This window comes from Sphingomonas glaciei (genome assembly GCF_023380025.1).
GTDB lineage: Bacteria > Pseudomonadota > Alphaproteobacteria > Sphingomonadales > Sphingomonadaceae > Sphingomicrobium > Sphingomicrobium glaciei.
On the sequence record NZ_CP097253.1, the window covers coordinates 569,074 to 621,531 of the forward strand.

The following is a 52,458-nucleotide window of genomic DNA, read 5'->3' on the forward strand; positions in this document are numbered from 1 at the left end:
ATATGCTTCGCAGGCGGCCGTCGCGGCCGACCTGCCGAGCGGGCTCGAAGCGGACGGCGGGAAGCTTCTCTCCGCCGTGCCCAGGTTCGACCTGACGGTGGCGTTCGGCGCGCTGAAGCCGGCGCATCGGTTGATGCCGGCAATGCCGTTCATGGGCCGGGTTGTCCGCGCCGACATCGGCATCGACGCGCAGGGCGAGTGGTTCGAGATCGGCGAGCCGGAGCTTCCGCCCATCGCGCCCGACGCGCACAAATACAGCCGTGGGCTGGTCCACTGCCTAGCCGGCGAAATGCCCGGCGCGATCGCGCTCTCGGCACGGGCCGCGGCGCATAGCGGGGCGGGCTACGTCAAAATCTCGACCTCGCTGCCGATACCGGGCCTGCCGCTGAGCGTGGTGCAGGTCGGCGATGCGCAAGTGAACGATCCCAAGATCGGCTGCCTGCTGGTCGGGCCAGGCCTCGGCAACTTGCCGCAATTGCTCACCCTCGCGCTGATTAGTCATCGACCCAAGGTGATCGATGCCGATGCCATCGGCCATGTCGGCGATCCCGGGCGCCTGAAGGGCCAGCATGCCGTGATCACGCCGCATGCGGGCGAATTCGTGCGGCTGTTCGGAGAGCTGCCCGGAAGCAAGGCCGAGCAGGCGCTGGCGGCCGCCGAGGCGTCGGGGGCGGTGGTGGTCTTCAAGGGCCCCGATACATTGGTCGCGGCGCCCGACGGGCGGCTCGGCTTCGCGCCGCCGTCCCCGGCCTGGCTGGCGACCGCGGGGACCGGCGACGTTCTCGCTGGCATGATCGCCGCCCTGCGGGCGCGCGGCCTTCCCGCGTTCGAGGCGGCGTGCGCCAGCGTCTGGCTCCATGGCCGCGCCGCCGAGCGCGCCGGCCCGTCGATGATCGCCGACGACCTGGTTGCACAGCTGTGAGCGAGGTCGTGGTCCGGATCGCGGCGCGCGGTGACGGAGTGACCGCCAGCGGCCGCCACGTGGCGTTCGCGGCGCCGGGTGACGTCGTCGCGGAAGATGGCAGTGTCACGCCCGGCCCGCATCGCCAGGTGCCGCCATGCCGTCACTTTCCGGAGTGCGGCGGGTGCCAGCTCCAGCATATCGATGACGAAGCCTACACCGCCTACCTGATCGAGCGTGTGAGCGGGGCGCTAGCGCAGCACCAACTGGCGAGCGATATTCGTGAACCTCACCTGTCGCCGCCGCGGACCCGGCGCCGGGCGACCCTGCGCGCGATGAAGGCCGGGGGCAGGGTGCTCCTCGGCTTCAATGCCGAGAAGTCGAATCGCATCATCGACCTCGCCGAATGCCACATTCTGCGGCCCGAGCTGTTCGCCCTGCTACAGCCGCTGCGCCGGCTGCTCGGCCTGCTACTCGCTCCCAAGCGTACGGCGGAAATCCACATGACGCTGGTCGACCAGGGCGTCGACCTGCTGCTGAAGGGGGTCAAAGCCGAAGGATTCGAGGCGGCGCAGGGGCTGGTCGACTTCGCCGGCGAGCACAGGCTAGCCCGCCTGAGTCTCGACGAAGGGCTCGGTCCAGAAGCGCGGTGGGAGCCTCAGCCTGCGACGGTGACGCTCTCCGGGCGCCCGGTGCCGCTACCGATCGCGGCGTTCCTCCAGGCGACCGAGGATGGAGAGCAGGCATTGGTTGCGGCCGTGCTGGAGGCGGTCGGAACCCCGGCCAGCTCGGCCGACCTGTTCGCGGGCATCGGCACCTTCGCACTGGCGTTGCCGGGGCGAGTGCTGGCGGCGGAGGCGAGCCGGGATGCCGTGCTCGCGCTCAAGCGGGCAGCCTTCACCATCGCCGCCCAGCACCGCGACCTTTATCGCCGCCCGCTCATGGCCGACGAACTGGCTGGTCTCAACGCGGTGGTGCTCGACCCGCCGCGCTCCGGCGCGGAGGCGCAGGTGGAGCAACTCGCTGCATCGACCGTGCCGCGCATCGCCTATGTCAGTTGCAATCCGGCGACCTTCGCGAAGGATGCGGCGGTGCTGGTGTCAGGCGGCTACCGGCTCGACTGGGTGCGCCCGGTCGGGCAATTCCGCTGGTCCACCCACGTCGAACTGGCGGCCGCTTTCAGCCGCTAGTGCCAGAGACGAAGCCCGGCGTGGATCGTCAGGCTGGCCAGGCACAAAGTCGACAGGGCGAACAGGGTCAACCGGATCGCGACCACGTTGATTATCGCCTGGACGATGCTGTGGACGATGCGAAAGCCGACATAGCCCCACGCCAGCATGACGTTGATCGGATGGTCGAAGCCCATCAGCACCAGCGCCAGCACGATCGCATAGAAGATCGTCGGCTGCTCCATCAGGTGGTTGTAATTGTGCGCCTTCCACTGCGCTTTGGCTTCAGGGCTGCTGTCGAGCGCACTGCCGCGCGATCCGGGCGGAATGGTCTTGAGCGACACGCCCAGGCGCTTGAAGGCGCCGCGCCGGGACACGGCCATCCATACCAGCATGATCAGCGACCAGCCGACCAGCGCGACGATCGGCCCGAGCAATGGACTTGGCTGCACCAATGAAAAACCCTCCCCCGTGTGAGCGGAGGAGGGTCTGTCATAATCAATCGTTACGCAAGCCGAACTTAGTCGAACAGCTTGGCGAACTGGCGCTTGGCGCGCGTCTTCCAGTGGCCGCGGTGATAGGCGTCGCTGGCTAGCAGCGGCAGTACCGAAGTCGCCTCGGCAAACACCATCTGTTCGAGCGCGGTCGAGACCTTGCCCCAGCTGGCGGCTTCCTGGAGCGTCGAGGACGAGCAGGCGCCGTCGCGCACGTCGGCGACGGTGATCTGCACGGCGTACTTGTGAACCTCGACGTCCTCGTGACCGAGGATTTCGGCGCAGACCACGGTGTCCTGCGTGAAGTTCTTCGGCACGCCGCCGCCGATCATCAGCAGGCCGGTGGTGCCGGCCTTTATCTTGATGTCGGTCAGCTCACGGAAGTCGGCAATCGAATCCATCGTCATGTAGCGACGGCCCGCCTTCATCGCGTCAACCTGATGCTTGACCAGGCCGAAGCCGGCAGAGCTGTCGGTGAAGGCCGGGCAGAAGATCGGCACGTCATGCTCGTAAGCGAGCTTGACCAGGCTGTTGTCCTTCTTGCCATTCTCCAGCAGCCACTTGCCCATCTCCTTGATGAACTCACGGCTCGAATAGGGACGCGGCTCTAGGCTGTCGGCGATCTTGCCGATGGTGAAGTCGGTATCCTGCAGCTGTTCTTCGTCAATATAGGTATCGTAGATACGATCGATGTAGAGCGAACGGAGCGTATCATCGTCAGGGATTTCAAGCGCTTGGTAATGCTTGTGGCCAAGCGCTTCGAAGAAATCCATGTCGACGATGGTGGCGCCGGTAGCGACGATCGCGTCGACCATGTTAGAGCGGACGAGCTCGGCATACAGGTCCATGCAGCCGCCGGCCGAGGTCGAGCCGGCAATCACCAGGATGACCGAGCAATCGGGATCGCTCAGCATCTGGTTGTAGATGTCGGTGGCGCGCGCGAGGTCGCGGCTGGTGAAGCTCATCTTGCCCATCGCCTCGACGATCGGGCGGGCATCGAACTTAGTGATGTCGATATGCTCGACGGTGGAGGAGAGCAGCTCCGCCTTGCGGGTGTCGTTGATCTTGGGGGTGTTCATGGATGCTCCAATAGCTCCGTGCGGTCCCCTCCCGCTGACGGAAGGGGCTAGGGGTGGGCGCTTGCCCGCTATTGGCCGTCGTTGTTTACATTGGGGGGACAGGCCCACCCCCGGCCCCTCCCTATGGCGCTCCGACGAAAGTGTACTTTCGTGGGAGCCCCAAGCGGGAGGGGGGTAAACCGTTACAGCTTGACCACGTTGGAACGCGTTTCGGCCGCGACTTCTCCGTAGAGAGAGGCCATCGGTGCATCGGTGACGGTGACCGACCAGCCATTGGCCGAGCCGAAGCCGTTGAACCGCGTCCGCATCGCTGCCCCGTAGGCGCCCAGCATGCCAATCTCGACATAATCGCCAGGCCCGACGTCGGCGGGAAGCTCGAACGGTCCGACCATGTGGTCGAGGTCGTCGCAGGTGGGCCCGTAGAAGCTGAAGCCGTGCGGACGGGTGTCGCTTTCCTCGTCACGAACCAGCCGGACGGGGAAGCGCCAGCCGATGTGCGCGGCGTCGAAGAGCGTCCCGTAGGCACCGTCGTTGATGTACAGCTCGTCACCGCGGCGCTTTTCGACGCGAACCAGCACCGAGGCATATTCCGCGCACAGGGCCCGACCCGGCTCGCACCACAGTTCGGCCGAGTAGCTGATCGGCAGCTTCTCGAACGTTTCGTGGATCACTGCGAAATAGGTTTCGAGCGGCGGCGGCTCCATGCCCGGATAAGACGACGGGAACCCGCCACCGACATCGACGATGTCGACGGTCACCGCCGCCTCGACGATGGCGTCACGGACGCGGGTCATCGCTTCGGCATAGGCCGCCGGAGTCATCGCCTGGCTGCCAACGTGGAAGCAGATACCGAGTGCGTCGGACGCCTGGCGGGCCGCCATCAGCAGCCCCTTCAGCTCCGCCGGATCGGCGCCGAACTTCGATGCCAGGCTGAGCTTGGAATGCTCGGACGACACCCGCACCCGGACGAGCAGGTTAAGGTCGCTCGCCGCAACGCCGTCGGTGGCGCAGGCGGCAGCAATCTTTTCCAGTTCTTCCAGGCTGTCGAGGCTGAAGGTGCGCACGCCGTGGCCATGATAGGCCTCGGCGATCGCTTCCTCGGCCTTGACCGGATGCATGAAGCACAAGGTCGCCTGCGGCAGCGTTTCGCTGACCAGCCGCACTTCGCCGATGGAGGCCACGTCGAAGTGCGTGATCCCGCCGTCCCACAGCACTCGAAGCAGGTCGGGCGAAGGATTCGCCTTGACCGCGTAGAGCGACTTGCCGGGGAACTTCTCGACAAAGAAACGCGCCGCCGCCTGCGCCGCATGAGGGCGCAGGAGCGTGACCGGTTGGACCGGCTTCAGTCGTGCAATGTCAGCCGCACCGGAAGCGACAACGGATTCGGTGCGATCGGAACGGGGCGCTAGCCCCAGCGCGAAGGGGTGATCAGCCAATGCAAGGGACCTCCAAGTGCCTTTCGGCAACGTTTGACGAACAGCTGCCTTGCGGTTGGAAGTCCCATGGGGCAGCGGAGGCGCTACATATGAACGAGCTTCCCTTAACGCAATCTTTTTCCGACGCCTTTTGCGGCTTAGCCGCCGCAGCTTGGCGCATGTCCGCACCGCTTCGGCCAAGCTGTTGATGGGCAAGGACAATCTTCCAACCCGCGAGCAGGTCGTCGAAGCGGGTGAGCGCATCCGCGGGCTGGTGGTGGAGACCCCCTTGCGGCCGCTGCGGCTGGGCGGACACGCAGTGTGGCTGAAATGCGAATCGCTTCAGACAGGCGGGTCGTTCAAGCTGCGCGGAGCGAGCAATCGCCTGGCGCTTTTGAACGAGGCCGAGCGGCGCGCCGGAGTGGTCGCTTTCTCCAGCGGCAACCATGCTCAGGGCGTGGCGATCGCCGCCCGGCGCCTCGGCATTCCGGCCACCATCGTCATGCCCGCGGACGCGCCCGCCCCGAAGGTGGCAGGTACTCGCGAGCAGGGGGCCGACATCGTGTTCTACGATCGGGTCAGCGAGGACCGCGTCGCCATCTCCCACGCGCTTGCGGCCGAGCGAGGCGCCGTCGTGGTGCCGAGCTTCGACGATCCGCACATCATCGTAGGCCAGGGTACCGCTGGGCTCGAGCTGCTGAGCCAGTGCCCGGAGCCGGTGCGGCGAATCATCGTCTGCTGCGGCGGCGGCGGTCTGGCCGCGGGACTCGCCCTGGCGGTTCCGGAAGCCGAGATCGTGGTGGTCGAGCCGGAAGGCTGGGACGATATGCGACGCAGCCTCGAGCTTGGCCACATCGTCCCAGTGCCCGCCGACGCGCGACCGACCGCATGCGATGCGCTACAGACACCTTTGGTCTCGCCGCTCACCTTCGGCGTCCTGCAGGCCCGCGGCGCAACCGGCGTGTCTGTCAGCGAGGACGATGTTCGCGCCGCAGTCCGCTTCGCTTGGCACGAACTGGGCCTAGTCGTTGAGCCGGGCGGCGCCGCGGCTCTGGCTGCAGCGCTGGCCGGCAAGGTCACGCTGGAAGCGGGAACGGTGGTGATGGTGACGGGCGGCAACATGGACCCGGCCACCCACGCGGCGTGGGTCGCCTGATTCGGTTCAGGCGCGGGAGCTGGTGCGATAGGCGCCGGGATCGAGGTGATTCGGTGAGCACAATTCCACGCTGCGGGTCAGCTCTTCGAGCTCGGCAGCAAGGGTCTGGAGCTCCGCGACCAGCGCCTTGGGATCGGCATGATCGAGCCCGCGCGAGGCATCGAGCAGCGTTTCCAGCATCATGGTGATGCAGGGAAGGATGGTGCCCTCGATCCGCTCGAACGCGTCGGCGAGTTTCTGTTGCTGGTCGGCCCCAATCATGACCTCGTCCGATTAGTGCAACATCGGTTAAGAAGCCGTTTCGGGAGCAAAAATGAACCAGACAGCGTCCACCCTCATGTCGATCGTCATGCTGGCGGCCTTCGTGCTGCTGGTGTTCGGCGCCCGCTTCGCGTGGGCCGGCACCTACCGCAAGCAGGGGCTGCTGATGGTGCTAGTCGCCGTCATCCTCGTCGCCAACGTGCTGATCTGGGTGCTGTGACCTAGCGGCCCAGGCGCATGTCGAGATAGCCGTCGACGCTCTTCATCATCAGGTCGAGTTCATTGGCGAAGAAGTGGTTGGCTCCCGGGATGGTGTCGTGATGGATGGTGATGTGCCGCTGGGTGCGCAGCTTGTCGACCAGCTTCTGGACGCTGGCCGGGCTGACCACCTCGTCCGCCTCGCCCTGGATGATGATGCCCGACGAAGGGCAGGGGGCGAGGAAGCCGAAGTCGTACATGTTGGCCGGCGGGGCGATCGAGATGAAGCCCTTGATCTCGGGCCGGCGCATCAGCAGCTGCATCCCGATCCAGGCACCGAAGCTGACCCCGGCGACCCAGGTCTGCTCGGCCTCGGGGTGGATCTGCTGCACCCAGTCGAGCGCGCTCGCCGCATCGGACAATTCGCCGATGCCATTGTCGAACACGCCCTGGCTCTTGCCCGTCCCGCGGAAATTGAATCGCAAGGTCGCGAACCCGCGCTTGACGAAGGTCTGGTAGAGCATCTGCACGATCTTGTTATTCATCGTGCCGCCCGCTTGCGGATGGCTGTGCAGGATCAGCGCAACCGGCGCGCGGGGACGCAGGCCCGGATGGAAACGGCCTTCGAGGCGGCCTTCCGGCCCCGGAAAGATGACTTCGGGCATGACACTCTTTTGCTGACTATGACGGGTGAAGGCGGCGCGCTTATATAGAGGCGAGCCAACAAACAGCAATTGCCAAGGTTTCCGTGAGCCGACCTCGAATCTATCTCGACCATGCCGCGACGACCCCGGTGCTGCCGCAAGCGCGCGCGGCGATGGCCGAGGCGCTGGAGCGCTGGGCCAATCCGTCGAGCCCGCATGCAGAGGGTCGGGCGGCCAAGGCGGCGCTTGAAGATGCCCGCCGTCGGATCAAGGCCGCGCTGGGCTGGTCGGGCGATCTCATCTTCACCGCCACTGCGAGCGAGGCGGCGGCACTCGCCTTTCGCCGCTGCCACGAAGTCGGTCCCAAGCCTGCGCTATCCACCGTCGAGCATGACGCCATCCGCTCGCAGGTGCCCGAAGGGGAAGGCTGGAACCTCCACGTCGACGAGAATGGCCTGCTCGCTCCTGACGGCCTCTCGACCTGGCTGCACCTCGGCGGGCGCGGCCTGATTGCTGTCCAGCACGCCAACAGCGAGACCGGTGTCGTGCAGCCGATCGCGCAGATCGGCGAAGCGGTGGACGCCGCGGGCTCGTTCCTGCTGGTCGATTGCGCGCAAAGCGCCGGCAAGCTGCCGATGCCGCCTGCCGACCTGATCATCGTCAGCAGCAGCAAGGTAGGCGGCCCCCCGGGTGCCGCTGCACTGCTGGTGCGCGACCTCAAGCTGCTGGTTCCCACCGGAGGGCAGGAGCGAGGGTATCGACGCGGCACCGAGAATCTTCCCGCCATCCTCGGGTGGGCGGCGGCGCTCGAAGCGGACGCCTGGGACTTCGACCGGCTCAACCGCCTGCGCGCCCGGCTTGACGTCAGGCTGATGTGCGAAGGGGCCGAGATCGTCGGACAGGGCGCCGGACGGCTTCCCACAATCGGTGCCTATGCGATGGAGCATATGAGCGCGATGGCGCAGTTGGTGCAATTCGATGCGCTCGGTTTCGCGGTATCGGCGGGAAGCGCCTGCTCGTCCGGCAAGGTCAAGACCAGCCATGTCCTCGCGGCGATGGGCGCGCCGCCCGAATTCGCCGACAAGGTCATCCGGGTGAGCTTCGGGCCGACTACCAGCGAGGCGGAGGTTGACGCCTTCGCCAATGCCTGGACCAGCCTTGCCGCCAGCTCGAAAGCGCGCGCGGCATGATCTACCTCGACTATCAGGCGACCACGCCGCTCGCGCCCGAGGTCAAGGCGGCGATGCTTCCGTGGCTCGACCATTTCGCCAATCCGCACAGCCCGAACCGCGCGGGGCGCGAGGCCGCGGCGGCGGTGGAGCATGCGAGGACGCAGGTGGCGTCGCTGCTGCCAGCCGGTGGGCAGCTCGTCTTCACCGCCGGCGCGACCGAAGCACTCAACCTGGCGCTGCGTGGCATCGCGGGACGCGTCGTGACGGTCGCGACGGAGCATGCGGCGGTTCTCGACACGACCGAATGGCTGCAGCGGCAAGGCCGCGACGTCGAGATCCTGCCGGTCGGCCCCGACGGGCGGGTCGATTTCGACCGGCTGCGCGCGGCCTTGCGCACCCCCACCGCGCTGGTCGCGGCGATGCTGGTCAACAACGAGATTGGCGTCGTCCAGCCGGTCGGTGAGATCGCCGCGCTGGCCCGCGAGGCCGGCGCCCTGATGCTGTGCGACGCGGTTCAGGGCTTCGGTCGCCTGTCGATCCCCGATGGTCCCGACCTCATCGCGATCAGCGCGCACAAGATCCACGGGCCAAAGGGGATCGGAGCGCTGTGGATCCGCGATGGCGTCAGCTTGGAGCCACTGATACACGGTGGCGGGCAGGAACGGGGGCTGCGGTCGGGAACGCTGTCTCCGATGCTGTGCGTGGGCTTCGGTGCCGCTGCTGCCTTGGCGGCGGAACGGCGGGAGGCCGATCACGCGCATGTCGAGCAGCTGTGGCTGGCGGCGCTCGACGCGCTTGGGCCCGGCTGGACCCTCAACGGCAGCAGCGAGGACCGTTATCACGGCAATCTCAATGTCCGCTGCCCCGGGCTCGACGCTGCGCGATTGCTGGCGGAGTGCCGCACGATTGCCTTTTCGCTTGGCAGCGCCTGCGCCAGCGGCTCGGGTCGGCCGAGCCACGTCCTGCGCGGGATCGGCCTCAGCGACGCCGACGCGCGGCAAAGCATCCGGCTCGGTTTCGGCCGCTACACGACCTTCGACGACTTGACCGAAGCTTGCACGCTGATCCGGCGCGCGGCCGAGGCGCAGCAACGGTTTGCCGCATGACATTGATACGATTTCTGAGATCCGATGGAGTTCTGGACCGCGAGGTGGAGGCTGCCGAGGGCGACAATCTTCTCGATGTCGCCCAGGCTGCCGACCAGCCGCTCGAAGGCACCTGTGGCAAGGCGATGAGCTGCTCGACCTGCCACGTGATCCTGTCGGAGGAGGACTTCGCGCGACTGCCCGCGGCGGGTGAGGACGAGGAAGACATGCTCGACCTCGCCTACCAGGCGCAGCGCACCAGCCGGCTGGCGTGCCAGGTCCGGGTCAGCGGAGCGACGATGACGGTGAGGATGCCCGGCTGAGCGCGCCGGGCGGTATCTTGGGAGGGTGGGAGCCGGAACGACCCGGGACGAAATCGTTGTGGCTGCTTCCTTCCGGACCTGACCAGGTTGGCGACAATCCCGTCCGCCCGACTCCCGCCGCGCATATGGCGGGCGGGATGCAAATGCGCAAGGATCAGGGTTCGAGCGAGACGCCGCGCTGAAGGGCCATTGCGCCAAGCTCGCGTTCCTGAACGTCGAATAATTGGCGTTGGAGGTTCTCGAGTTCAGGGAGCCTGACGAACTTTTCAAGCGTGGCGAGACACATCTTGCGTTCGTCGCCGGTCTTGCGGGCCGCGCTGAAATGATCGCTGACCTCATTCACCAAGGCGACCATGGCGCGACCGGCTGCCGTGACCGGCGGTCGTTTGAGAAGTTCGAGATAGAGATCCGCACTCTCTGACTCGCTCAGGGTTGCCCGCTGCTGGAAGAGTGCGACCCGGAGCTCGATAGCCCGCCTCCGGGTCAGGATGTCTGGCGACGGCTTCAGCATGGGCGGGCCGCCCGGCTGCGCGAAGAATTGCCTGCGCTTCTCGTCGTCCTCGCAAATCTCGGCCGTCAGCGCGACCTTTCCGGTCGCCTGTGGCGATTGAAATGCCGTGACGGCGGCAAGCAACGCTCCGAGATACAATAGAAGCCTCCGTACAATGACTGTGCCAGTGTGAAGGCTGCAGAGAGGCACTGCAAGAAGTGGCGTGCCGGCCCACCGGCCTCTAGATGTAGCCGCGATGAGCACCGACGAATCGCCTCACGACGAACCGGGCCTCGGCCTCGACCTGCCCGCGCAGCCGCTGGAGAAGAGCGCTGCGGCGTCGCCCTATCGCGTGCTGGCCCGCAAATATCGCCCGCAAAGCTTCGGTGAGCTGATCGGGCAGGACGCGATGGTCCGCACCCTCGGCAATGCGATCGCCAGTGGCCGCATCGCCCACGCCTTCCTGCTGACCGGGGTGCGCGGGGTCGGCAAGACCTCGACCGCGCGGCTGGTCGCCAAGGCGCTCAACTGCATAGGGCCCGACGGCCAGGGCGGCCCGACCATCGATCCGTGCGGCGTGTGCGAGCCGTGCCGGGCGATCGCCGAAGGGCGGCACATCGACGTAATTGAGATGGACGCCGCCAGCCACACCGGCGTCGACGATGTCCGCGAGATCATCGAGGCGGTGCGCTATTCGGCGGTCAGCGCGCGCTTCAAGATCTACATCATCGACGAAGTGCACATGCTGACCAAGAACGCCTTCAACGCGCTGTTGAAGACGCTCGAGGAACCGCCCGCACACGTCAAATTCCTGTTCGCGACCACTGAGGTCAACAAGGTGCCGGTGACGGTGCTGTCGCGCTGCCAGCGCTTCGACCTGCGTCGCATCCCGGCCGAGAAGCTGGTCGAGCACTTTCGCCGCATTGCCGAGATCGAGCAGGTGTCGATCGAGCCCGACGCGCTGCTGATGATCGCGCGGGCCGCCGAAGGCTCCGCCCGTGATGGCCTGTCGCTGCTCGACCAGGCGATTGCGCATGGCGGCGGCGAGGTGAAGACCGAAGCGGTGCGCGACATGCTCGGCCTCGCCGACCGCGGCCGCATCCGGCGTCTGCTGTCGCTGCTGCTGGCCGGCGATGCGTCGGGCAGCCTGGCAGAGCTTGACGAGGCGCAGGCGCTCGGGATCGACCCGGCCGCGCTGCTGCGCGGTCTGATGGAGCAGGTCCACGCCGCCTCCCGAGCCAAGGCCGGACGCGGCGGCGATCCGCTCGCCAGCGTGGAGGAGCGGACAGCCAGCGAAGAGCTCGGCGGCAGCCTCGGCTGGTCGCAACTGCATCGCCTGTGGCAGTTGCTCCTCAAGGGGCTGTCCGACGTCAGTCTCGCCCCCGACCCCAACGAAGCGGCGGCGATGGTTTTGCTTCGCCTGGTCCATGCCGCCGACCTGCCCGATCCGGCCGCGTTGCTGGCCAGGCTGCAGGGGCAGGGAGAGGGGGCGACGAGCTCGCCGGCTCCGCGACCGGCTGCGGCAGCCCCCGCGCCTCGCGCCGAATTGCCGGTACCCCCCGCACCCGCTCAGGCCGCTCCGCCGGAAACCACCGCACCGTCGCTGCCGGGAGGCTTCGGGGAACTGGTCGACTTCATCGAAGGCAAGGGCAAGGCGATCCGCGCCGTCCAGCTGCGCAACCAGGTCGGCCTAATCCGCTACGCCGCGGGTGAGCTTGCGTTGAAGCCGCTCCAGCCGCTCGGTGCCTCCTTCGCTCGGGAGCTTGAGGCGGAGCTTCGCTCGCTGACCGGCACCTCGTGGCAGGTGACCCTCTCCGACGGCGAGGCGCAGCCTTCGCTCGCTGCGCAGGAGAAAATGGCCGAAGAGCGTGCCCGCGACGCTATCCTGCGGGAGCCTTCGGTGGTCGCCGTGCTTTCAGCCTTTCCCGACGCCACCCTCGAATCCGTACAGCCCAAGGACTCCAACCATGCCTAGCCTCGAAGAAATTATGCAAATGGCGCAGAACGCGCAGGCCGAATTGCAGAAAGCCCAGGACAATCTCGACAAGATCGAGGTCGAGGGTCAGTCAGGCGGCGGCCTGGTCAAGATCAAGGCTTCGGCCAAGGGGCGGATCATCGGCGTGTCGATCGACGACAGCTTGCTGGTCCCGTCGGAAAAGACGATGGTCGAGGATCTGATCGCCGCCGCGCTCAACGACACCCGCGCCAAGGCCGACCAGGCGGCCGCCGCCGAAATGCAGAAGATGAGCTCGACCCTGCCCTTGCCGCCGGGCTTCCAGATGCCGTTCTGACCCGGAGCGCTTGACTCGACCTAGCGCAACGTCACTCTCTTCCGCTCGGAGGAGAGACAGCATGAGTATCTTGGGCGCGATGCAGCATCACCAGCTTCGGGTGATGCGCCTAGTCGACCATGCCGAGCGTGAGCATGGCGGGCGGGAGATCGTGACCTCTTGGGCTGACGGCACGATCGGCCGCACCAATTGGCGCGGCGTCGCTCAGGATGCGCGGCGGATGGCCAAGGCCCTCACCAAGCTTGGGATCCCGCGCGGCGATCGCGTGGCGACCCTGGCGATGAATCACGTCCATCACCTGACCAGCTGGTACGGCACGATCGGGATGGGCGGCATCCTCCACACCATTAATCCGCGGCTGTTTCCCGAGCAGCTGGCTTACATCGCCAACCATGCCGAGGATCGCGTGCTCCTCTACGACAAGGCCTTTTCGGCGGTGGTCGAGAAGATGAAGCCGCAGTGGAAGACGATCGAGCATTACATCTGCATGGACGACGGCGAGTTTCGCGCCTGGATCGACGCCGAGGACGATGAATTCGCCTGGGTCGAGGGCGACGAGCGTGAGCCGCTGGGGCTCTGCTACACCTCCGGCACCACCGGCAATCCCAAGGGCGTGCTCTACGAACATCGCTCGACCATGCTTCACACGATGGTCGAGGTCGGGCCCGACGTGTTCGAGCTCAGTGCGCGCTCGACCTGCCTGCCGATCGTGCCGATGTTCCATGCCAACGCCTGGGGTGTCCCGTGGGCGGCGCCGATGGTTGGCGCCAAACTGGTGCTGAGCGCCGACTATCGCCCGCAGCAGATGTGCGACCTGTTCCGCGACGAAGGCGTCACCCACAGTGCGGGCGTGCCGACCGTGTGGCTGGGCATGATCGACCATATCGAGCGAACCGGCGACCAGCTCGGGTCGCTCAAGAGCGTCACCATCGGCGGCTCGGCCGCGCCGCGCGCAATGGTCGAATGGTTCCGGCGCAAGGGCGTCAGGATCGGCCACGCCTGGGGCATGACCGAGATGAGCCCGATCGGCACCTGCGGCAATCCGCCGGCCAATTGGGACGACATGACCGACGAGGAACAGGTCGATTTCACCTGCCGGCAGGGGCGCATTCCGTTCGGCGTCGAACTCCGGATCGTCGACGACGAGGGCAACGAATTGCCACGCGACGGTGTCGCCACCGGCAGCCTTCAGACCCGCGGCCACTGGATCGTCGAGCGTTACTTCAAGGAAGAGCAGTCGGCGACCGACGCGGACTGCTGGTTCGACACCGGCGATGTCGCCGCACTCCATCCCGACGGCACCATGCAGATCACCGACCGGGCTAAGGACGTGATCAAGTCCGGCGGGGAGTGGATCAGTTCGATCGAGTTGGAGAATGCCGCGGTCGGGGTGCCCGGCGTGGCGGAGGCGGCGGCGATCGGGATTGCGCATCCCAAGTGGGACGAGCGGCCGTTGCTGCTGGTGGTCCGGTCAGCCGGGTCCGACGTCCACGAGGAAGCCATCCGCGAGCATCTGGCGAAGCATATCGCACGGTGGTGGATGCCCGACGCGATCGAGTTCGTGGAGGCGCTTCCCCACACCGCCACCGGCAAGCTCAGCAAGAAGACGCTGCGCGAGCAGTGGAAGCATTATGTCCTGCCGACCGCCGAGGCGATGGTCGGGCGCTGAAGGCTCTGCTAGAAGGCTGCTCGCTAGGGGGCCGGGCGGCCGCGTCGGAGACTTGTCTTCGCCGAGGAAAGTCCGGGCACCACGGAACAACGGTGCCGGGTAACGCCCGGCGGTCCCGCGCTTCGGCACGGGGTCAGGGATAGTGCCACAGAAAGCAAACCGCCGCTCTTCGGGGCGGTAAGGTCGAAAGGGTGCGGCAAGAGCGCACCGCGGCTCCGGCAACGGCAGCCGGCATGGTAAACCCCACCGGGTGCAAGACCGAATAGGGGCGGCATAGGGGCCTGTTCCGGCTCGTCGCCCGGGTTGGTCGCTGGAGCCTGTCGGTAACGGCAGGCCGAGAGGAATGGTCGCACATCCGTCTTCGGACGGAGGACAGAACCCGGCTTACAGGCCCCCTGGCACTTTCACGTCCTTCAACTAGTTAGAACATTCATGGCCCGCTCCACCCGCTCCAACGACTGGGGATTTCCCCGCTGGCGCTCCTATGCCGACAAGGGCCGGGACGCGGCGCGCGTGCGCCTGTGCGACCGGGAAGGCTGCCTGTCGCCAGGCGACCGGCCCGCCCCCAAGGCCCCGAACAGCCCCGAGCGGTGGCATTTCTGCGAAGCCCATGCCGCCGAATACAACAAGAACTGGGACTATTTCGCCAACCTGTCGGCAGCCGAAGCGGCCGAGCGCGAAGCGAACGAGCGCCGCGGCGCCAACGGCTACAAGCAAAGTTCGCATTACGCCTGGGCCGGTCCCGGCGACGGCACCCGCAGCCGCGAGGAGATGCGCGCGCTAGCGGTGCTCGAGGTCGATCCTGAAGCAGCCTTTGACGAGATCAAGGCTGCCCACCGCCGCCTGGCCAAGGCCAGCCACCCCGACCTCAAGCCCGGTGACGAAGATGCCGCCAAGCGCTTCCAGGCGGTGCAGGCGGCCTATGACGTGCTGAGGAAGGCCGAAGAGCGCAAGACCGCGGCCGGCTAGTCGACCGCGACGAAGGTCGCCGCGCTATGTGCGATCGGACGCTTCTCGTCGCCGCCATGCGCGACCCCGCGAACGAAGGCGACGTTGCGGGTGATCTTGTAGCATTCGCAGCGCGCGATCACTGTCTCGCCCTTGGACGCAGGCCGCAGATAGTCGAGCCTGAGGTCGAGCGTCACCGCCGCCCGGAACCCCCCTAGCGCGGTCCACACCGACGTCCCCGAGCAGGTATCGATCAGGCTGACGATCGCTCCGGTCGCGATGATCCCGCTCTCGGGCATGCTGACTAACTCGGGGCGCCACGGCAGCGCAAGCTCGACCCAGTCGTCGCCATGAGCACGATATTCCAGCCCGAGCGCGCGGCCGTGCCCGACCTTGCGGGCCATGGCGAAGAACAGCGCGGGATCGAACGGCGCGGAGACGCCCTCGCGGAAATCGCTCATGCCAGCCGCTTCGCGGTGTCCTGAACCAGCGCGATCATGTTGGGGATGCCCTGCGTCCGGTTCGACGAAAGCTGGCGCGACAGGTCGAACGGTTCGAGTTCGGCGGTGATGTCGGTGGCGGCGATGTCGGCCGGTGCGCGGTCCTGCACCGTACTCAGCACCAGGGCGACGATCCCCTTGGTGATGGCGGCGTTACTGTCGGCCAGGAAATGCAGGCGGCCATCCTCCAGCCGAGTGGGATAGACCCAGACGCTGGCCGAACAGCCCCGGACCTTGGTTGCGTCGGTCTTGAGCGCGTCGGGCATCGGCTCAAGCTCACGGCCGAGGTCGATGAGCAGACGGTAGCGCTCCTCGGCCTCGAGCAGCTCATAATCGTCGCGAAGGTCGGAGAGGGAGGGCAGGGGCATCGTTGGCGGCGATAGGCGATGCCTCCTCAGCAGGGAAGCGCTCCCGGGTTCAGCTGCGGCGCAGGTCTTCAATCTCGCGGGCCAGGCTGTTTTCCTTTTCCACCGTGATCCGCTCGAGGACCTGGATGCGCTCCTTCAGCTGGCGCACTTCGTCGCGCAGCAGGCGAGCCTCCCCGCTATCCTGTGGCGGAGGGAGTATCTCGCCATTTTCGTCAGTGCGGATCCCCATCTTGTGCTTGATGATCTGGAAGATGAAAATCATTCCAAGGATGATGAGGACGAACTCGAAGGGGTTCACTGCACCTTCTCCCGCATCGTCTCGAAGCTGACCGGCGAATCGCGCAGGGCCTCGATCTGAGCGGCGGTCTGGATTCCTCCATCGGTGGCGATCCGCTCCAGGACACGCACCCGCTGCTCGAGTTCGGCGACGCGGGTGGCGTATTGGGCAGCCTTCTCGGCGGTATTCTCACCCATGGCGGTAAGCTGACGCTCCTTCATCTCCATCGATCGCATGTAGACCTTGGCGAGGATGGCGATGATGGGGATCATCATGCCGATGATCGGGATCATAAGTGGCGACATGATTCGAAAACCTCTTGAAATGTGAGAGGGATACTAGCGCAGTTCCTCGATTTCGCGAGCGAGACTGCGGTTGTTGGTGAGGACGTAGCTTTCGACATCGGCCAGGCGGCGGTCGATCGCCTTGAGGTTCATCCGGATGTCGCGCGCAGTGCGGGTCGGCGAGACCCGGACCTGCTGCCAGAAGCGCTTGTCCTCGGGCGAATCATTGCTGAGTTCGCGCGGGCGATCCTCGGCGATCATCCCGAGCACGAAGTAGAATGGCAGGACGGCAAAACCCGAAAGCCAGATCGCCATGAACATCATGATGCGGACGACCAGGACGTCGACTCCGGTGTAATCTGCGATCCCTGCGCAGACGCCCATCACCTTTCCGTTGCGCTTGTCCTTGTAGAAGCGGGTGCGGGTTGGCGGCTGCGTGGCCATCTCAGCGAACCTCCCGGGCCCGGCTCCGCTCGGCCAGACGAGCGAATTCGGCGTCGATGTCGAGATCTGCGCTCCGCGAGGGCAGCGCCTGCTGCTCGGGAGCGCACTGCTGGCGCCAATTGGGGTTCTCGGCGGTCATGATCCGCTCGATCGAGCACATCCTGTCGTCCAGGCGCCGGGCCAGGTCGTGCAATTCCTCCAGCAGACGCTCATCACCGCCGGTCAGCGTGGCTGCGGTCTTCCAGCGAGTGACGTAGTGCATGATCAGCCATGGCAGGCCGATAAACAGCATGCCGACGATCAGTACTGGGATCAGTACGTCTTCCACCTATCATTCCCCCTTGTTCGCAAGGCGCGCCTTGAGCGCTTCCAATTCCTTGTCGACCTGCTCCTCGGCGCGAAGGTCGGCGATTTCTTCTTCCAGGCTCTTTGGCCCGGTCATCCCCAGCGCTTCGGCGCGGCCTTCGGCGAAGTCGGCCCGGCGTTCCAGCAGTTCGAACCGGCTGAACGCGTCCTCGGTCCGGCTGCCGTTCAGCATCTCGCGCGCCTTGGCACGGGTCACCGCGCTTTCGATCCGGGTCGAGATGGCGTTCTGGCGCGAACGGGCCTCGCGCAGCTTGCCCTGAAGCTTAGCGATATCGGCTTCATAGGCCTTGAGCGTGTTGTCGATCACCGCCACCTCGGCTTCCAGGCCCTTGGCCATGTCGGACGCCTTCTGGCGCTCGATCAGCGCAGCCTTGGCAAGGTCCTCGCGGCCCTTGGAAAGGGCAAGCTCGGCCTTTTCGGTCCAGCTGTCGGTGATTCCTTCGAGGCGAACCATTGCGCGACGCATTTCCTTGGCGTCGGCGATGCTGCGCGCGGCCGAAGCGCGAACTTCAACCAGCGTTTCCTCCATCTCGAGGATGACCATGCGGATCATCCGCGAGGGATCCTCCGCGCGGTCGAGAAGCTCGGTCAGATTGGCGGCCATGATGTCCCGAGTGCGGGAAAAGATGCTCATTCTAGTCGTACCTCACGAGAGTGGGGCCCTGTCGATGCACCAACTATGCACGGTTCGTGCCAGTTTTGCGAAAAGTCGAGAAACGCAGAATTGAGTCGCTGAGCCGATGTCCGTTGGTCGGAAAAAACTTGCCAAGGCTTGGAAAATCACACCAACTCTTGCCCGTGGCACGCACCTTGAATTTCATTGGCCAGAGCATCCCATTCCTCGACGCGGTCGAACGCGCGAGCCGTGCCGCCCCGCTCAATCGCCCGGTGCTGGTGATCGGGGAACGCGGCACCGGCAAGGAGCTGATCGCCGAGCGCCTGCACCACCTGTCCGGCCGCTGGGCCGGGCCGCTGGTGACCATGAACTGCGCGGCGCTGCCCGAGAATTTGATCGAGGCTGAACTGTTCGGGCATGAGGCGGGTGCTTTCACCGGCGCCGCCAAGACCCGCAAGGGCCGCTTCGAGGAAGCCGATGGCGGCACCCTGTTCCTCGACGAACTCGCGACCCTGTCGAGCCCGGCGCAGGACCGGCTGCTGCGCGCGGTCGAATATGGCGAGGTGACGCGCATCGGCGCCAGCCGTCCGGTCAAGGTCGATGTCCGCATCGTCGCTGCCACCAACGAACATCTGCCGCGCCTGGCGGAAGAGGGCAAGTTCCGGCTCGACCTGCTCGATCGGCTGAGCTTCGAGGTGGTGACCCTGCCGCCGCTTCGCCTGCGCAAGGGCGACGTTTCGCTGCTGGCTGAACATTTCGGGCGGCGCATGGCCTCGGAACTGGAGTGGGCCGGGTGGCCCGGTTTCTCGCGCGAGGCGATGGCGGCGCTGGAGAATTACGGCTGGCCGGGCAACGTCCGCGAACTGCGCAACGTGATCGAGCGGGCGGTGTATCGTTGGGACAGCCCGGACGAGCCGATCGCCGCCATCCAGTTCGACCCCTTCGCCTCACCCTGGTCGCTCGGTACCGCTTCCGTCGCGCCGACCGCCCTGGCTGCACCTGCTGCTGCGCCGGATAAGGAGGAGGGCGAGCCTGCGATCGCTGCTGCCTTGCCTAGCCCCGAGACCAGCGACTTCCGTGCCGCGGTGCACGCGTATGAACGAGCGATCCTCGAGCAGGCGCTGAAGGCGAATCGCTTCAACCAGCGCGCGACCGCGGCGGCGCTGAGCCTCAGCTACGACCAGCTGCGCCACGCCCTAAAGCGCCACAAGCTGATGGACACCGAACCCGCCTGACCCGCTGCCGCGTTGACTAAGCACTGGCCGCTGACCACATGGACGGTATTGTCTTACCAGCCCAAGGAGCTTGATCATGGCCTTCACCGTCGCCCCTCTGCCGTACGATTATGCGGCGCTCGAGCCGACCATCGATGCGACCACGATGAAGCTCCATCACGACAAGCATCACCAGACTTATGTCGATAACCTCAATAAGGCGGTCGAGGGTGATGCGTCGCTCCAGGGCAAGGGCCTCGAGGAACTGGTCGCCAATGCCGGTGCCGGTTCGAAGGTCGTCCGCAACAACGGCGGAGGGCACTGGAACCACAGCTTCTTCTGGGAGATCATGGCTCCCGGCGGCGGGAGCCCGAGCGGTGAGCTGGCGCAGGCGATCGACAGGGCGTTCGGGTCGCTCGATGGCCTCAAGGAGAAGTTCAACGCCGCGGGCGCCGGCCAGTTCGGTTCGGGCTGGGCGTGGCTGGTGGCGGTTCCGGGACAGGGGCTGGTGGTCAGCTCGACCCCCAATCAGGACAATCCGCTGATGGACGTCGCCGAGGTCAAAGGCACGCCGATCCTCGGTAATGACGTGTGGGAGCACGCCTATTACCTGACGTACAACAATCGCCGTGCCGATTACCTCAAGGCGTGGTGGGACGTGGTGAACTGGGACAAGGCGGCGGAGCGCTTCAGCCAGGCTTGAGATTCAAAGGGCCTCGGCGGCAAGCCGGGGCCCTTATGCTTTCAGCCGGTAGCCGGTCCGGAAGATCCAGAAGATGCCGGCCAGGCACACCCCGGCGAAGGCGAGCGTCGCGCCGAGCGCCAGCCCGAAGCTGACGTCCGCGGTGCCGAAGAAGCACCAGCGGAAGCCGTTGATCAGATACACCACTGGATTGAACAGGGTGATCGTCCGCCACGGCTCGGGCAGCATGTCGATCGAGTAGAAGGCGCCGCCGAGGAAGGTGAGCGGGGTGACGACCAGCAGCGGGATCACCTGCAACTGCTCGAACCCCTTTGCCCAGACGCCGATGATGAATCCGAACAGGCAAAACGTCACCGCGACCAAGATCAGGAAGGCAAGCGCGGCGATCGGATGCTCGACCCGCACCGGCACGAACAGGTGCGCGGTTGCGAAGATGACCAGCGCCACTAGGGTCGCCTTGGTCGCCGCGGCGCCGACATAGCCCAGTACCGTCTCCACCGCCGACAGAGGCGCCGAGAGGATCTCGTAGATGGTCCCCGTGAAGCGCGGCATGTGGATGCCGAAGCTGGCGTTGAAAATGCTCTCGGTGAACAGGCTCAGCATCATCAGGCCAGGTACGATGAAGGCGCCATAGGGGATGCCGTTGACCTCGGTCATGCGGCTTCCGATCGCCGAGCCGAACACGATGAAGTAGAGGCAGGTGGTGATCACCGGCACCGCCATCCCCGTCCACAGGGTGCGGCGGAAACGGTGCATCTCGAACTTGTAGATGGCGAGGACGCCGCGGACGTTCATTTGGCGCCTCCATGGATCAGGCCGACGAAGATGTCCTCGAGGCTCGACTGCTTGGTGTCGAGGTCCTTGAACGCAATGCCCTCGTCCCGCATTGCCGCCAGCAGCGACGGAATGCCGGTCCGCTCGGCATGCCGGTCGAAGTCGTAGGTGAGGGTGAGGCCGTCGTCCGACAATCGCGGTCGCCAATCCTGCAAGGCCGCCGGTACTGAACTCAAGGGCTCGGCCAGCTGCAGGTGAAGCGTCTTGCGACCGAGCTTCTTCATCAGCTCGGCCTTTTCCTCGACCAGGATCAGCTCGCCCTTGTTGATGACACCCACGCGGTCGGCCATCTCCTCGGCTTCCTCGATATAATGGGTCGTGAGGATGATGGTGACACCCTTTTCGCGCAGCTGGCGGACCATCGCCCACATTTCCTTGCGCAGTTCGACGTCGACGCCCGCGGTGGGCTCGTCGAGGAACAGGATGTCGGGCTCGTGGGCCAGCGCCTTGGCGATCATCACACGGCGCTTCATCCCGCCCGACAGGTCCTTGAGGATGTTCTTGCGCTTGTCCCACAAGGTGAGGTCGCGCAGCACCTGCTCGATATGCGCGTCGTTGCGGGGCAGGCCGAACAGTTCGCGACTGAAGGCGACCGTGTTCCAGACCGGCTCGAACACGTCGATGTTCATTTCCTGCGGGACCAGCCCGATGCGCCGCCGTGCGCCCTTATAGTCGTCCAGCCAGTGTTTGCCCTCGACCAACACCTCGCCCGAGGTAGCGCGAACAAGGCCGCAGACGATCGAGATCAGCGTCGTCTTGCCCGCGCCATTGGGCCCGAGCAGCGCAAAGATCTCGCCCGGCGCGATGTCTAGATCGACGCTTTTCAGTGCCTCGGTGCCGCTGGCGTAGGCCTTGCGCAGACCGCGGATCGAAAGGGCAGGGGTATTCATTCGACGGGTCCTGGCTCTTCGGGTTTGGCGTTCTCGGCGGTCAGGCCGTGGCGCAGCAGCATGGGGACATTGGCGGCGGCGAACAGGAAGGTGAGGGGAATCGCCCCCCACAGCTTGAATCCGACCCAGAAGTCGGTGCTGCTGTTGCGCCAGACTGCTTCGTTAAGTGCGGCCATGAAGAGGAAGAACAGCGCCCAGTTACGGGTCAGCTTGCGCCAACCGGCCTCGTCGAGCCCCGGGTAGGCGCTGCCCAGCACCATCTTCAGCAACGGCCTGTCCTTCCACAGCCCGAAGCCGAGGAGGGAGGCGACGAAGAGGTAGTAGATGGTGGGCTTGAGTTTGATGAAGGTTTCGTCGCGCAGCCACAGGGTCAGGCCGCCGAGGACGACCACCATGAATCCGCTGAACCACAGGAGCGGCGACACGCTGCGATAGCGGATGGCGGAATAGGCCACCGCCGCCACCATCGCGACCATGAACACCCCGGTAGCGACGAAGATCTTGGTCAGCGGCGATACCGGCGCCAGGAAATTGACCAGGAAGAACAGCAGCAGCGGACCGAAGTCGATCAGCAGCTTGGACCCACCGGCGGGCTCGGCCCGAGCGGTCACGGCGTCAGCCCGGCGATGGCGCGGGCGACGGCGCGGGGATCGAACGGACGGAGGTCGTTGACGTCCTCGCCGACGCCGATGGCGTGGATCGGTAGCTTGAAGCGCTCGGCCGCCGCGACCAGCACACCGCCGCGGGCGGTACCGTCGAGCTTGGTCATGACCAGCCCGGTCACCCCGGCCAGATCGCGGAACACCTCGATCTGGTTGAGCGCATTCTGCCCGGTTGTCGCGTCGAGGACGAGGATGACGTCATGCGGGCTTTCCGGGTTGAGCCGGCCCAGCACGCGCCGCACCTTGGACAATTCCTCCATCAGGTGGGTCTTGTTCTGGAGTCGCCCGGCGGTGTCGACGATCAGGCAGTCGATGCCGGTCTGGGTCGCCAGCTTGACGCCATCAAACACGATTCCCGCCGCGTCGCCGCCTTCCTTGCCGCTGATCACCGGCGCGTCGATGCGTGTCCCCCAGATGCGGAGCTGTTCGATGGCGGCGGCGCGAAAGGTGTCGCCCGCCGCCAGCATGACGCCATAATCCTGCTCCTTCAGCCAGGCGCCGAGCTTGCCGATGGTGGTCGTCTTGCCCGACCCGTTGACGCCGATCACCAGGATCACGTGCGGGCGGGGAAAGCCCCAGATGTCGAGCGGCTTGGCAACCGGCGTCAGGATCGCTTCCATCTCTTCCGCCAGGATGGTGCGCAGCCCGCGTTCATCGAGCTGCTCGAACCGGCGGGCAGCGATCGCATTGCGAATCCGCTTGGAGGCCTCGGGCCCGATGTCGGACGCGATCAGCGCTTCCTCAATATCGTCGAGGGTGGCGGTATCGAGCGCGGCCTTCGCGCCGGTGCCGAGCCCGCCGATATTGTCACCGAGACGGTCGGCAGTCTTGCGAAAGCCGCCGGTAAGTTTGTCGAGCCAGCTCATGGGAGGTCGATAAAGCCCTTGAAGACGTGGGTGGCGGAGCCGCGCATGCGCACCGGCTCGCCGGGGGCCCAGGCAATGGTGAGGCTGCCGCCCGCCATGTGGACGTTCACCGGCGAGGAGGCAAGGCGCGTCCGGATCGCGGCGATTGCGGTGGCGCAGGCCCCGGTCCCGCAGGCTCGGGTCAGGCCGGCGCCGCGTTCGAAGGTGCGGAGGCGGATGCTATTCACGCCCACGCTTGCGACATTGACGTTGATCCGCTCGGGAAACAACGGGTCGGTCTCGATGCCGGGACCGATGCCTTCGAGGTCGGCGTCCTCCAAATCATCGACGAAGAAGACGAGGTGCGGGTTGCCGACGTTGACGGCATAGGGCCGATCGAGATTCTCCCATCCCATCGGCAGGGGGTCGGTCGGCAGCGGGTAGGCGAGGGGGATGGCATCCCACTCGAAGCGGGGCTCGACCAGGGTGACCTCGACCGCGTCGCCTTCGCTCGCGCCGCTGAGCAGGCCGCCGGCGGTCTCGATCGTCGCCGCGCCGGTCAGCCTGACCACGCAGCGGGTGGCATTGCCGCAGCTTTGCACTTCGCTGCCGTCGGCGTTGAAGATCCGCATCCTGAGGTCGGCGCGGTCGCTGTGTTCGAGCAGGATCAACTGGTCGCAGCCGATCCCCTCGCGGCGGTCGGCGATGTGCCGGGCAAGCGCCTCGGTCATCTCCAGCGGCTGTTCGCGCGCGTCGAGAATGACGAAGTCGTTTCCGAGGCCGTGCATCTTGTGGAATTGCCGAAGCATCGCTGGCGACTTAAGCGGGCGCGAAACCTTCTGTCCACTTTCCCGGAGTTGATCGGCAATGCCCCGCGCCGCCCAAGACGTCATGCAATCGCTGATCTTCTCAGCCGTCCTCGATGCCATCGCTGCGCTGAAGAGCGCTAGCGGCAATCTTCCCAACAACCTGCTGCGCCAGGTGCAGGCGATCCACGGCAACGTGACCATGGCCGACTTGCCCAAGGAATTGCAGGATGCGATCGCCGCCAGCACTCGTGCCGCCTTTGCCGGGCTGCTGAAGGAAGGCTATTCGGTCGCGCCGCGCGATGCCGGGCCGGCTCGTCCGGCGCCGCGGCAGGGCGAGCTGGTCGCCCGCGGGGTCGACCGGACCCCGCGTCCCTCGTCGCGCGGTCCACGGAGCGATGGTCCGCGGGGTCCAAGCGGGGGCGCTCCGCGTGGGCCGCGCGGGGATCGTCCGTCCGGCGGACCGCCCCGTGGCCCGCGGGGTCCGCGCACGCCGCGGCAGGACTGAAAGGTGACTGAGACCGGCGTGGCGCTGCGACCGCGGCCGCTCGCCTTCCTGCCCAAGGCGCTGTTCGATCCGCAGAAGCCGCTGCGGTACGTCGCGATCGCCTGGGCCTGCGCGTTTTTCCCTTCGCTGTTGCTGTCGGCGCTGGTGAGCCAGCTGGTGCCGGACGCAGGGCCAGAATTCCCAAAGGTCGATCCCGGACTGCTGCTTTTCCTGCTGGTGGTGTTCGCCCCGGTGGTCGAAACCCTGATCATGGGCACCGTATTGTTGGTGCTCGAGCGCTTCGTGGGGTTCCTGCCTGCGGTGCTGATCAGTTCGCTCGGCTGGGGTATCGCGCACTCAATGCAGGCGCTGGCCTGGGGGCTGGTGATCTGGTGGCCGTTCCTGATCTTCTCGATCGTGTTCCTGACCTGGCGCCGCCGCAGCCTCGCCGCGGCCTTCGGCTTGCCAATGCTCATCCACGGCCTGCAGAACTTGGGACCGGCCTTGATCCTGGTTACCGGACTGAGCAGCTGAAGCTCCGTCCCGGCCGAAACCGGGGCGGAGGATCAATTACATCTGCACCGGGGCACCGAGCTTTTCGGCGATCCGCCTGACTTCCTCGTCGCTCGGCGGCTCCGGAACGTCGCGGCCGGGCGAAGCGGCCTCGTCCGGGATGCCCGGACCGGTGCCTGCGATGGTCTCGTTCTTGGGCGACTCATTGGGTCCGGTGCTGATCTTCTGGCTATCGTGCATCGTCTCGCCTCCTGTTCGCGTCGCGGGGGGTGCACTGAAAGGCGGCAGTGGGGCCAAGGGTTCCGCGCTCGATTGATTAGGCGGGCAGCCCGGCCCATATGTGAGGGGAAGCGAGCTGCCGCGTCCGGCGGCACCTAGGAGCCGAACAAGTTGACCCTTACCCTGCCTATCCTTCCGCTGCGCGACATCGTCGTCTTTCCCAAGCGGATCGTGCCCCTGTTCGTCGGTCGCGAGAAGTCGGTTGCCGCGCTTGAAGCGGCGATGGGCGAGGACAAGCAGATCTTCCTGGTCGCGCAGCTCGATCCCTCCGAGGACGATCCCGATCGGGATGCGCTGTACGACCTGGGCGTGATCGCCACCGCCATGCAGCTGCTGAAGCTGCCCGACGGCACGGTTCGCGTGCTGGTCGAGGGCGTCAAGCGGGCGCGGCTGATCGGCCTATCGAACGAGGCGGGCCACCTGACCGCCGAGATCGAGGAAATCGACGAGGAGCCTGCCGAGGGGCCGGAGGCTCAGGCCCTGATGCGCTCGGTGCTCGAGCAGTTCGACAATTATGCCAAGCTCAATAAGCGCCTGCCGGCGGAGACCGGCGTGCAGCTGGCCGAAATCGAGGACGCTTCGGTGCTGGCCGATGCGGTCGCTTCCAACCTGTCGGTCAAGGTCGCCGACAAGCAGGCGCTGCTGGGCGAGCTTAACCCGGCGCGCCGGCTGGAAATGGTGTTCGCCTTCATGGAGGGCGAGCTTGGCGTGCTTCAGGTCGAGAAGAAAATCCGCAGCCGCGTGAAGCGGCAGATGGAGAAGACCCAGCGCGAATATTACCTCAACGAGCAACTGAAGGCGATCCAGCGCGAGCTTGGCAATGAAAGCGAGGACGGCGGCGACGAGCTGGCCGAACTGGCCGCCAAGATCCGCAAGACCCGGCTCAGCAAGGAGGCTCGGGTCAAAGCCACCGCCGAGCTGAAGAAGCTCAAGGCGATGGCACCGATGAGCGCCGAGGCGACCGTCGCGCGCAATTACCTCGACGTGCTGCTTGGCCTGCCGTGGGGCAAGAAGAGCAAGCTCAACAAGGACATCGTGGTCGCCGAGAAGGTGCTCGACGACGACCATTACGGGTTGGAGAAGGTCAAGGACCGGATCGTCGAATATCTCGCGGTCCAGGCCCGTACCAACAAGCTCAAGGGCCCGATCCTGTGCCTGGTCGGCCCGCCGGGCGTCGGCAAGACCTCGCTCGGCCGCTCGATCGCCAAGGCCTGCGGGCGTGAGTTCGTTCGTCAGAGCCTCGGCGGCGTGCGCGACGAGGCGGAGATCCGCGGCCACCGCCGGACCTATATCGGCTCACTGCCCGGCAAGATCGTGTCCAACCTCAAGAAGGCCGGGACCAGTAATCCGCTGTTCCTGCTCGACGAGATCGACAAGCTCGGGCAGGATTTCCGCGGTGATCCTGCGTCGGCCCTGTTGGAGGTCCTCGACCCCGAACAGAACAGCCGGTTCCAGGATCATTATCTCGAGCTCGACTACGACCTCAGCGACATCATGTTCGTGACCACCGCGAACAGCCTCGACATGCCGCAGCCTTTGCTCGACCGGATGGAGATCATCCGCCTCGAAGGCTACACCGAGGACGAAAAGGTCGAGATCGCCAATCGCCACCTCATCCCCAAGCAGCTCGAGGCGCATGGGTTGAAGGCCGGCGAACTGACGATCGCCGACGAAGGCCTGCGCGGGGTGTTGCGTTATTACACCCGTGAGGCGGGCGTCCGTACGCTCGAGCGGGAGCTGGCCAAGATCGCCCGCAAGGCGCTGCGCCAGATCCTCGAGGGCAAGGCGACGAGCGTGGTCGTCACCGACGAAAACCTCCACGATTTTCTGGGCGTGAAGAAGTATCGCTTCGGGGTCGGCGAGGAAGAGGATCAGATCGGCGCGGTGACCGGGCTCGCCTGGACCGAAGTCGGGGGCGAGCTGCTGACCATCGAGGCGGTGACCGTGCCCGGTAAGGGTCAGATCCGCACCACCGGCAAGCTCGGCGAAGTGATGACCGAAAGCGTCCAGGCGGCGTGGAGCTTCGTCAAGGCACGCAGCCCCGCTTATGGCGTCAAGCCGAGCGTATTCGCCAAGAAGGATGTCCACGTCCACTTGCCCGAAGGCGCGGTTCCCAAGGACGGTCCGTCTGCCGGCATCGGCATGGTGACCGCTTTGATCTCGACCCTGACCGGGATCCCGGTGCGCCGCGACGTCGCCATGACCGGGGAGGTCACGTTGCGCGGCCGCGTGCTGCCGATCGGTGGCCTCAAGGAGAAATTGCTGGCTGCCCTTCGCGGGGGAATCACCACGGTCCTCATTCCGCAGGAGAATGAAAAGGACTTGGCGGAGCTTCCGGCCAAGCTGCGCGACGCGCTGACGATCGTTCCGGTGTCGCATGTCGACGAGGTGCTGGCCCGGGCGCTCAGTTCCAAGTTGGAGCCTATCGAGTGGACCGAAGCGGACGAACATGCCGCCGAGCCGGTCGCGCCAACGCAGCCGCAAGCCTCTTCGGCGCTTCGCCACTAGCGCTTTCGCAGTTGCATCGGCACCAGAGGGCCACATCAATTTGTACTCGCGGCGAGTAGGTGCCGGGAGAGAGGAAGGTTTATGAACAAGCAGGATCTGATCGGGCAGGTCGCCGATCGCGCGGGCCTCAACCGGATGGACGCCGCCCGCGCCGTGGAAACCATGCTCGAGGTGATCACCGATGCCCTCAGCCGCGGCGATGAAGTGCGGCTGGTAGGCTTCGGAAATTTCGTGGTGACCCGGCGCAAGGCCTCTGTCGGGCGCAATCCGCGTACCGGCGAGCCGCTTCAGATCGACAGCACGGCGCAGCCCAAGTTCCGCGCCGGCAAGCTTCTCAAGGAAGCGGTACAGTAAACACGCTGGACAGGGTGCGGAGCCTTCGCTAACCGCCCCTCCCATCAGGCGTGGGCGCGTAGCTCAGTGGTAGAGCACACCCTTCACACGGGTGGGGTCGCAGGTTCAATCCCTGCCGCGCCCACCACGCCTCCTCCCGTCCGCGGCCCTCTTGCTACTGCAGATACGCCGCGCTGAAGCTGGCGACCCGGCGGATCTCCTCCCAATCGTCGAACAGGATGTCACGCCCTTCGCGGCGGATCAGGCCCTGCCGCTCGAGGTCGGCGAACACGCGGTTGACGTTGACGCTGGTCTGGCCGGTAATGTCGGCGATCTGCTGCTGGGTGAACGGATTGGTCAGCCGGTGCTGGGCCGGATCGACCCCGCTCCGTTCGGCGAGTTCGCACAGCAGGTGAACCACGCGCGCGGTGGAATCGCGCCGGCCGCAATTGAGCAGCCATTCGTAGCCGATCGAGGCATGGCGCTGGGTCAGCTTCCAGAAAAAGCGGGCGAGTTCGGGATTGGCATCGACCACCGGATCGAAATCGCGCTGCTGGACCACCAGCACGCGGCTCTTCACGATCGCCTGGATGCCGTAATCGGCCGCGGTGTCGCCGGGCAGAATTCCGTCACCGGCAAAGCGCAGCGAAATGATCTGGCGGCGGCCAGTGCCGTCGGCCTTGTACTTGGCGAGAATCCCGCTTTCGACGAAGAACACTTCGTTGCGATCGGTGCCGGCTTCGCGAAAGGGGCGGCGCGGATCGACATCGACCGCCTTGCTCGGCATTTCCTCGAGCGCGGCTGCGAGATGCGGCTCAAGTCCTGCCCTGAGCAGGGCCTCCCCAAGCAGAACTTCACCGCCGGCGGCGCCTCTTGAGCGCTTGCTCATCGTCGTCACCTTTCCTCCCCTACAAGGAGGAATATCGCGCTTCGGCTCTGAACGTGCAAGTGACTTAACACAGGTTAATTTCCACCTTCTATTTTTATGGCCAGCCGCCAGGTATCGCGGAGGGCGTGGATCAGGTCATCTGTCGCAGTTTGCGTGTTGCCGAGGTCGGGCAGTGCCGGCCAGCCCTTGTCGGGAAAAGTTTGCTGTTCGAACTGTCGTTCGCCCGCGTAGCGTGGGAGAACGTGAAAATGCACATGCGGGTCGACCATCATCAGCATGAGATAGTTGATCCGCTCATAGCGGCTGAATAGGCGAAGTGATCGTTCAATTCGGGTAACCAACTCCCCTTGCTCGATAAAGGCCTCGCGCGGAAGATCGGCATAAGCCATCGCTTCGCCAAGTGCGCAAAGCACGAGGCTGCCGAGAGTCGGCTGCGCAGGGCGCACTAGGACCGCCCAGTGACTTCCTTCGTGGAGGAGATTGCGGGGGTAGCCGAACTTGACGAGGGTCGCGTGCGGGGGGTGGTTGCGGATCAACTGGTCAGACTTGCTTGCATCGGGGCGGCGTCACCCTTAAGGGGCTGACGCGCCGTGCCAAGCCGTTTTTGATAATGGTCGGGCAAGGTCGTGGCGATCGTAGCTCAGTTGGTTAGAGCATCGGCTTGTGGTGCCGAGGGTCGCGGGTTCGAGCCCCGTCGATCGCCCCATCATTCTTTTTCTCAGCGATCCGGAAATCACCCCGCCCATGACCGACTTGTGGAGCCTGCCCGACTTCGACGGGCACGAGGCCGTTACCCATGTCTCCGATCCCGCGAGCGGGCTTCGGGCGATCATCGCGATGCACAGCACCCATCTTGGACCGGCCGCGGGCGGCAGCCGGTTCTGGCACTATGCCCGCGGCGAGGACGCGCTGATTGACGCGCTGCGCCTGTCGCGCGGCATGAGCTACAAGAATGCGATGGCCGGGCTGCCCCTCGGCGGCGGCAAGGCCGTGATTCTGGCCGATGACAAGCGTACCAAGACCCCTGCCATGCTGGCCGCCTTTGGCCGCGCGGTGGAGATGCTGGGCGGGCGGTATGTCACGGCCGAGGATGTCGGGATCAACGTGTCCGACATGCAGGCGGTGCGGCGCGAGACGCGGCATGTCGCCGGTCTGCCGGTCGAGGCCGGCGCGGTCGGGGGCGACCCGGGCCCGCATACATCACTGGGCGTGTTCCTCGGGATCAAGGCGGCGGTCCGCCGCGCGCTGGGTCGCGACAGCCTGTCGGGCCTGCACATTGCGATGCAGGGTGCCGGCAGCGTGGCGAGCGGCGTAGCCCGCCGCGCCGCGGAAGAAGGCGCGCGCCTGACCATCGCCGACGTCGACGGCGCCAAGGCGGAAAGCCTTGCGCGCGAGGTCGGCGGACAGGTCGGTGACGCCGCCACCATCCTTTCCACCGAAGCCGACGTGATCAGCCCTAATGCGTTGGGCGCGATCCTCGACGACGACAGCATCGCTGCGCTGCGCGCGCCGATCGTGGCCGGCGGCGCCAACAACCAGCTTGCTCGTCCCGAGCATGGCCCGGCGCTGATGGCACGCGGCATTCTCTACGCCCCGGACTACGTCATCAATGCTGGCGGGATCATCAACGTGTCGACCGAATATCTGCAGGACGGCGACGCCGAAGTGGTGCGTTCGCGGATCGCCGGCATTCCCGACCGCCTCGAAGCGATCTGGAGCGAAAGCGTTGCCAGCGGGCGCGACCCGGCCAGCGTTGCCGACGCCATGGCCCGCAAGCTGATCGGGCGCGGGTAGGGGTTTTGCGACCGCTCCATGCCCTCTCCATTTGGGCATGGTGCAATGTCGTGCGAGCCGTATAAGAGGGACCGAACAGTCCCATGCACCGCTTCGCCAACCCCGCCCGTTTTCTCAAGATCGCGAAGCCGGCCACTGCGTGGCTGCTGGGGATTGGCCTCTTCCTGAGCGCCATCGGCGTGATCGGGGCGCTGTTCCTGATGCCGCCCGACTATCTGCAGGGGCAGACCGCACGCATTCTCCACATCCACGTTCCCTCCGCCTGGCTGGGCATGGGCGGCTGGACCGGGATCGCCGTGGCTTCGGCAGCGCAGATCATCTGGCGGCACCCGCTCGCTGGTGTGGCCGCGCGGGCGATTGCCCCGGCGGGCGCGATGTTCGCCTTTCTGTGCCTCGCAACGGGCTCGATCTGGGGTCGTCCGACCTGGGGCACCTGGTGGGAATGGGACGGGCGGCTGACCAGCATGCTGGTGCTGTTCTTCCTCTACTGCGGTTACATGGCGCTCGCCGCCGCGGAGAAAGAGAGGGGGCCAGATGGGCGTGCGGCGCCGCTGTTCGGCCTAGTCGGAGCGGTGAATATTCCGATCATCCACTTTTCGGTGCAATGGTGGAACACGCTCCACCAGGGCGAGAGCATCGAGCTGACCGGAACCAGTATCGCGCCTCAAATCCTGTGGCCGCTGTTCTTCACCCTGTTCGGTTTCTCGTCCCTGTTTGGCGCGATCGTGCTGCTGCGGATGCGGACCGAGCTTGCCGCGACCAAGATCGAGGCGCGATTGCGCCGGACGGCAGCCGCATGAACCAGTGGGCGTTCGTCATCGCCGCTTATGCGGTCTTCCTGATAGGGACCGGAGCTCTGCTGGCCTGGGCGCTGCTCACCTGCCGCAGCGCCGAGGATCAGGCCGACAAGCTGAGCGGGCGCGGATGACACTTGCACCCAAGCACCAGAGACTGGTGCTGGTCCTGCTGGCCGTGGCGGCACTGATCGGAGCCGTGATGCTGGCGATGTGGGGCCTGTCCGACCGCGCCGCTTATTTCCGCACCCCCCAGGATGTCGCTGCGGGCCGGGCCGAAGTCGGGGTTCCGCTGCGGCTTGGTGGAATGGTCGAGAAGGGTTCGATCCAGCGGATGCCCGACGGGGTCAGCGTCGCCTTCGTCTTGACCGATGGCGTGGGCCAGGTGCCGGTCCGCTTCACCGGCATCGTCCCCGACCTTTTCAAGGAGAACAGCGGCGCCATCGCCGAGGGCCAGCTGGGCCGGGACGGGACCTTCGTCGCCGACAACATCTTGGCCAAGCATGACGAGCGCTACATGCCGCCGCAGATGGGAAACCAGGCCGCGGAACTGATGACGCGCGAGACCGCCAAGTGATTGCCGAGGCAGGTCTTGCCGCCTTGTGGCTGGCGTTTTCGCTGGCGCTTTTGCAATTCGGGCTGGCGGTCGCGAGCAATCGCCTTGGAGATCTCAAGACCCTGGTCGCGCCGGTCGCAGTGGCGCAGGGCGTGCTGACCCTGTTGTCCTTCGCGCTGCTGATCTGGCTGTTCCTGCGGACTGACACCAGCGTTCAGCTGGTCGCCGCCAACAGCCATAGCGCCAAGCCCTTCATCTACCGCTTCTCCGGGGCGTGGGGGAATCACGAAGGCTCGATGCTGCTGTGGGTGACCGTGCTGTCGGCCGCCGGCGCACTGTTGGCGCTAGTCGAGCGGCGCCTGCCCGAGCGGAGCCTGCGCGCGACGCTGGGGGCCCAGGCGCTGCTGGCGCTCGGCTTCTTCGGCTTTCTGCTGATCGCGTCCAACCCCTTCACCCGGCTCGATCCGGCGCCGCTGCAAGGGCAGGGGTTGAACCCGCTGCTGCAGGACCCGGGCTTGGCCTTCCATCCGCCGACACTTTACCTCGGCTATGTCGGCCTGAGCGTCGCGTTCAGTCTTGCTGTCGGGGCGCTGGTCACCCGCGAGGTCGGGCCGGCGATGGCCCGCGCGATGCGGCCGTGGGTGCTGGGCGCGTGGGTGCTGCTGACGATCGGCATCGTCGCGGGCAGCTACTGGGCATATTACGAATTGGGCTGGGGCGGCTGGTGGTTCTGGGACCCGGTCGAGAATGCCTCGCTGATGCCGTGGCTCGCTGCCACCGCCTTGCTCCACTCGATCAACGTGCTGGCCGCCCGCGGGTCGCTTCGGGCATGGACCGTCATGCTGGCGGTAGTCGCTTTCTCCATGTCGATGATCGGCACCTTCCTGGTCCGCTCGGGCATACTGACCAGCGTCCACAGCTTTGCGGTGGATCCGACCCGCGGTAGCTTCATTCTCGGCCTGCTGATCTTCTATACCGGCGGCGCGCTGCTGCTGTTCGCGCTGCGCATCGCCTCCGTCCGCGAGGGTGCGCGGTTCGAGATCGTCAGCCGGGAAGGCGCGCTGGTCGCAAACAATCTCATCCTGTCGGTCATTCTCGGCACCGTGTTCGTCGGCACCCTCTATCCGGTCGCGGTCGAGGCGGTGTCGGGCGAGAAGATTTCGGTCGGTCCGCCTTACTTCAATGCGACCACCGGTCCGCTGGTCCTGATCCTCGCCGCGGTGCTGTTTATCGGTCCGTTGCTGCGTTGGCGGCGGGACAGCCGCCCCAACCTGCGCCGTATCGCCGGGCCGGTCGTCGTCACGATCCTTGCCTTCGCGCTGACCTTCATCGATCCGGAGATGAACCTGCTGCCGCGGCTCGGCCTCGCCTTTGCGGCAGGTCTTGCGGCGGCGAGCTTCCTGCCGCTTGCGGGGCGCGACCTGCGCCGCACGCCACTGACCATCTGGGGAATGGTCATCAGCCACCTCGGCATCGCCGTGGCGATGACCGGCGCGGCCGCCGATGCCTCGCTGACCCGCGAGACTCTTGCGGCAGCGCGGATCGGTGAGGTGCTGACGGTCGGGCCGTGGAAGGTTCGCTTCAACGGCGTCGATCCCGTCGCCGGCCCGAACTGGACCGCGATCGAAGGCCATCTGGTCGCCACCCGCGGCAGCACCGCGATCCGGCTCGATCCGCAGAGCCGCTATTTCAGCTCGCCGCCGACCGAGACTAATGAGGCAGCCATCACCACTCGCCTCGACGGGCAGCTCTACACGGTGATCGGCAAGCGCCAGGGCGATCGCTGGCAACTCCGCCTGTGGTGGAAGCCGATGGTCACCTTCATCTGGCTGGGCGGCGCGCTGATCGCGCTGGGCGGCCTGCTGGCGCTGATCGGTCGCCTGCGCCGCGAACGCGGTCGTCCGCTGCCGCTTGCCGAGGCGCGGACATGAGCCGCCGGGCATGGCTGCTCGTGCCGTTGCTGCTGTTCATCGGATTCGTCGCGGCGGCGGCGTGGCGGCTCAGCGCGCCGCCCGACACCTCGATTCGTTCGCGGATGGTCGGGCGAAGCGTTCCGACCTTTGCCGCGGCGCCGATGCTGCCCGGACGGCCCGGGCTTGCGAGCGCCAGCCTGGGGCAGGGCAAGCCGCGCCTACTCAATTTCTTCGCCAGTTGGTGCGTACCCTGCGTCGCCGAGGCCCCGGTCCTGCTCGACCTTCAGAAGAAGGGGGTGACGATCGAGGCCATCGCGCTTCGAGATCAGCCTGAGGATGTGCAGGAATTCCTTGCCAGCTACGGCGATCCGTTCAGTGCGATCGGCAGCGACCCGGTCGGGGAGGCACAGATCGCGTTCGGCTCTTCTGGAGTTCCCGAAAGCTTCATCGTCGATGGCAAGGGGATTATCCGCTACCAGCACATCGGACCGATCGCGCCCGAGCAAGTCGCCGAAGTGCTGGCCGAATGGGAGAAAGCGAGTTGACCGCCTTCCTCCGTCTCCTACCTGCAGCCATGGCGCTGGCATTGGGTTCGACCGCTGCCCTGGCGGATTCCAATCGCCCGCCGGCGCCTTATGCCTACAAGCAGCTGTCCGACCCGACCAAGGAAGCGCAAGCGACGGAGCTGATGGCCGAGTTGCGTTGCCTCGTCTGCCAGGGTCAGTCGATCCACGACAGCGATGCCGAAATGGCGGGCGACATGCGCCACCTGGTCCGTACGCGGATCGAGGCCGGTGAAAGCCCCGATCAGATCCGTAGCTTCCTGATCGAACGCTATGGAAGCTGGGTGAGCTACCAGCCGCGGCTCGATCGCGACACCCTCGTGCTGTGGCTGGCGCCGCTGCTGCTTCTTGCAGGTGGGGCATTCCTTGTCCTGCGCCGGCTGAAGGTGCGGCGCTGATGGGCTGGCTCTGGCTGTTCGTGTTGCTTGCCGCCACCGCTGCCGGGCTGTGGATCGCCGGAAGGCTGCGCGGTGCGGCGCTGCAGGTGACCCTGGCGGCGCTGATGCTTGGCGCTGCGGGCTATGCACTGCAGGGCCGTCCGGACTTAGTCGGCACGCCGCGCGAAGGGGGGCTGAGCCGCCCGGCGGTGCCGCTGACCGAGGCAAGGCAGGCAATGCTGGGCACCTTCACCGCCGGCGAGCGCTACCTGCTGATCGCCGACAGCTTCGCCCGCCGCGGGAACACCACTGAAGAATTGGGGGCGATCCGAGCAGGGCTGCGGGAGCGGCCCGACGATCTGGCGCTGCAGATCGGACTGGCGAATGCCCTCGTCGATCATTCCCAGATGATCACCCCTGCCGCCGAACTCGCCTTCGAGCGGGCACGGCAGGTGGCACCGAGGCATCCGGCCCCCTTGTTCTTCGAAGGCCTGGCGCGCGCTCGGTCAGGCGACCTGGAGCGGGGATTGGAGCTGTTCCGGGCCGCTCTGGCGCTGACGCCCTCGGGTACCAGCTACCGGCCGATGATCGAGCAGGGCGTGTCAATGGTCAGCAACAGCCTGGCCGAGCGGCAGATGATGCCGGGGCAGGCCGGCGGGCAGGGCAGTGCCCCGACGCAGCCGGCCCGTCCTTAAGCGACTTACTCGCCGCGCCCGGTCTCGCCCTGCAGAGCGTCAATTTCCTTCGATGCTTCGGCCTTGGACAGTTCGGGATCGAACTCCTTACCGGCCTCTTCGCTCAGCGTCTGGAGGTAGGAGGCCTGCGCCCCCGTCATCGGCTCACCGCCAGTGGTCCAGTGATCAGGATCCTTGACCGCATTGCCGGTCGGATTTGCCTTCGGATCGGTGTCTGGCTTCGTCGTCATTCTTCAAGCCTTCTCAGAGAGTTGAGTTGGTTGAAGAACGACGACGTTCCGTTTATGTTCCGTGGTTAGATGGCGACGAATTCGAGGTCGAGCGCTTCGGCGACGGCCTGATGGCGGATCTTGCCGCCGCTGACGTTGAGGCCGTTGGCGAGATGCGGGTCGGCCTTCATCGCCGCTACCGCGCCCAGGTTTGCGAGCTTGAGCGCGAAGGGCAGGGTGGCGTTATTGAGCGCGAAGGCGCTGGTTCGGGCAACCGCACCCGGCATGTTGGCCACGCAATAATGGATCACGCCGTCGACCTCATAGACCGGGTCTGCATGGGTGGTGGCGTGGCTGGTCTCGAAGCATCCGCCTTGGTCGATCGCGATGTCGACCAGCACCGATCCGCGCTTCATCGTCTTGAGCATCTCGCGGGTGACGAGCTTGGGCGCCGCGGCACCCGGAACCAGCACGGCGCCGATCACCAGTTCGGCCTCTTCGACCGCCCGCGCGATGGCGTCACGGCTGGCGTAAGCGGTCTTGATCTGGCTGCCGAAGAACATGTCGAGTTCGGCCAGGCGCTCGTTGGAAATGTCATAGATGGTGACGTCGGCACGCATGCCGACCGCCATCTGCGCCGCGTTGACGCCGCTGACTCCGCCGCCGAAGATCGCGACCTTGGCCGGGGCCACGCCGGGAACGCCGCCAAGCAGCACGCCGCGGCCGCCCTGCGCCTTTTCGAGATAGTGCGCGCCGACCTGGATGCTGAGTCGGCCGGCGACTTCGCTCATCGGGCTCAGCAGAGGCAGGGTGCCCGAGCGCGAGGTGACCGTTTCATAGGCGATGCAGGTCGCACCGCTCGCCATCAGCCCCTCGGCCTGCGGCTTGTCGGCGGCGAGGTGGAGGTAGGTGAAGAGCAAGTGGTGCGGCTTGATCATCGCGATTTCGCCCGGCTGCGGCTCCTTGACCTTGACGATCATCTCGGCCGTGTCGAACACCGAGGCGGCGTCGGGCAGGATGGTCGCGCCGGCCTTCACATAAGCGCTATCGGGGCAGTCGATGCCCTTGCCGGCACCGGTCTCGACGAACAGCTCGTGACCGGCCGCGACCAGCTCCTTGACGGAGGCCGGGGTCAGGCCGACTCTATACTCGTGGTTCTTGATTTCCTTGGGCACGCCGACACGCATGGAACGATTGCCTCTTCGAGAGTTGATTGTGTGGTGGTTGCGCGCGCCTATAGACCGGGAATGAGCGGATGCACCAGCCGATTGCGAGCGGCCACTCGCACTGCTAGGGGCCCCGCCCGATGAACGTCACCGCTGAAGGCGCTGCCCAGCCCGCTATCCCGGCGGTGACCGAGGACAGCCATGGCCACCATGTCCAGGGTTCGCTCGCCAAGCTGATGCTCGGCGCGGCGGGCGTGGTGTTCGGCGACATCGGCACCTCGCCCATCTACGCTTTCCGCGAGACCTTCGCCGGCCACCACACGCTCGAGCCCGACCAGCTCCACATCTTCGGCGTGCTGAGCCTGATCTTCTGGTCGATGATGATCATCGTGACGCTGAAATACGTCACCATCATCATGCGCGCCGACAACAAGGGCGAAGGCGGAAGCCTGGCGCTGCTGGCGCTGATCAACCGTTCGACCGGGACGACGCGGCGGTGGACCGGCGGGATCGTCATGCTCGGCGTGTTCGCCACCGCGCTGTTCTACGGCGACAGCATGATTACTCCGGCCATCTCGGTGCTGTCGGCGGTGGAAGGGTTGAAGACCGTCAACGGCGCGTTCGAGCCGTACGTTATCCCGCTTTGTATCGGCATCCTGGTCGGGCTGTTCATGATCCAGAGCCGCGGGACGGCCAAGGTCGGCAATTTGTTCGGCCCGGTGATGATCGTCTATTTCATCACGCTCGCGGTGCTAGGGACGATGCACCTCGCGTCGGCTCCCGGCCTGTTGCTGCAGATGCTCAACCCGCTGAACGCGCTCTATTTCTATTATCAGGAGCCGCTCCCGGCGTTCATCGCGATGGGGTCGGTCGTGCTTGCGGTGACCGGCGCGGAGGCGCTCTACGCCGACATGGGTCACTTCGGTAAGCGGCCGATCCGCTACGCCTGGATATTCGTCATCGTTGCCTTGCTGCTCAACTATCTGGGGCAAGGCGCCATGCTGCTGCAGCAGTCGCCCGAGCAAGCCCGCGAGCTGGTCAAGAACCCGTTCTTCTTCCTGGCGCCCGAAAGCCTGCGCCTGCCGCTGGTGCTGCTGGCGACCTGCGCCACCGTCATCGCCAGCCAGGCGGTGATTACCGGCGCCTTCTCGGTCACGCAGCAGGCGATCCAGCTCGGCTTCATCCCGCGCCTGCGAATCCTGCAGACCAGCGAGTCAGCCAAGGGCCAGATCTATATCCCGGTAGTGAACTGGGCGCTGATGGTCGCCGTGGTGCTGCTGGTGGTCAGCTTCGGTAGCTCGTCCAACCTTGCCGCTGCTTATGGCATTGCGGTTACCGGGGCGATGTTCATCGACACCCTGCTGCTGGCGGTGGTGTTCTTCTCGCTTTGGAAGTGGCCGGCGTGGAAAGCGGTGCCGCTGCTCGCGCTCTTCCTGCTGGTCGACATCCTCTACTTCGGCGCCAACTTGCTGAAGGTGCCGGACGGCGGCTGGGTGCCTCTGGTGGTGGGCGTGATCGGTTTCACCTTGCTCACCACCTGGGCCAAGGGCCGCAAGCTGATGATGGACCGGATGGCCGAGGCGAGCCTGCCGATGGAGGTGTTCGTGAAGTCGGCCGCCAACAGCGCCACGCGGGTTCCCGGCACCGCGGTGTTCATGACCTCGAGCGCCAAGGGTGTGCCCCATGCGCTGCTCCACAACCTCAAGCATAACAAGGTGCTGCACGAGCGGGTGATGCTGCTGACGGTGCGGATCGAGGACGTGCCTTACGTTCGCGAGGAGCGCCGGCTGGAGACCGAGGACTATACTAACGGCTTTTTCCGGGTGGTCCTGCGCTACGGCTTCATGGAGGAGCTGGACGTTCCGACGCAGCTCGGCAAGCTGCAGGATTGCGGGCCAGTGTGCCGGATGATGGACACCAGCTTCTTCCTAGCAAGGCAGACCCTGATCTCGACCGCGCGGCCCGGAATGGCGAGCTGGCGCGAGCGGCTGTTCGCCTGGATGCTGCGCAATTCGGAAAGCGCGATGGAATTCTTCAAGCTGCCGCCCAACCGCGTGGTCGAGCTTGGGAGCCAGGTGGAGATTTAGGTCAGGTGGACCTTGCGGCACCCGCCGCGCATTACCCTGCCCATGGATCAAACCGCTTCGTGGATCGCGACCGCCGCGACCATCATTGCCGCCTGCTTTACCGCTTCCAATCTTGGCAGCCGGGTCACCGGCATCGGCTTCATCATCTTCACCATCGGCTCGATCGCCTGGTTCGCGACCGGTGTGCTGACCGACCAGCCGGCTTTGGTTTGGACCAATGCCGTCATGACTTTGCTGAACCTGTTCGGGGTGTATCGCTGGCTCGGGCGGCAGGCCAAGCTTGAGGAGGGCGCCAGCAAAGCGGCGGAGGCCAGTTCGGCGGCGCCAGGCGAAGACCTGTTCCCGGCGTCCAGCCTGACCGCCTCGCATCTGCTCGGCCGCGGCGGGGAGGCGCTCGGCACCACGGTCGACGCGATGCTCAGCTGCGACGGCGGGCGGCTGCGCTATCTGGTCGTCGCGCAGGGCGGCGTCGCCGGAGTGGGCGAAACCTTTCGCCGGGTCGATTGGCATTATGCCGGGGTGTCCGACGGCGCGGTTAACACCGACATGTCGCCGGAACAGTTCGAGCAGCTCCCCGAGGTTCAGAAGGACAATTGGCCAGGACGATGAGCGGCGCACTGATTGTCACCGCTGCCCTTGGGCCCGAGGATTTCGCCTGGCTCGACGGGCAGCGCCGGGCCTATTTCCCGCCCGAACGCAACCAGCTGGCGGCGCATCTCACTATGTTTCATGCCTTGCCCCCCAGCGCCGAAGCGGAGGCGGGAAGGGTGCTTGCCCGCGAGGCTGCTACCGCTGCACCCCAGGCCAAGGTCGCCGGGCTGATGAACCTTGGCCGCGGGGTGGCCTACCGGATTGTGTCGGACGAACTGGAAGCCATCCGCCGCAACATCGCCGATCATTTCCACGGCTATCTGACGTCGCAGGACGGGCAAGGCTGGCGACCGCACGTGACGGTGATGAACAAGGCCGAGCCACGGGCAGCGAAAGCGCTGCTGCACGAGCTGGAGGCAAGCTTCAGCCCGCGACCCCTGAGGATCGCGGGCCTGGAGCTCCACCGCTACCTCGGCGGCCCGTGGGAGCGCCTCGGGCGGTGGAGCTTCCGGGGTTAGCTGAGGTCGCCGACCCCGTCGCAGCTGAGTTCGAACGCAGCCATGCCGGCTTCCAGAACGCCGGCCAGCATCGGCATCTCGAGGAACTGGTCGACCACGCCGCCGGCCGCCACTTCGTCATTGGCTTCGGCCATCGCTTCGTCCCAGTCGGACGCTTCGTAGGTGCCCTGGCCGACCCAGCAGAAGGCGAGCAGTTCGGCCTGCTGGTCTTCGGCCAGATCGTCGATCGCCGAGCGAAGTTCCTCCTCGACCCCGTCGTTTACGTCGTCGTCGAGCACCGACAGGGCCTCGCCGTCTTCGCCATCGATGTTTTCCGCATCTTCGTCCGCGTCGTAATCGGACGGGACCTGAGCTTCATATTCTTTTGCGCGCAATATGATCCGGCAGAGCGTATCAAGCGGCGTGAGCGGATCCATCGTGGGTAATCTCCTTTGCGCACTCAAACCCGGTGCTCACCCGGCGGTTCCTTGGCGTTGACCACTGCATGTCCCCCGCGTATAGGCCCGCCCGCCGTCACGGCACCCCGAGAGGGGCGGAGTAGCTCAGCTGGTTAGAGCAGCGGAATCATAATCCGCGTGTCGGGGGTTCAAGTCCCTCCTCCGCTACCATTCACGGGTGCCCGACGCGGCATCAACCCGCATGGGGGGCATCATAGCCCGGTGCGAGTGGCCGAAAGGTCGCCCGTTCCCGCCCCCCAGAGGATCAACCGGAAGGAACTATCCCTATGGCGAGCACGCTCGTCTCCATGCAGCAATTGCTCGAAGCCGGAGCTCACTTCGGCCACCAGACCCACCGCTGGAACCCGCGGATGAAGCCGTACATTTTCGGCGACCGCAACGGTGTTCACATCATCGACCTGTCGCAGAGCGTTCCACTGTTCGCCCGCGCGCTCGACTTCGTGCAGGGCACCGTCGCCCGCGGCGGCAAGGTGCTGTTCGTCGGCACCAAGCGCCAGGCGCAGGACGCCGTGGCCGAGGCCGCCGGCCGTTCGGGCCAGCACTTCGTCAACCACCGCTGGCTCGGCGGCATGTTGACCAACTGGAAGACCATTTCCAACTCGATCAAGCGCCTCAAGACGCTCGAGGAGCAGCTGACGGGTGACACCGCCGGTCTGACCAAGAAGGAAGTGCTCCAGCTCACCCGTGAGCGCGACAAGCTCGAGAAGAGCCTTGGCGGCATCCGTGACATGGGCGGCCTGCCCGACGTCATGTTTGTGATCGACACCAACAAGGAAGAGCTGGCGATCAAGGAAGCCAACGTCCTTGGCATCCCGGTTGTCGCGATCCTCGATTCGAACTCGAATCCCGAAGGCATCGCTTTCCCGGTTCCGGGCAATGACGACGCCAGCCGCGCCATCCGTCTCTACGCCGACGCGGTTGCCGAAGCGGCCACCTCGGGCAAGACCGGCAACCAGCAGCGCCAGGGTGTCGACATCGGCGCCATGTCCGAGCCGCCGGCCGAAGCCGCGCTCGAGGCGTAAGCATTGCGCTCCGGCGAAGGCCGGAGCTCAATGTCTTCAAGTTGCAACTCCTTTCCCGTTCGCCCCGGGCGAAGTCGGGGGACCAGATCCCTCGACGTCGCTCGGCACGAACGGTTTCATAGCTAAGGAATACAGACATGGCTGACATCACGGCCGCGATGGTCAAGGAACTGCGCGAGCGCTCGGGCGCCGGCATGATGGACTGCAAGAAGGCGCTTGCCGAGAACAACGGCGACGTCGAGGCATCGATCGACTGGCTGCGTGCCAAGGGCCTCGCTTCGGCGGGCAAGAAGGCCGGCCGCACCGCCGCCGAGGGTCTCGTCGGCGTCGCCGTCGAAGGCAACAAGGGCGTGGTGGTCGAGGTCAATTCCGAGACCGATTTCGTCGCCAAGAACGAGCAGTTCCAGGGCTTCGTCCGCGACGTCACTAGCCTCGCGCTGACCAACGGCGACGATGTCGAGACGCTGAAGAAGGCCGCGATGCCGTCGGGCAAGTCGGTCGAGGAAGCGCTGACCGAGAACATCGCCACCATCGGCGAGAACCAGAACCTGCGCCGCGCCAAGACGCTCACCGTCGGCGAGGGCAAGGTCGTGGCCTATGTCCACAACGCCGCCGCTCCCGGCATGGGCAAGATCGGCGTGCTGGTCGCGATCGAGGGCGATGCCCCGGCCGACAAGCTGGAAGCGCTGGGCAAGCAGATCGCCATGCACATCGCAGCGGCCAACCCGCTGGCGCTGACCGGTGAAGCGATCGACCCGGCGGTGATCGAGCGCGAAGCCGCGATCGCTCGCGAGAAGAACGCCGACAAGATCGCCGGCAAGCCCGCCGACATTGCCGAGAAGATCCTCAAGGGTCCGGTCGACAAGTTCCGCAAGGAAAGTGCGCTGCTGACCCAGGCGGTGGTGTTCGACGGCAAGACCCCGGTGCAGGATTATGTCGCGGCGGAAGCCAAGGCGGCCGGCGGTTCGGCGACCATCGTCGACTTCGTCCGCTTCCAGCTGGGCGAAGGCATCGAGAAGGCGCAGTCCGACTTCGCGGCCGAAGTGGCTGCAGCGTCGGGCGTCAAGCAGGGCTGATCCCCTTGTTCACTCCCGGACCATCAGGGCGGGAGAAGATACTTCCCAAGCGGGCGGCTGCGCTTATAGAAGCGCTGCCGCCCGTTTTCACATCGAAAGATCGACATCGTCATGGCTCGCCGCTTCAACCGCATTCTCCTGAAATTGTCGGGCGAGGCGTTGATGGGCCCCGGACAGTTCGGGATCGATCCCGATACCGTCGCCGCCATGGCCGCCGAGGTGAAGGCCGCCAAGGAAGCAGGCTTCGAGCTGTGCTTGGTGATCGGCGGCGGCAATATCTTCCGCGGGATGGCGGGCGCCGCCAAGGGCATGGACCGGGCGCAGGCCGACTATATGGGAATGCTGGCGACCGTGATGAACGCGCTGGCGGTGCAGAATGCGCTGGAGCAGATCGGGGTCGACACCCGGGTGCAGTCGGCGATCAAGATGGACCAGGTGTGCGAGCCGGTGATCCGCCGCCGGGCCGAACGTCACCTCGCCAAGGGCCGGGTGGTGATCTTCGCCGCTGGCGTCGGCTCGCCCTACTTCACGACAGATACCGGTGCCGCGCTGCGTGCTGCCGAGATGAAGTGCAACGCGCTGTTCAAGGGTACCAGCGTCGACGGAGTATATTCGGCCGATCCCAAGAAGGTGAAGGACGCCAAGCGCTTCGACACCATTGGGTTCGACAAGGTGCTGGCCGAGGATCTCAAGATCATGGACGCGGCCGCGGTCGCGCTGTGCCGCGACAACAACATTCCGATCGTCGTCTTCAACATCCGCGAGCCGGGCAACCTTGCCAAGGTGCTTGCGGGCCAGGGGGTGGCGACGATCGTTCAGGACCAGGAGGAACAGTCACATGCCAGCCTATGACAAGGCCGATGTCCAGCGCCGCATGGCCGGCTCGGTGGACTCGCTCAAGAGCGACCTCGGAGGTCTGCGCACCGGGCGCGCTTCGATCGCTTTGCTCGATCCGATCCAGGTCGAGGTCTATGGCGCCAAGATGCCGCTGAACCAAGTCGCGACCGTGTCGGTGCCCGAACCGCGGATGATCTCGGTCCAGGTGTGGGACCGCTCGAACCTCAATGCGGTGGAAAAGGCGATCCGTTCGGGCGGGCTGGGCATAAACCCGATCACCGACGGGCAGATGATCCGCCTGCCGATCCCCGACATGACCGAGGAGCGCCGCAAGGAGCTCGCCAAGCTGGTCAGCCAATATGCGGAAAAGGCCCGCATCGCGGTCCGCAACGTCCGCCGCGACGCCATGGATGCGCTGAAGACCGACGAAAAGAAGAAGGAAATCAGCGAGGACGAGCACAAGAAGCTCGACACCGAAGTCCAGAAGATGACCGACGATACGATCAAGGAACTGGATGCGGCGGCGGCGGCCAAGGAAAAGGAAATCCTCGGCAAGTGATGACCTCGACTCCGTTGGTGCCGGTCGTGCCTCGACGTCGCTCGGCACAAACGGGGAGGGATACATGACCTCCTCCCTCCCTCCGCTCGCCCCGAGCGAAGTCGAGGGGAATTCGGCGGAGGGTTCGGTCCCCCGCCACGTCGCCATCATCATGGACGGCAACGGCCGCTGGGCGATTAGGCGCTCGCTCCCGCGGGTCGCCGGGCATCGGGCTGGGGCCGAAGCGGTTCGTCGCACCATGCAGGCGGCGGTCGACAGCGGGGTCGAGGTCCTGACCCTCTACGCCTTCTCCAGCGAAAACTGGCGGCGATCCGAAGACGAGGTCAGCGACCTCAAGGGCCTGATGCGCTTCTACCTCGAGCGCGAACTTGGCACGCTGCAGAAGGAAAAGGTCCGCCTGCGCCTGATCGGCGAGCCAGCGGCCTTCGGCAACGAGCTCTACGAGCGCCTGCAGCAGGCGGTTGAGGAAACCCGCGACAATGACCGGCTGACCCTGGTCGTGGCATTGAATTATGGCAGCCAGGGCGAGATCGCCGGGGCGGCAAAGGCGCTGGCCCGCGCGGCGAGGGACGGGGCGCTCGATCCCGAGACGATCGACATCGCGGCGATCGAGGGGCTGCTGCACACTTGCGACCTGCCGCCGCTCGACCTCCTGATCCGCACCAGCGGGGAGGTACGCCTGTCCAACTTCCTGCTGTGGCAGGCGGCCTATGCCGAGCTGCACTTCGTCGACACCTTGTGGCCCGACTTCGACGAGGCAGCCTTCAATTCGGCGTTAGGTGAGTTTGCCCGGCGGCAGCGACGGTTCGGTGGTCGATGAGCGAGATTGCGCTTCGCACCATCACCGGCGTGCTGATGATCCTGACCGCGCTGACCGCCGAATGGTTCGGCGGCACAGCCTTCGCCATCCTGGTCGCTGGGGCGGCCACCGCTATCTATTACGAATGGGCCAAGATGGTCCGCGGCTGGGGGCTGAAATGGCACCTCTGCGGCTTCGTCTTCGCGCTGCTTCCCGCGCTGTCGCTGCTGTGGGTGCGCGAGCGGGCCGGTAACCCGCCGGGCAGCGAAGGCTTCGAACTGGTGCTGTGGGCGTTCATCGTCACCTGGAGCGCCGATATCGGCGCCTTCTTCACCGGCCGCACCTTCGGCGGTCCAAAGCTGGCGCCGACGGTCAGCCCCAACAAGACAATTTCCGGACTGGTCGGCGGGCTCATCGCCGCGACGCTGCTTGGCGGGATCTGGGCGCAGAGCCAGGATTTGCACTTGGCCTGGCTGTGGCTGGCGCCACTGTTCGCCTTTGCCGCGGCGCTCGGCGACCTATTCGAAAGCTGGATGAAGCGGCAGGCCGGGGTCAAGGACAGCGGCCGCATCCTGCCCGGCCATGGCGGTGTGTTCGACCGCCTCGACGGCCTGGTGCCGGTCGCCGTGCTGACCGCGGTCGGCGTGATGGCGGGGCTCAGCTGATGAAGACAATCGCCATCCTCGGCGCCACCGGATCGATCGGCACTTCGACTCTTGACCTGGTCGAAGCGGCGCCCGAGCGGTTCGAGGTGACCGCAGTGACGGCGTCGAGCAATGTCGCCGAACTGGCCGCGATCGCCCGCCGGACCAGCGCATCGCTGGCGGTCATTGCTGACGAAAGCAGGCTGGAAGAGCTTCGTGCCGCGCTGGCCGGGACCGACATCAAGGTGGCGGCGGGCGAGGGGGCACTCGCCCAAGCCGCCGCGTCTGCCGACCTCGTGATCGCCGCGATCGTCGGCACCGCCGGGCTCGCCCCGGTGATGGCCGCGATCCGGGCGGGCCGCACGGTCGGTCTGGCCAACAAGGAGGCTTTGGTCTCCGCAGGCGCGCTGATGATCGAGGAAGCGCGCCGCTCGGGCGCCGTGCTGCTACCGATAGACAGCGAACATAATGCCATCTTCCAGTGCCTTGCGGGTCAGGATTGCGATCAGGTGGCAAGGCTGATCCTGACCGCCAGCGGGGGACCTTTCCGTACCCTGTCGGCAGCGGAGATGGCGCGCGCCACCCCGGCGCAAGCGGTCGCGCATCCCAATTGGTCGATGGGCGCCAAGATTAGCGTCGACAGCGCGACCATGATGAACAAGGGGCTGGAGCTGATCGAGGCCCACCACCTGTTCGACCTGCCGGAAGAGCGGATCGACATCGTCGTCCATCCGCAATCGGTGATCCACAGCCTGGTCGAATATGCCGACGGCTCGATGCTGGCGCAGCTCGGATCGCCCGACATGCGGGTACCGATCGGTCATATCCTGGCCTGGCCCGAGCGGATGGCGACGAAGGCGCGCCGGCTGGACCTGATGGATATCGGCCGTCTCGATTTCGAAGCGCCCGATCCCGAGCGCTTTCCGGCACTTCGCCTTGCCCGCGAGGCGCTTCGTCGCGGCGAGGCCGCGCCGCTTACCCTCAACGCTTCCAATGAGGTAGCTGTGGAGGCGTTTCTTGGGGGCGCCATTCACTTCGGCGACATCGCCGCCGTCGTAGAGGAGCAGTTGAACCGCATGGACCAACCGCTTCCCACCTCCATCGACGATGTTCTGGCGCTCGACGCCGAGGTTCGCCGTGCCACGCGCGAAGCGCTGAAGGTAATCGCGAACTGATGCTCGAAACGCCGCCCGTCTGGTTCCTGGCGCTCGCCTTCCTTGGCGCGATCGGGCCGCTCGTCTTCATTCACGAGTTCGGCCACTACATTGTCGGACGCTGGTTCGGGATCGGTGCCGAGACCTTTTCGATCGGCTTCGGCCGCGAGGTCGCCGGCTGGACCGACAAGCGCGGCACCCGGTGGAAGGTCGGCTGGTTGCCACTAGGCGGCTACGTCCGCTTCACCGGCGACATGAACCCGGCCAGCATGGGCCAGGATCTCGACAAGCTGAGCCCGCAGGTCCGCGCCCGCAGTTTCCATGCCAAGCCGGTTTGGCAGCGCGCCCTGGTGGTGTTCGCCGGCCCTGCCGCCAACTTCCTCCTCGCCATCCTGATCTTCGCGGCGTTCATCGCAGTCAACGGCGCCCCGCGCACTCCTGCGGTGGTCGCCGCGGTCATGCCCGGTTCGCCGGCGGCGGCGGTCGGACTGGTGAAGGGCGACCGCGTCGTCGGCATCGACGGGCGCGAAATCCGCCGCTTCGACGACCTTGCCGAGTACAGCCGGCTTCGTCCCGGCGAGGATGTGGTGATCACCGTCGAGCGGGCTGGCCGGACTTTTGCCGCTTCGACGCGGCTGGCGACGGTGACCGAAGCCGACCGCTTCGGCCAGACCTACCGCGTCGGTCGGCTCGGCATCGCCACCGGCGAGCGGGTGTTCGAGACGGTCTCGCCGCTGCAGCTCGTTCCGGAGGCAACCGGGATCACTTGGTCGACCATCGAGAACACCAGCGTCGGCCTGTGGCAGATCATCACCGGGCGCCGCCCGCTGGAGGAACTTGGGGGTCCGATCAAGATGGCGCAGGTCGCCGGACAGGTCGCCAGCATCGGCTGGTTCGAGTTCGTCCAGCTGATCGCCTTCTTCTCGATAAACCTCGGGTTCATCAACCTTTTGCCAGTTCCGATGCTCGACGGGGGTCATCTGGCGCTCTACGCGGTCGAGGCAGCACGCCGTCGACCGCTTGGGGCTCAGGCGCAGGAGTGGTTGTTTCGCGGCGGGTTCGCTGCCCTTATGACCCTGATGCTGGTGGCGACCCTCAACGACCTGGCGTCGGTAGGTCTGTGGCGGACATTGGGGCAATTGTTGGGCTGAGCCCGGCTTGAACAATATCGGTTGGCGCGGCAGGGGCCCGCGTCTAGTAGCGTCGCGGGCCGCTGTAGGTGCTCCATGACGCCGCACCGGGTCACCTCAACCCAGGCGGGAAACGAATACGTGAGTTCGAAAGGCGACAAGGCTTTGATCAACCGCATGAGGGCATCACTTCTGCTCGGCACCATCGTTGGGGGCTGGGCTTCTCCGGTCCTCGCGCAGCAGGCGCCCGCGCCCGCAGCGACGAGCACGACGCAGCCCGCCGCGACGGCAACCACCCAGCCGGCTACCGCCGCGCCGGCCGCGGCCGCGCAGCCGCAGCGGGTCATCCGCTCCATCTCCGTCCGCGGCGCCCAGCGCCTCGAGGCGGATACGGTTCGTTCCTACGCAGGGCTGAACCCCGGCGACAGCTACGATGCTGAGAAGCTCGATACCGCGATCAAGGCGCTGTACGAGACCGAGCTGTTCGCAGACGCGCAGATCGAGGGTGCCGACACCGGCAACATCGTCCTGGTGGTGCGCGAGAACCCGGTCATCAACCGCATCGTGCTGGAAGGCAACAAGCGGATCAAGGACGACAAGATCCTGCCCGAAATCCGGCTCGCGCCGCGGCAGATCTTCACCCGCTCCAAGGCCCGCAGCGACGTCGAGCGGATCATCGAGCTCTACAAGCGCCAGGGCCGCTTCGCCGCTCGGGTCGAGCCCAAGGTCGTCACGCTCGACCAGAATCGCGTCGACCTCGTGTTCGAGGTCACCGAGGGCGACAAGTCCAAGGTCCGCGCGATCAACATCATCGGCAACGAGCAATATGACGACGGCCGCCTCCGCAAGGAGATGTTCACCCGCGAAAGCGGCGGCGTCCTCGGCTTCCTCAAATCCAACGACAGCTACGATCCCGACCGCCTCGCGGCGGACCAGCAGAAGCTTCGCGCTTTCTACCTGACGCAGGGCTATGCCGATTTCCGGGTGGTTTCGGCGCTTGCCGAACTGACCCCGGACCGCCGCGACTTCGTCATCACCTACGTGGTCGAGGAAGGTGCGCGCTACAGATTCGGCGACATCAGCGCCGAATCCGAACTGCGCGACTTCAAGCCGGACCTGGTGGTCCAGCTGGCTGGCATCAAGAAGGGCGACTGGTTCAACGCCAAGGCGGTCGAGGACGCCGTCACCCGCATGAACGAAACGGCCGGCCTGCTCGGCTATGCGTTCACCGAGATCGATCCCAATTACGAGCGCAACGCCGAGACCAAGACCATGGGCATCGCGTTCCGGGTCGGCGAAACCCCGCGCACCTATGTCGATCGCATCAACGTGTCGGGCAACACCGGCACCCGCGACAAGGTCATTCGCCGCGAATTCCGCGTCAACGAGGGCGATGCGTTCAACACCGTCAAGGTGAAGCGCAGCCAGGACCGCATCCAGAGCCTCGGCTATTTTCAGGAGAAGCTGGAGATCAAGCAGGAGCAGGTCGCTCCGGACCGGGTCGCGCTGAACGTCGAGGTGGAGGAGAAGCCGACCGGGCAGCTCCAGCTGTCGGCGGGTTATTCCAGCCTCGAGCGCTTCATCCTTGCCGCCAGCGTCGAGCAGAACAACTTCCGTGGCATGGGACAGTCGCTGTCCGCCGGAATCAACTATTCGCGCTATTCGAAGTCGGTCCAGTTGGGATTCACTGAGCCTTACCTGTTCGACAAGCAGATCCTGCTTGGCGGCCAGATCTATCGCCGCGACTTCAATAGCTTCAATTTCATCGGCAACGAGCGTAACCGGACCTACAGCCAGGATCAGACTGGCGGCGGCTTGTCACTGGGCTTCCCGGTCAACGAGTTCATCAACTTCGGCGTGCGCTACACGCTGAACTTCGATGAGATCAGCCTCGCCAACCGGCCCGAATTCTTCACCAACGGCGTCTGCGATCCGCTCAAGGCGGGCCAGTATCTGTGCGACGAAATCGGCAAGCGCACGACTTCGCTGCTCGGCTACAGCCTGGTGTTCGACAACACCAACGGCATTCGTGCCAGCCGCGGCCAGCGTCTTGGCTTCAGCCAGGACTTCGCCGGTCTCGGCGGCGACGTGAAGTATATCCGGTCACGCGCGGAGGGCACCAAATATTGGGGCATCGGCAACGGCTTCATCCTCTCGGCGAGGGCCGAAGGCGGTTACATCCATCCGTTGCAGAAGGCGCAGCGCGCCGGGCTTGATCCGATCCGGATTTCCGATCGCTTCTTCACTCCGCAGTTGCGCGGCTTCGATATCCGCGGCCTCGGCCCGCGCATCCGCCGCACCAGCTACACCGCCGACGCCTCGGCGCTGGAGGCCGAAGGGCAGATCACGGACGCGCTCGGCGGCCGGGCCTATTACATGGGCCGGCTCGAGCTCGAGATCCCGCTCGGTGCCGGGGCGCGCAACCTCGGTTTGAGGCCGTCGGCGTTCATCGACGTCGGTTCGCTGTTCAAGCTGCGCCAGCCGAACCTGCTCAACATCCCTGGCACCTGCTTCTATGTGCCGACCGATACCACCACTACGGCGCCGGCGCCGCAGGTGCTGAACGTTGGCCAGACCAGCGCCAACTGCGCTGCGGCCCCGACCAACACCGCACTGAGCTTCGCCCCGGGCTACCGGGAGGAGTTCCTCGGCAACAGCGCCAAGCCTCGCCTGTCGGTAGGCATTGGCGTCAACTGGACTTCGCCTTTCGGACCGCTCCGGATCGACCTTGCCAAGGCCCTGCTGTCGCAGGAAGGCGATGACACCAAGACCTTCCAATTCAACGTAGGGACTGCATTCTGATGACCAACAAGCTCGTTCTTGGCCTTCTGGCGGCCGCTGCCGTCGCCACGCCCGCCACTGCCCAGCGCCTGCCGGCCGCCGTCGTTGCGGTGGTCGACAGCGGCCGCATCTATGCCGAGTGCACCGCCTGCCGCGCCGCGCTGACCCAGCTGCAGACCCAGGCCACCGCGCTCCAGACGCGTCAGCAGGCGCTCGCCGGCCCGATCCAGACCGAAGGTCAGGCAATTGAAGCCGCGATCCAGGCGCTTCCGGCCGCTCAGCGCCAGAGCCCGCCTGCCGCGCTGCAGCAGCGCGTCCAGCGCTGGCAGCAGTCGCAGCAGACCGCCAACCAGGAACTGCAGACCCTGCAGACCCGCCTCCAGTCGACCCAGGCACACGTCCGCCAGCAGCTCGACACGCGGCTCGGCCCGATCATCAACCAGGCGATGACGACGCGCGGCGCTAACCTTGCGGTCGATACCGATGCGACCCTTGCCCGCTCCAACAGCATCGACATCACCAACGATGTCCTTACCGCGCTGAACTCGCAGGTGCCGTCGGTCAGCGTCACGCCGCTGCCGCAGCAGGCCCAGCCCGCGCAGCAGCGCCCGACCGGACGCTAAGACCTTGAGCGAAGGGGAGGCTGCCGTCGCGGTTCTGACGCGGGACATCCGTCAGGTCATGGCGGCGCTGCCCCATCGTTATCCGATGCTGCTCGTCGACCGGGTCGCCGAACTCGTGATCGACGAGCGCATCACCGCCATCAAGGCGGTCAGCATCAACGAGCCGTTCTTTGCCGGGCATTTTCCCGGACGGCCGATCATGCCCGGCGTCCTGATCGTCGAGGCGCTGGCACAGGCTGCCGGCGTGCTGGCGGTGGAAAGCCTCGGCCTCGCCGGGTCGGGCAAGCTGGTCTATTTCATGGCGATCGACGGCGCCAAGTTCCGCACCCCGGTCGAGCCGGGCTGCCTGCTCGAACTCAAGGTCAGCTTCGTCCAGAAGCGCGCCGCGGTGTGCAAGTTCGCCGGTCAGGCGTTTGTCGGCGGCAAGCTTGCGGCCGAAGCCAACTTCACCGCGATGATCGCCGATCCGCCGAAGGACTGAGGGTCCAGCCGGCCCCGTCCGGCTCCACCTCAAACACCTCCGCGAAGCGCGGCAAGGCGAATAATTCGCCCGGCGTTACGTCGGCGACCATTTGCCCGCGATCGAGCATCCACACGCGATCGAACCGGCTTAGCTGCGCCAGGTCATGCAGCGCCATGACGATGGCGGTGCCGTCGCGTGCGACGTCGTCAAGATAATCGAGCGTCCGCAGGACCCAGGCAGGGTCGAGGTTGGACAAGGGCTCGTCGAGCAGGAGCAAGCGAGGACGCGGAGCAAGCGCCCGGCCGAGCAGAGCCCGCGCCCGTTCGCCGGTGGAGAGGCGATCGATCGGGCGATCGGCGAGCCCGGTCAGCCGCAGGCGCGCGAGCAATTCCTCTACCCGCGCCTGATCGGGCCTCGAAAGCCCCAGGGCGATGACGTCGCGAACTGGGATCGGCCAGCGCACTTCGCGGCTGGCCGGCAGGAAGGAAAGGTTCTGCAGGCGCCGGTTGGGCGACATGCTTGCCAGTGCCTCGCCG

Annotated in this window: 64 protein-coding genes, 3 tRNA genes and 2 other RNA genes (2 of these 69 cut by a window edge); 43 read left to right on the forward strand and 26 right to left on the reverse strand. The window is 65.9% G+C overall.

Annotated features, from left to right (window positions below; all coding sequences use genetic code 11):
* Both M1K48_RS02550 and M1K48_RS02555 read left to right on the forward strand, forming a co-directional pair.
* On the forward strand, nt 1-922 hold the 3' portion of the coding sequence (locus M1K48_RS02550; protein WP_319941191.1) for an NAD(P)H-hydrate dehydratase. 407 nt of this gene lie to the left of the window's left edge; only the last 922 of its 1,329 coding nucleotides appear in the window; its start codon lies beyond the left edge, outside the window; its stop codon occupies nt 920-922.
* Nucleotides 919-2,091 (forward strand): class I SAM-dependent RNA methyltransferase, encoded by a 1,173-nt coding sequence (locus tag M1K48_RS02555; protein WP_249504317.1) that lies wholly within the window; start codon nt 919-921, stop codon nt 2,089-2,091. The genes M1K48_RS02550 and M1K48_RS02555 overlap by 4 nt, the downstream gene beginning before the upstream one ends.
* Here the strand turns inward: M1K48_RS02555 and M1K48_RS02560 are convergent.
* From M1K48_RS02560 to M1K48_RS02570, 3 genes are all read right to left on the reverse strand, one after another.
* Nucleotides 2,088-2,522, reverse strand: a complete 435-nt coding sequence (locus M1K48_RS02560) for an MAPEG family protein (RefSeq protein ID WP_249504318.1) — start codon at nt 2,520-2,522, stop codon at nt 2,088-2,090. The genes M1K48_RS02555 and M1K48_RS02560 overlap by 4 nt on opposite strands.
* 68 nt (nt 2,523-2,590) lie before the next feature.
* Complete coding sequence (locus M1K48_RS02565; protein WP_249504319.1) at nt 2,591-3,643, reverse strand: 1,9-bis(guanidino)-5-aza-nonane synthase; 1,053 nt, start codon at nt 3,641-3,643, stop codon at nt 2,591-2,593.
* A gap of 182 nt (nt 3,644-3,825) precedes the next feature.
* Nucleotides 3,826-5,079 carry a type III PLP-dependent enzyme gene (locus tag M1K48_RS02570; protein WP_406697034.1) on the reverse strand — a complete coding sequence of 418 codons (1,254 nt, stop codon included), beginning with the start codon at nt 5,077-5,079 and terminating at the stop codon, nt 3,826-3,828.
* A gap of 151 nt (nt 5,080-5,230) precedes the next feature.
* Between M1K48_RS02570 and M1K48_RS02575 the strand changes: the two genes are divergently transcribed.
* Nucleotides 5,231-6,214, forward strand: a complete 984-nt coding sequence (locus M1K48_RS02575; protein ID WP_249504320.1) for a threonine ammonia-lyase — start codon at nt 5,231-5,233, stop codon at nt 6,212-6,214.
* A gap of 6 nt (nt 6,215-6,220) precedes the next feature.
* Here M1K48_RS02575 and M1K48_RS02580 read toward each other — a convergent pair whose 3' ends face one another.
* A complete protein-coding gene (locus M1K48_RS02580) occupies nt 6,221-6,475 on the reverse strand; it encodes a hypothetical protein (protein ID WP_249504321.1) in 255 nt (84 codons plus the stop codon).
* Between the two features lie 52 nt (nt 6,476-6,527).
* On the opposite strand from M1K48_RS02580, the gene M1K48_RS02585 reads away from it, so the two are divergent.
* On the forward strand, nt 6,528-6,695 hold the full coding sequence (locus M1K48_RS02585; RefSeq protein ID WP_249504322.1) for a hypothetical protein: 168 nt from the start codon (nt 6,528-6,530) through the stop codon (nt 6,693-6,695).
* Between the two features lies 1 nt (nt 6,696).
* Here M1K48_RS02585 and M1K48_RS02590 read toward each other — a convergent pair whose 3' ends face one another.
* Nucleotides 6,697-7,338 carry an alpha/beta hydrolase gene (locus M1K48_RS02590; RefSeq protein ID WP_249504323.1) on the reverse strand — a complete coding sequence of 214 codons (642 nt, stop codon included), beginning with the start codon at nt 7,336-7,338 and terminating at the stop codon, nt 6,697-6,699.
* 83 nt (nt 7,339-7,421) lie between these two features.
* On the opposite strand from M1K48_RS02590, the gene M1K48_RS02595 reads away from it, so the two are divergent.
* Genes M1K48_RS02595 through M1K48_RS02605 form a run of 3 tightly spaced genes read left to right on the forward strand, consistent with a single transcriptional unit; the run spans nt 7,422 to nt 9,897 of the window.
* Complete coding sequence (locus tag M1K48_RS02595) at nt 7,422-8,507, forward strand: cysteine desulfurase family protein (RefSeq protein ID WP_249504324.1); 1,086 nt, start codon at nt 7,422-7,424, stop codon at nt 8,505-8,507.
* A complete protein-coding gene (locus tag M1K48_RS02600; RefSeq protein WP_249504325.1) occupies nt 8,504-9,595 on the forward strand; it encodes a cysteine desulfurase family protein in 1,092 nt (363 codons plus the stop codon). Before M1K48_RS02595 ends, M1K48_RS02600 begins: the two co-directional genes overlap by 4 nt.
* Nucleotides 9,592-9,897: a 2Fe-2S iron-sulfur cluster-binding protein gene (locus M1K48_RS02605; RefSeq protein ID WP_249504326.1), complete on the forward strand. Its 306-nt coding sequence runs from the start codon at nt 9,592-9,594 to the stop codon at nt 9,895-9,897. The genes M1K48_RS02600 and M1K48_RS02605 overlap by 4 nt, the downstream gene beginning before the upstream one ends.
* A gap of 21 nt (nt 9,898-9,918) precedes the next feature.
* Here M1K48_RS02605 and ffs read toward each other — a convergent pair.
* An RNA gene (gene ffs, locus M1K48_RS02610) (signal recognition particle sRNA small type) lies at nt 9,919-10,016 on the reverse strand.
* Nucleotides 10,017-10,051: 35 nt separating this feature from the next.
* Entirely contained in the window at nt 10,052-10,531 is a 480-nt protein-coding gene (locus M1K48_RS02615; RefSeq protein ID WP_249504327.1) for a hypothetical protein, read from the reverse strand.
* Nucleotides 10,532-10,643: 112 nt separating this feature from the next.
* On the opposite strand from M1K48_RS02615, the gene M1K48_RS02620 reads away from it, so the two are divergent.
* The 5 genes from M1K48_RS02620 to M1K48_RS02640 all read left to right on the forward strand — a co-directional run bounded on the left by M1K48_RS02620 (nt 10,644) and on the right by M1K48_RS02640 (nt 15,316).
* On the forward strand, nt 10,644-12,362 hold the full coding sequence (locus M1K48_RS02620) for a DNA polymerase III subunit gamma/tau (protein WP_249504328.1): 1,719 nt from the start codon (nt 10,644-10,646) through the stop codon (nt 12,360-12,362).
* The gene (locus M1K48_RS02625) at nt 12,355-12,678 is read left to right on the forward strand and encodes a YbaB/EbfC family nucleoid-associated protein (protein WP_249504329.1); all 324 of its coding nucleotides are present in this window, start codon (nt 12,355-12,357) and stop codon (nt 12,676-12,678) included. Before M1K48_RS02620 ends, M1K48_RS02625 begins: the two co-directional genes overlap by 8 nt.
* A gap of 61 nt (nt 12,679-12,739) precedes the next feature.
* The gene (locus tag M1K48_RS02630; RefSeq protein ID WP_249504330.1) at nt 12,740-14,347 is read left to right on the forward strand and encodes a long-chain fatty acid--CoA ligase; all 1,608 of its coding nucleotides are present in this window, start codon (nt 12,740-12,742) and stop codon (nt 14,345-14,347) included.
* Nucleotides 14,348-14,370: 23 nt separating this feature from the next.
* An RNA gene (rnpB, locus tag M1K48_RS02635) (RNase P RNA component class A) lies at nt 14,371-14,750 on the forward strand.
* Between the two features lie 29 nt (nt 14,751-14,779).
* Nucleotides 14,780-15,316 carry a J domain-containing protein gene (locus tag M1K48_RS02640; protein WP_249504331.1) on the forward strand — a complete coding sequence of 179 codons (537 nt, stop codon included), beginning with the start codon at nt 14,780-14,782 and terminating at the stop codon, nt 15,314-15,316.
* Here M1K48_RS02640 and M1K48_RS02645 read toward each other — a convergent pair.
* Genes M1K48_RS02645 through pspA form a run of 7 tightly spaced genes read right to left on the reverse strand, consistent with a single transcriptional unit; the run spans nt 15,313 to nt 18,168 of the window.
* The gene (locus tag M1K48_RS02645; protein WP_249504332.1) at nt 15,313-15,756 is read right to left on the reverse strand and encodes a PaaI family thioesterase; all 444 of its coding nucleotides are present in this window, start codon (nt 15,754-15,756) and stop codon (nt 15,313-15,315) included. The two genes, M1K48_RS02640 and M1K48_RS02645, sit on opposite strands and share 4 nt — an antisense overlap.
* Nucleotides 15,753-16,163, reverse strand: coding sequence for a SufE family protein (locus tag M1K48_RS02650; protein ID WP_249504333.1), 411 nt, complete (start codon nt 16,161-16,163; stop codon nt 15,753-15,755). Before M1K48_RS02650 ends, M1K48_RS02645 begins: the two co-directional genes overlap by 4 nt.
* A gap of 49 nt (nt 16,164-16,212) precedes the next feature.
* Nucleotides 16,213-16,461 carry a hypothetical protein gene (locus tag M1K48_RS02655; protein ID WP_249504334.1) on the reverse strand — a complete coding sequence of 83 codons (249 nt, stop codon included), beginning with the start codon at nt 16,459-16,461 and terminating at the stop codon, nt 16,213-16,215.
* Nucleotides 16,458-16,745, reverse strand: a complete 288-nt coding sequence (locus tag M1K48_RS02660; RefSeq protein ID WP_249504335.1) for a hypothetical protein — start codon at nt 16,743-16,745, stop codon at nt 16,458-16,460. Before M1K48_RS02660 ends, M1K48_RS02655 begins: the two co-directional genes overlap by 4 nt.
* A gap of 33 nt (nt 16,746-16,778) precedes the next feature.
* Nucleotides 16,779-17,168 (reverse strand): envelope stress response membrane protein PspC, encoded by a 390-nt coding sequence (pspC, locus tag M1K48_RS02665; protein ID WP_249504336.1) that lies wholly within the window; start codon nt 17,166-17,168, stop codon nt 16,779-16,781.
* 1 nt (nt 17,169) lies between these two features.
* Nucleotides 17,170-17,496 (reverse strand): envelope stress response membrane protein PspB, encoded by a 327-nt coding sequence (gene pspB, locus M1K48_RS02670; RefSeq protein WP_249504337.1) that lies wholly within the window; start codon nt 17,494-17,496, stop codon nt 17,170-17,172.
* A gap of 3 nt (nt 17,497-17,499) precedes the next feature.
* On the reverse strand, nt 17,500-18,168 hold the full coding sequence (gene pspA / locus M1K48_RS02675) for a phage shock protein PspA (protein ID WP_249504338.1): 669 nt from the start codon (nt 18,166-18,168) through the stop codon (nt 17,500-17,502).
* A gap of 164 nt (nt 18,169-18,332) precedes the next feature.
* Here pspA and pspF point away from each other — a divergent pair, with 164 nt between their 5' ends.
* Complete coding sequence (gene pspF, locus M1K48_RS02680; protein WP_249504339.1) at nt 18,333-19,385, forward strand: phage shock protein operon transcriptional activator; 1,053 nt, start codon at nt 18,333-18,335, stop codon at nt 19,383-19,385.
* A 76-nt stretch (nt 19,386-19,461) separates the two neighbouring features.
* On the forward strand, nt 19,462-20,067 hold the full coding sequence (locus M1K48_RS02685; protein WP_249504340.1) for a superoxide dismutase: 606 nt from the start codon (nt 19,462-19,464) through the stop codon (nt 20,065-20,067).
* A 33-nt stretch (nt 20,068-20,100) separates the two neighbouring features.
* On the opposite strand, the gene M1K48_RS02690 is transcribed toward M1K48_RS02685, so the two are convergent.
* Genes M1K48_RS02690 through dapF form a run of 5 tightly spaced genes read right to left on the reverse strand, consistent with a single transcriptional unit; the run spans nt 20,101 to nt 24,107 of the window.
* Nucleotides 20,101-20,862, reverse strand: a complete 762-nt coding sequence (locus tag M1K48_RS02690) for an ABC transporter permease (protein ID WP_249504341.1) — start codon at nt 20,860-20,862, stop codon at nt 20,101-20,103.
* Complete coding sequence (locus M1K48_RS02695) at nt 20,859-21,791, reverse strand: ABC transporter ATP-binding protein (RefSeq protein ID WP_249504342.1); 933 nt, start codon at nt 21,789-21,791, stop codon at nt 20,859-20,861. Before M1K48_RS02695 ends, M1K48_RS02690 begins: the two co-directional genes overlap by 4 nt.
* Entirely contained in the window at nt 21,788-22,402 is a 615-nt protein-coding gene (locus tag M1K48_RS02700) for a septation protein A (protein ID WP_249504343.1), read from the reverse strand. Before M1K48_RS02700 ends, M1K48_RS02695 begins: the two co-directional genes overlap by 4 nt.
* Nucleotides 22,399-23,319: a signal recognition particle-docking protein FtsY gene (gene ftsY / locus M1K48_RS02705; protein WP_249504344.1), complete on the reverse strand. Its 921-nt coding sequence runs from the start codon at nt 23,317-23,319 to the stop codon at nt 22,399-22,401. The genes M1K48_RS02700 and ftsY overlap by 4 nt, the downstream gene beginning before the upstream one ends.
* A complete protein-coding gene (dapF, locus tag M1K48_RS02710) occupies nt 23,316-24,107 on the reverse strand; it encodes a diaminopimelate epimerase (RefSeq protein ID WP_249504345.1) in 792 nt (263 codons plus the stop codon). Before dapF ends, ftsY begins: the two co-directional genes overlap by 4 nt.
* Nucleotides 24,108-24,165: 58 nt before the next feature.
* On the opposite strand from dapF, the gene M1K48_RS02715 reads away from it, so the two are divergent.
* Nucleotides 24,166-24,612, forward strand: a complete 447-nt coding sequence (locus M1K48_RS02715) for a hypothetical protein (RefSeq protein ID WP_249504346.1) — start codon at nt 24,166-24,168, stop codon at nt 24,610-24,612.
* Nucleotides 24,613-24,615: 3 nt separating this feature from the next.
* Nucleotides 24,616-25,125 (forward strand): CPBP family intramembrane glutamic endopeptidase, encoded by a 510-nt coding sequence (locus M1K48_RS02720; protein ID WP_249504347.1) that lies wholly within the window; start codon nt 24,616-24,618, stop codon nt 25,123-25,125.
* A gap of 36 nt (nt 25,126-25,161) precedes the next feature.
* Here M1K48_RS02720 and M1K48_RS02725 read toward each other — a convergent pair whose 3' ends face one another.
* Nucleotides 25,162-25,344, reverse strand: coding sequence for a hypothetical protein (locus M1K48_RS02725; protein ID WP_249504348.1), 183 nt, complete (start codon nt 25,342-25,344; stop codon nt 25,162-25,164).
* A gap of 150 nt (nt 25,345-25,494) precedes the next feature.
* On the opposite strand from M1K48_RS02725, the gene lon reads away from it, so the two are divergent.
* The 3 genes from lon (at nt 25,495) to M1K48_RS02740 (ending at nt 28,372) form a co-directional block, all read left to right on the forward strand.
* Entirely contained in the window at nt 25,495-27,891 is a 2,397-nt protein-coding gene (gene lon, locus M1K48_RS02730; RefSeq protein ID WP_249504349.1) for an endopeptidase La, read from the forward strand.
* An 81-nt stretch (nt 27,892-27,972) separates the two neighbouring features.
* A complete protein-coding gene (locus M1K48_RS02735) occupies nt 27,973-28,245 on the forward strand; it encodes an HU family DNA-binding protein (protein ID WP_168069421.1) in 273 nt (90 codons plus the stop codon).
* 52 nt (nt 28,246-28,297) lie between these two features.
* Nucleotides 28,298-28,372: transfer RNA gene (locus tag M1K48_RS02740), tRNA-Val, on the forward strand.
* Between the two features lie 27 nt (nt 28,373-28,399).
* Here the strand turns inward: M1K48_RS02740 and M1K48_RS02745 are convergent.
* Together M1K48_RS02745 and M1K48_RS02750 are read right to left on the reverse strand one after the other, a co-directional pair.
* Complete coding sequence (locus M1K48_RS02745; protein WP_249504350.1) at nt 28,400-29,113, reverse strand: Crp/Fnr family transcriptional regulator; 714 nt, start codon at nt 29,111-29,113, stop codon at nt 28,400-28,402.
* A 74-nt stretch (nt 29,114-29,187) separates the two neighbouring features.
* Nucleotides 29,188-29,649: an HIT family protein gene (locus M1K48_RS02750; protein ID WP_249504351.1), complete on the reverse strand. Its 462-nt coding sequence runs from the start codon at nt 29,647-29,649 to the stop codon at nt 29,188-29,190.
* Between the two features lie 93 nt (nt 29,650-29,742).
* On the opposite strand from M1K48_RS02750, the gene M1K48_RS02755 reads away from it, so the two are divergent.
* The 9 genes from M1K48_RS02755 (at nt 29,743) to M1K48_RS02790 (ending at nt 35,805) form a co-directional block, all read left to right on the forward strand.
* Nucleotides 29,743-29,819, forward strand: a tRNA-His gene (locus tag M1K48_RS02755).
* Between the two features lie 38 nt (nt 29,820-29,857).
* Nucleotides 29,858-30,907, forward strand: a complete 1,050-nt coding sequence (locus tag M1K48_RS02760; protein ID WP_249504352.1) for a Glu/Leu/Phe/Val family dehydrogenase — start codon at nt 29,858-29,860, stop codon at nt 30,905-30,907.
* A gap of 83 nt (nt 30,908-30,990) precedes the next feature.
* Nucleotides 30,991-31,707 carry a heme ABC transporter permease CcmC gene (gene ccmC, locus M1K48_RS02765; RefSeq protein ID WP_249504353.1) on the forward strand — a complete coding sequence of 239 codons (717 nt, stop codon included), beginning with the start codon at nt 30,991-30,993 and terminating at the stop codon, nt 31,705-31,707.
* Complete coding sequence (locus M1K48_RS14275; protein WP_257794161.1) at nt 31,704-31,835, forward strand: hypothetical protein; 132 nt, start codon at nt 31,704-31,706, stop codon at nt 31,833-31,835. The genes ccmC and M1K48_RS14275 overlap by 4 nt, the downstream gene beginning before the upstream one ends.
* Nucleotides 31,832-32,278: a cytochrome c maturation protein CcmE gene (gene ccmE / locus M1K48_RS02770; RefSeq protein ID WP_249504354.1), complete on the forward strand. Its 447-nt coding sequence runs from the start codon at nt 31,832-31,834 to the stop codon at nt 32,276-32,278. Before M1K48_RS14275 ends, ccmE begins: the two co-directional genes overlap by 4 nt.
* The gene (locus tag M1K48_RS02775) at nt 32,275-34,188 is read left to right on the forward strand and encodes a heme lyase CcmF/NrfE family subunit (protein ID WP_249504355.1); all 1,914 of its coding nucleotides are present in this window, start codon (nt 32,275-32,277) and stop codon (nt 34,186-34,188) included. The genes ccmE and M1K48_RS02775 overlap by 4 nt, the downstream gene beginning before the upstream one ends.
* Nucleotides 34,185-34,715 (forward strand): DsbE family thiol:disulfide interchange protein, encoded by a 531-nt coding sequence (locus M1K48_RS02780; RefSeq protein ID WP_249504356.1) that lies wholly within the window; start codon nt 34,185-34,187, stop codon nt 34,713-34,715. The genes M1K48_RS02775 and M1K48_RS02780 overlap by 4 nt, the downstream gene beginning before the upstream one ends.
* A gap of 29 nt (nt 34,716-34,744) precedes the next feature.
* Nucleotides 34,745-35,131, forward strand: coding sequence for a cytochrome c-type biogenesis protein (locus M1K48_RS02785; RefSeq protein ID WP_249505155.1), 387 nt, complete (start codon nt 34,745-34,747; stop codon nt 35,129-35,131).
* Nucleotides 35,131-35,805 carry a tetratricopeptide repeat protein gene (locus tag M1K48_RS02790; RefSeq protein ID WP_249504357.1) on the forward strand — a complete coding sequence of 225 codons (675 nt, stop codon included), beginning with the start codon at nt 35,131-35,133 and terminating at the stop codon, nt 35,803-35,805. Before M1K48_RS02785 ends, M1K48_RS02790 begins: the two co-directional genes overlap by 1 nt.
* A gap of 5 nt (nt 35,806-35,810) precedes the next feature.
* Here the strand turns inward: M1K48_RS02790 and M1K48_RS02795 are convergent, their stop codons facing one another.
* Together M1K48_RS02795 and ald are read right to left on the reverse strand one after the other, a co-directional pair.
* Nucleotides 35,811-36,035 (reverse strand): DUF3072 domain-containing protein, encoded by a 225-nt coding sequence (locus M1K48_RS02795; protein WP_249504358.1) that lies wholly within the window; start codon nt 36,033-36,035, stop codon nt 35,811-35,813.
* 65 nt (nt 36,036-36,100) lie between these two features.
* Nucleotides 36,101-37,201: an alanine dehydrogenase gene (ald, locus tag M1K48_RS02800; RefSeq protein ID WP_249504359.1), complete on the reverse strand. Its 1,101-nt coding sequence runs from the start codon at nt 37,199-37,201 to the stop codon at nt 36,101-36,103.
* Nucleotides 37,202-37,320: 119 nt separating this feature from the next.
* Here ald and M1K48_RS02805 point away from each other — a divergent pair, with 119 nt between their 5' ends.
* Genes M1K48_RS02805 through M1K48_RS02815 form a run of 3 tightly spaced genes read left to right on the forward strand, consistent with a single transcriptional unit; the run spans nt 37,321 to nt 40,376 of the window.
* On the forward strand, nt 37,321-39,267 hold the full coding sequence (locus M1K48_RS02805) for a potassium transporter Kup (protein ID WP_249504360.1): 1,947 nt from the start codon (nt 37,321-37,323) through the stop codon (nt 39,265-39,267).
* Nucleotides 39,268-39,309: 42 nt separating this feature from the next.
* Entirely contained in the window at nt 39,310-39,876 is a 567-nt protein-coding gene (locus M1K48_RS02810) for a PRC-barrel domain-containing protein (RefSeq protein ID WP_249504361.1), read from the forward strand.
* Nucleotides 39,873-40,376: a 2'-5' RNA ligase family protein gene (locus M1K48_RS02815; protein ID WP_249504362.1), complete on the forward strand. Its 504-nt coding sequence runs from the start codon at nt 39,873-39,875 to the stop codon at nt 40,374-40,376. Before M1K48_RS02810 ends, M1K48_RS02815 begins: the two co-directional genes overlap by 4 nt.
* On the opposite strand, the gene M1K48_RS02820 is transcribed toward M1K48_RS02815, so the two are convergent.
* Nucleotides 40,373-40,792: a DUF3775 domain-containing protein gene (locus M1K48_RS02820; RefSeq protein ID WP_249504363.1), complete on the reverse strand. Its 420-nt coding sequence runs from the start codon at nt 40,790-40,792 to the stop codon at nt 40,373-40,375. The genes M1K48_RS02815 and M1K48_RS02820 overlap by 4 nt on opposite strands.
* Nucleotides 40,793-40,907: 115 nt before the next feature.
* Between M1K48_RS02820 and M1K48_RS02825 the strand changes: the two genes are divergently transcribed.
* The 12 genes from M1K48_RS02825 (at nt 40,908) to fabZ (ending at nt 51,940) form a co-directional block, all read left to right on the forward strand.
* A tRNA-Met gene (locus M1K48_RS02825) sits at nt 40,908-40,984 on the forward strand.
* A gap of 116 nt (nt 40,985-41,100) precedes the next feature.
* Nucleotides 41,101-41,856: a 30S ribosomal protein S2 gene (rpsB, locus tag M1K48_RS02830; RefSeq protein ID WP_249504364.1), complete on the forward strand. Its 756-nt coding sequence runs from the start codon at nt 41,101-41,103 to the stop codon at nt 41,854-41,856.
* A gap of 137 nt (nt 41,857-41,993) precedes the next feature.
* Nucleotides 41,994-42,932 carry a translation elongation factor Ts gene (gene tsf / locus M1K48_RS02835; protein WP_249504365.1) on the forward strand — a complete coding sequence of 313 codons (939 nt, stop codon included), beginning with the start codon at nt 41,994-41,996 and terminating at the stop codon, nt 42,930-42,932.
* 111 nt (nt 42,933-43,043) lie between these two features.
* Entirely contained in the window at nt 43,044-43,784 is a 741-nt protein-coding gene (gene pyrH / locus M1K48_RS02840) for a UMP kinase (protein WP_249504366.1), read from the forward strand.
* The gene (gene frr / locus M1K48_RS02845) at nt 43,771-44,328 is read left to right on the forward strand and encodes a ribosome recycling factor (protein WP_249504367.1); all 558 of its coding nucleotides are present in this window, start codon (nt 43,771-43,773) and stop codon (nt 44,326-44,328) included. Before pyrH ends, frr begins: the two co-directional genes overlap by 14 nt.
* Before the next feature lie 64 nt (nt 44,329-44,392).
* Nucleotides 44,393-45,148, forward strand: a complete 756-nt coding sequence (gene uppS / locus M1K48_RS02850) for a polyprenyl diphosphate synthase (RefSeq protein ID WP_249504368.1) — start codon at nt 44,393-44,395, stop codon at nt 45,146-45,148.
* The gene (locus M1K48_RS02855) at nt 45,145-45,792 is read left to right on the forward strand and encodes a phosphatidate cytidylyltransferase (RefSeq protein WP_249504369.1); all 648 of its coding nucleotides are present in this window, start codon (nt 45,145-45,147) and stop codon (nt 45,790-45,792) included. Before uppS ends, M1K48_RS02855 begins: the two co-directional genes overlap by 4 nt.
* Nucleotides 45,792-46,946 carry a 1-deoxy-D-xylulose-5-phosphate reductoisomerase gene (locus M1K48_RS02860; protein ID WP_249504370.1) on the forward strand — a complete coding sequence of 385 codons (1,155 nt, stop codon included), beginning with the start codon at nt 45,792-45,794 and terminating at the stop codon, nt 46,944-46,946. Before M1K48_RS02855 ends, M1K48_RS02860 begins: the two co-directional genes overlap by 1 nt.
* A complete protein-coding gene (locus tag M1K48_RS02865) occupies nt 46,946-48,076 on the forward strand; it encodes a M50 family metallopeptidase (RefSeq protein ID WP_249504371.1) in 1,131 nt (376 codons plus the stop codon). Before M1K48_RS02860 ends, M1K48_RS02865 begins: the two co-directional genes overlap by 1 nt.
* Before the next feature lie 156 nt (nt 48,077-48,232).
* On the forward strand, nt 48,233-50,857 hold the full coding sequence (gene bamA / locus M1K48_RS02870; RefSeq protein WP_249504372.1) for an outer membrane protein assembly factor BamA: 2,625 nt from the start codon (nt 48,233-48,235) through the stop codon (nt 50,855-50,857).
* Nucleotides 50,857-51,459 carry an OmpH family outer membrane protein gene (locus tag M1K48_RS02875; RefSeq protein ID WP_249504373.1) on the forward strand — a complete coding sequence of 201 codons (603 nt, stop codon included), beginning with the start codon at nt 50,857-50,859 and terminating at the stop codon, nt 51,457-51,459. Before bamA ends, M1K48_RS02875 begins: the two co-directional genes overlap by 1 nt.
* Nucleotides 51,460-51,517: 58 nt before the next feature.
* Nucleotides 51,518-51,940 (forward strand): 3-hydroxyacyl-ACP dehydratase FabZ, encoded by a 423-nt coding sequence (fabZ, locus tag M1K48_RS02880; protein WP_249505156.1) that lies wholly within the window; start codon nt 51,518-51,520, stop codon nt 51,938-51,940.
* Here the strand turns inward: fabZ and M1K48_RS02885 are convergent.
* Nucleotides 51,906-52,458 carry the 3' portion of an ABC transporter ATP-binding protein gene (locus M1K48_RS02885; protein ID WP_249504374.1) on the reverse strand. 173 nt of this gene lie beyond the right edge of the window, so 553 of the gene's 726 nt are visible here — the last part of the coding sequence; the start codon falls outside the window, past its right edge; its stop codon occupies nt 51,906-51,908. The genes fabZ and M1K48_RS02885 overlap by 35 nt on opposite strands.

Bases quoted from the DNA above. Each gene is read 5' to 3' on its own strand.
- M1K48_RS02650 (WP_249504333.1), bottom strand. From the start codon at position 16,163: ATGCCCCTGCCCTCCCTCTCCGACCTTCGCGACGATTATGAGCTGCTC.
- M1K48_RS02685 (WP_249504340.1), top strand. From the start codon at position 19,462: ATGGCCTTCACCGTCGCCCCTCTGCCGTACGATTATGCGGCGCTCGAG.
- M1K48_RS02565 (WP_249504319.1), bottom strand. From the start codon at position 3,643: ATGAACACCCCCAAGATCAACGACACCCGCAAGGCGGAGCTGCTCTCC.
- M1K48_RS02715 (WP_249504346.1), top strand. From the start codon at position 24,166: ATGCCCCGCGCCGCCCAAGACGTCATGCAATCGCTGATCTTCTCAGCC.
- rpsB (WP_249504364.1), top strand. From the start codon at position 41,101: ATGGCGAGCACGCTCGTCTCCATGCAGCAATTGCTCGAAGCCGGAGCT.
- M1K48_RS02625 (WP_249504329.1), top strand. From the start codon at position 12,355: ATGCCTAGCCTCGAAGAAATTATGCAAATGGCGCAGAACGCGCAGGCC.
- M1K48_RS02580 (WP_249504321.1), bottom strand. From the start codon at position 6,475: ATGATTGGGGCCGACCAGCAACAGAAACTCGCCGACGCGTTCGAGCGG.
- ftsY (WP_249504344.1), bottom strand. From the start codon at position 23,319: ATGAGCTGGCTCGACAAACTTACCGGCGGCTTTCGCAAGACTGCCGAC.
- M1K48_RS02735 (WP_168069421.1), top strand. From the start codon at position 27,973: ATGAACAAGCAGGATCTGATCGGGCAGGTCGCCGATCGCGCGGGCCTC.
- M1K48_RS02810 (WP_249504361.1), top strand. From the start codon at position 39,310: ATGGATCAAACCGCTTCGTGGATCGCGACCGCCGCGACCATCATTGCC.
- M1K48_RS02645 (WP_249504332.1), bottom strand. From the start codon at position 15,756: ATGAGCGATTTCCGCGAGGGCGTCTCCGCGCCGTTCGATCCCGCGCTG.
- M1K48_RS02855 (WP_249504369.1), top strand. From the start codon at position 45,145: ATGAGCGAGATTGCGCTTCGCACCATCACCGGCGTGCTGATGATCCTG.
- M1K48_RS02690 (WP_249504341.1), bottom strand. From the start codon at position 20,862: ATGAACGTCCGCGGCGTCCTCGCCATCTACAAGTTCGAGATGCACCGT.
- M1K48_RS02820 (WP_249504363.1), bottom strand. From the start codon at position 40,792: ATGGATCCGCTCACGCCGCTTGATACGCTCTGCCGGATCATATTGCGC.
- M1K48_RS02605 (WP_249504326.1), top strand. From the start codon at position 9,592: ATGACATTGATACGATTTCTGAGATCCGATGGAGTTCTGGACCGCGAG.
- tsf (WP_249504365.1), top strand. From the start codon at position 41,994: ATGGCTGACATCACGGCCGCGATGGTCAAGGAACTGCGCGAGCGCTCG.
- M1K48_RS02865 (WP_249504371.1), top strand. From the start codon at position 46,946: ATGCTCGAAACGCCGCCCGTCTGGTTCCTGGCGCTCGCCTTCCTTGGC.
- M1K48_RS02785 (WP_249505155.1), top strand. From the start codon at position 34,745: ATGGCGCTGGCATTGGGTTCGACCGCTGCCCTGGCGGATTCCAATCGC.
- ccmC (WP_249504353.1), top strand. From the start codon at position 30,991: ATGCACCGCTTCGCCAACCCCGCCCGTTTTCTCAAGATCGCGAAGCCG.
- M1K48_RS02695 (WP_249504342.1), bottom strand. From the start codon at position 21,791: ATGAATACCCCTGCCCTTTCGATCCGCGGTCTGCGCAAGGCCTACGCC.
- bamA (WP_249504372.1), top strand. From the start codon at position 48,233: ATGAGGGCATCACTTCTGCTCGGCACCATCGTTGGGGGCTGGGCTTCT.
- pspA (WP_249504338.1), bottom strand. From the start codon at position 18,168: ATGAGCATCTTTTCCCGCACTCGGGACATCATGGCCGCCAATCTGACC.
- M1K48_RS02815 (WP_249504362.1), top strand. From the start codon at position 39,873: ATGAGCGGCGCACTGATTGTCACCGCTGCCCTTGGGCCCGAGGATTTC.
- pspC (WP_249504336.1), bottom strand. From the start codon at position 17,168: ATGGCCACGCAGCCGCCAACCCGCACCCGCTTCTACAAGGACAAGCGC.
- fabZ (WP_249505156.1), top strand. From the start codon at position 51,518: ATGGCGGCGCTGCCCCATCGTTATCCGATGCTGCTCGTCGACCGGGTC.
- uppS (WP_249504368.1), top strand. From the start codon at position 44,393: ATGACCTCCTCCCTCCCTCCGCTCGCCCCGAGCGAAGTCGAGGGGAAT.
- M1K48_RS14275 (WP_257794161.1), top strand. From the start codon at position 31,704: ATGAACCAGTGGGCGTTCGTCATCGCCGCTTATGCGGTCTTCCTGATA.
- ald (WP_249504359.1), bottom strand. From the start codon at position 37,201: ATGCGTGTCGGCGTGCCCAAGGAAATCAAGAACCACGAGTATAGAGTC.
- M1K48_RS02660 (WP_249504335.1), bottom strand. From the start codon at position 16,745: ATGTCGCCACTTATGATCCCGATCATCGGCATGATGATCCCCATCATC.
- M1K48_RS02620 (WP_249504328.1), top strand. From the start codon at position 10,644: ATGAGCACCGACGAATCGCCTCACGACGAACCGGGCCTCGGCCTCGAC.
- M1K48_RS02790 (WP_249504357.1), top strand. From the start codon at position 35,131: ATGGGCTGGCTCTGGCTGTTCGTGTTGCTTGCCGCCACCGCTGCCGGG.
- M1K48_RS02760 (WP_249504352.1), top strand. From the start codon at position 29,858: ATGACCGACTTGTGGAGCCTGCCCGACTTCGACGGGCACGAGGCCGTT.
- M1K48_RS02875 (WP_249504373.1), top strand. From the start codon at position 50,857: ATGACCAACAAGCTCGTTCTTGGCCTTCTGGCGGCCGCTGCCGTCGCC.
- M1K48_RS02630 (WP_249504330.1), top strand. From the start codon at position 12,740: ATGAGTATCTTGGGCGCGATGCAGCATCACCAGCTTCGGGTGATGCGC.
- M1K48_RS02600 (WP_249504325.1), top strand. From the start codon at position 8,504: ATGATCTACCTCGACTATCAGGCGACCACGCCGCTCGCGCCCGAGGTC.
- dapF (WP_249504345.1), bottom strand. From the start codon at position 24,107: ATGCTTCGGCAATTCCACAAGATGCACGGCCTCGGAAACGACTTCGTC.
- M1K48_RS02860 (WP_249504370.1), top strand. From the start codon at position 45,792: ATGAAGACAATCGCCATCCTCGGCGCCACCGGATCGATCGGCACTTCG.
- pyrH (WP_249504366.1), top strand. From the start codon at position 43,044: ATGGCTCGCCGCTTCAACCGCATTCTCCTGAAATTGTCGGGCGAGGCG.
- M1K48_RS02795 (WP_249504358.1), bottom strand. From the start codon at position 36,035: ATGACGACGAAGCCAGACACCGATCCGAAGGCAAATCCGACCGGCAAT.
- frr (WP_249504367.1), top strand. From the start codon at position 43,771: ATGCCAGCCTATGACAAGGCCGATGTCCAGCGCCGCATGGCCGGCTCG.
- M1K48_RS02805 (WP_249504360.1), top strand. From the start codon at position 37,321: ATGAACGTCACCGCTGAAGGCGCTGCCCAGCCCGCTATCCCGGCGGTG.
- M1K48_RS02725 (WP_249504348.1), bottom strand. From the start codon at position 25,344: ATGCACGATAGCCAGAAGATCAGCACCGGACCCAATGAGTCGCCCAAG.
- M1K48_RS02745 (WP_249504350.1), bottom strand. From the start codon at position 29,113: ATGAGCAAGCGCTCAAGAGGCGCCGCCGGCGGTGAAGTTCTGCTTGGG.
- M1K48_RS02780 (WP_249504356.1), top strand. From the start codon at position 34,185: ATGAGCCGCCGGGCATGGCTGCTCGTGCCGTTGCTGCTGTTCATCGGA.
- M1K48_RS02590 (WP_249504323.1), bottom strand. From the start codon at position 7,338: ATGCCCGAAGTCATCTTTCCGGGGCCGGAAGGCCGCCTCGAAGGCCGT.
- ccmE (WP_249504354.1), top strand. From the start codon at position 31,832: ATGACACTTGCACCCAAGCACCAGAGACTGGTGCTGGTCCTGCTGGCC.
- M1K48_RS02640 (WP_249504331.1), top strand. From the start codon at position 14,780: ATGGCCCGCTCCACCCGCTCCAACGACTGGGGATTTCCCCGCTGGCGC.
- M1K48_RS02585 (WP_249504322.1), top strand. From the start codon at position 6,528: ATGAACCAGACAGCGTCCACCCTCATGTCGATCGTCATGCTGGCGGCC.